The organism is Mucilaginibacter sp. CSA2-8R (assembly GCF_038806765.1).
In the GTDB taxonomy this organism is placed as follows: domain Bacteria; phylum Bacteroidota; class Bacteroidia; order Sphingobacteriales; family Sphingobacteriaceae; genus Mucilaginibacter.
Window position 1 is genome coordinate 5,128,815 of sequence record NZ_CP152389.1, and the last position, 57,671, is coordinate 5,186,485.

Here is a 57,671-nt window from a genome sequence, read left to right on the forward strand (position 1 = left end):
CTTTAATGGTACGCATTACCGAGTAAAACTCGATATTCTCCTTCACCTTGGTTTTTTTACGCAGACCGGCAGTATCAATCAGCATAAACTCATGACCGTAGCGGTTGTAGTGGATATGGATAGAATCGCGGGTGGTACCGGCTATAGGGGTTACAATATTACGCTCTTCGCCAATCAGTGCATTGATGATGGATGATTTACCCACGTTAGGGCGGCCAACAATGGCGTATTTAGGCAGGGTATTTTCTTCGGCAGGCTCATCATCAAAGGTTTTAACCAGCTCGTCCAGCAGTTCGCCGGTGCCCGAACCGGTCATGGACGAGATGTTGTAGATTTCGCCTAAACCCAGGCTATAAAAAATGGTAGCGTCAGACTGCAGTGCATTATTATCTACCTTGTTTACCACGATGAACACCGGCTTTTTGCCTTTGCGCAGCAGGGTGGCTATTTCATCGTCTAAATCGGTAATGCCGGTGGTTACATCCACCATAAATATAATGGCGGTAGCTTCTTCAATGGCAATCACCACCTGCTCGCGGATGGCGGCTTCAAATACATCGTCCGAATTGGCTACGTAGCCGCCGGTATCAATTACGTTAAAGCTGCGGCCCACCCATTCGGCAATGCCATAGTGACGGTCGCGGGTAACGCCGCTAAAGTCATCAACAATGGCTTTACGCGTTTCGGTAAGTCGGTTATATAAAGTGGATTTACCTACGTTAGGACGTCCCACTATGGCTACTATGTTACTCATGTTTTGTAAAGATACAAGAGCTAAGAGCCAAGAACCAAGACATTACTGATGGATGTGCTATGGTTTTGCCTGATAACTCTCTGAATTATTTATACTCTATATTATATTGTTCTTAGCTCCTGCTCTTCAACAGCTAACTATTTTAATGTCTCTTAAGCGCTCAGCTCCTCATGCTGTTATAGCCCAGCCGCTATAAACTTCTTTGCTGATCGCTTCATTCTTTCCAAACTCTATTTCCCTACAACCTCTTGGCTCCTGGTTCTTAGCTCCTGGCTCTACCCCGCCCTTAGTCCTCGTATCCAAACTGTTTTAAGTAGTTCTTTTTGCTGCGCCAGTCGCCGATAACTTTGACGAACATCTGGAGGAATATTTTGCGCTGGAAAAATTCTTCCATGCTGCGGCGGGCGTAGGTGCCTACAATTTTAAGCATTTCGCCGTTTTTGCCGATGAGGATGTTTTTTTGCGAATCGCGCTCCACAATAATTTCGGCACTGATACGGTACAGCTGCTCGCCCTCTAAAAATTCGGTAATAATAACCTCGGTGCTGTACGGAATTTCTTTTTTGTATTGCTTAAATACCTGCTCGCGTATCATCTCCGACGCAAAAAAGCGGTCGTTACGGTCGGTCAGGAAATCCTTTTCGTAATAAGGCGGATGCTCGGGCAGGCTGTCTACCACAAAATCCATCACGCCACGGATGTTATGATCTTTAAGGGCCGAAATAGCGAAAATTGCCTTCGGGTTGAGCTTTTGCTGCCAGTACTCAATTTTGGCCTTTACGGCTTCCTCGTCGCTTTTGTCAATCTTGTTAATCAGTACGGCCAGGGGCGCCAGCGAGCCTTGCAGCTTTTCGAGTACCTCGTTTTCGTCGTGCGTTTCGTTAATGTCGGTCACCAGCAAAATTAGGTCGGCATCTACAATAGAGCCGTTTACCTGGTGCATCATGCTTTCTTGCAGGGCATAGTGCGGTTTAATAACGCCGGGCGTGTCCGAAAAAACAATTTGATAGTCGGGCTGGTTAACAATACCGAGGATGCGGTGACGGGTAGTTTGCGCCTTGGGCGTAATGATGGACATTTTTTCGCCCACGAGGGCGTTCATCAGGGTAGATTTGCCTGCGTTAGGCTTACCAATTATGCTTACAAAACCTGCCCGGTGACTCATATAAAAAATATTAAAAATAAATTTGGAGTACAAAGAAACGAATTATATCTTTGCAGTCCAATAAAAAAACAAACATAGTGCGGGATGGAGCAGTTGGTAGCTCGTCGGGCTCATAACCCGAAGGTCATAGGTTCGAGTCCTGTTCCCGCTACCTGAAAAGAAAAGCCTCAAATCGAAAGATTTGAGGCTTTTTTGGTTTGGATTGATTTATTTTGTCGCTTATTGTATATGTTGCTCGTAGCTTCTACAATAAAAGCTTGTCAAGAAAATGCTACCTTAACACTACGAGTGTTTAAAAATGAGAAGTAAAGTATTGAGCTTTTCTTGTCAAATGAGCGATTGATTGTAACTTAGTCCATGAAAGGCGAACAGTATCGTGCTGTAAAGTCGACTCACTTAATTGGCTTCATAAGAAGCTATCTCAAATCTTTTAAGTACAAGCGGCCTTGCCTATAATGATTAGATTTTGAAGAATATTTAGTTAATGATACAAGATATAATTGACCGGAATGAAGATTTGCAAGCCAATCAAAAGCAGTTGGCTGTACTCAAAGAATACTTTCCGGCTTGTTTTAAAACAGATGGCTATTTTGATATTGAGCGTTTTAGATCGGAAATATCTACTAAGGCCGATTTGATCAATGAAGGCTATGAATTAAAATTTTTAGGTAAAAACTATGCTAAGTTGTTGGCTAGTACCGATACCACTACTGTGATACAGCCGAATGAAAAGCACAACGCATTGCATGAAAACATAAACAGTGAGAATATATACATCAGCGGCGATAACTTAGACGGATTAAAACATCTGCTCAAAAGCTACCAGCGGTCAATAAAGTGTATTTATATAGATCCGCCATACAACACCGGGACTGATGGCTTTGTGTACCAGGATAAATTTAACTATAGTAAAGAAGAGCTGCAAGATAAGTTGAGCCTAAGCGAAGAAGAAGCTGAACGTATACTAGAATTAACCCGCCGAGGCTCTGCTTCTCACTCTGCCTGGCTGATGTTTATGTACAGCCGATTATTATTAGCGCGTGACCTGATGACCGATGACGGAGTTATTTTTATATCAATAGACGACAATGAACAGGCTAACCTCAAGTTGCTTTGCGACGATGTGTTTGGTGAGGAAAATTTTTTGGGGCAAATCATTCACAACAAGCTTAATTCAAAAAACGATACGATTAATATACAAAAGAATCATGACTACATCACATGCTACCGAAGAAGGGCAATTTACTCTTCAAATACTCAAGTTTTACCTTCATTAAAAATAAACAAGCATATCGTCAAAGAGGTGTTTAAGGAAGATGATCGGTTTTATCTTATTAATGACGCTATTACAACAAGGGGTGATGGTGGAACACTAAATAGTAGGAAAAATTTAGGTTACACCATTTACTATAACCCAGATACAAAAGATTTTTTGGGGCTACAAGATTACGACTTGGCACTGGCAACAGTATCAAATAATGAAGAAGAAATATACGCTGACAATGTCGATTTGTTAAATAGGGGCTACACTAAAATTAGACCACCAAAAGTTCGTGGCCAATTAGGCGCATGGACATGGGATCTGATAAATTTTAATGCCTCTAAGGATGAAATTCTTATTAAGCCAACAAAGAGTGGTTATTCTGTTAAAAAAAGAACATTCGTGCCATCAGAAAAGGTCTATCAAGTAGAAGAACGATATTTTGTGTCTTTCGAAAACGTAAGTAATGTCAGAAGTGTATCTGAGTTTTCATCTAATGAAGGCGCAATACAATTGTCTGAATTATTAGGTGTTGATGGTGTATTCAGCAATCCTAAAAATATTAATCTTATTCAATACTTGATCAGTCTAGTTGATTGTAAAGACTCAATTTTTCTAGATTTCTTCTCCGGTTCTGGATCAACGGCTCATAGTATAATGCAACTTAATGCAAACGACGACGGTAAGCGTAAGTTTATTACTATCCAACTGCCAGAGAGGATTGATTCTAACGATATATCTCAAAAAGCTGCATCTATTTTTCTGAGAGAAAACGGTTTGCCTTTAACATTAGATTTTATTGGAATAGAACGCATCAAACGCGCTGCTGCCAAGATTAAAAGTAAGCATGCCGATAAAGAATTAGATTTGGGTTTTAAACATTACACATTAGTCGAGCCAAACCAAAACACATTAGATAAACTGGAAAGCTTTGACAGATCAGCTTTGTTAGTAGACACCAATGTTATAGACGACTTTGGTAAGCCTACCATTTTAGCAACCTGGCTTAATACCGATGGCTACGGTCTTACCGCACAGGCACAAGCCATAGATTTGGCCGGTTACGCCGCCTACTATTATGAAAAGCACCTCTACTTTATTGATCCAAATTTTAATTTGGAGAGTATGAAAGCCTTACTGGCAAAATATGACAGTGATGGTCATTTTAACCCTGAAAATCTGATACTCTTTGGCTACAGTTTTCCCGACTGGAGCATTAACGAAATGGTAGAAAAAAATCTGCGCGTACTTAATGACTGCGAAAAGAATTTGAAAATTAATTATACCATTAGATATTAAGCTATATGGAACTATTACTAAAAAACGATTTGCCTCACCAGGTAAAAGCGTATAATGCAATAGCTAATGTATTTAGTGAGGAGTTGATACAAAAAAATGCCTTGTATTATCAAAACCCTACGCTCGTATTAGACAGGCATACGTTATTGACTTATATAGCACAGGTTCAGAAAGAAAATAAAGTACCAACCGAAAATAAAGCGCAGAACGAAATAGGGTCTTACCTTAACCTTGATGTTAAGATGGAAACAGGTACGGGTAAAACCTATGTTTATACTGCTGCCATGTACGAGCTACATAAACGTTACGGCATCAACAAATTTATCGTAGTGGTGCCTACCTTGGCCATTAAAGCCGGTGCCAAACAATTTATGCAAGATGGTTATACCCAACGCCATTTCAAAGATCAATGTGGTTATGGTACCGAACTGGATGTTTTGGTACTCGAAGCTGCAAAAAAAAAGAATAAAGGGAAAAATTATTTTCCAAGTGTAGTGCGTGAGTTTGTAGCAGGTAGCAGTCAGAATACTAACAAAATTTATGTGCTGCTTACTAATATGGCGTTATTAGGTGGCAACTCTAAAATGCTGACTGATAATTACGACTATGGTGTAGAGGGCTTTTATAAGCCGATTAAAGGCATCAACGCAACCAAGCCATTTGTAATTATTGACGAGCCACATCGTTTCAGTAAAAAGCAAAAAGCATATCAGTTTGTGGAAAAAGAAATACAACCGCAAGCGATTGTACGCTTAGGTGCAACGTTTCCCGAAGAGGAAGTTGGAAAAGGTAAAAACAAGGTCAAAAGGCGTGATTATAAAAACCTATTGTATGACCTTAACGCCTTCGAAGCCTTCAATCAAGACTTGGTTAAAGGAATAGCTAAAGAGCACTTTGAACCCATTAGTCAAAAACAGGATAAAGTTAAAATTATGAGCATTGCTGGCAAAAGCGAGGCAAAGTTTAACCTTATACAAAAAGATGCACCTGTTAAATCTTTTACTTTATCGAAAGGAGATAGTCTTGGTATTATATCGGCCGAATTAGAAGGTATTGTAATAGACGCTATTACGAATAGTACCGTTGAACTTTCGAACGGACAAATCAAAAGTACAGGCGAAGAATTCAGTACCGATATATATTCATCATCCTACCAAGAGTCAATGTTACGTTTGGCGTTAGAACGTCATTTTGAAGTAGAACGTATAAACTTTGCACGCAATAACAAGATCAAGACGTTGGCGTTGTTCTTCATTGATGATATTCATTCTTATCGTACAAATGAGCAACAAGAAAAGACCCCTTATTTAAAAGCTGCTTTTGAGCGTTTACTGATAGAAAAGATTAACGCTCTATTGCCCGAACTTAGTGCGCAAGAACAGGAATACAAAGAATATTTGTTAGCCACTAAAGCAGATGTAGACGCTAGCCATGCAGGCTATTTTTCACAAGACAATAGTAGTTCTGACGAAGCCATTGCTCAAGAGGTACAAGAAATTTTATACGAAAAAAAGAAGCTATTGTCTATTAAAAATGGCAAAAGCATATTTAATACTCGTCGCTTTCTGTTTTCCAAATGGACGCTTAAAGAGGGGTGGGATAATCCTAATGTGTTTACCATTGCCAAATTAAGAAGCAGTGGTAGCGACAATAGTAAAATACAAGAAGTAGGCAGAGGCTTGCGCTTACCTGTTGACGAATTTGGGAACCGAATATCAAACGAGCAATTTAAACTTAATTACATTATTGACTTCACAGAGGCTGATTTTGCTGAAAAACTTGTTAACGAAATAAACGCAGACTTACCAAAAGGCTTTGTAATTACTGACGAAGATATTTCTCGTGTAGCAGATCAACGTAAGATAGACGCAGATGATTTGTTTTTGGAGTTGTTGACTAAGAAATATATTGACCGAAATAAAAATATAAAGGCGGAAAATAGAAATCAGTTTTTTCAGGAGTACCCTGAGTTCACCAAGGGTTTAAAACAAGGTAAGGTAGAAGATCGTAATAAAAAACCAGAAAGAAAGATCAAAATACGAAAGGCTGTGTATGATGAGTTAAAAACCTTATGGGCAGCTATCAACAGCAAATATATTTTGTATTATGAAAGAATTGAAGAGGAGAACTATTTGTTTGACGAACTTTTGAGTCTTTTTAGGAAAGGCGTTTTTTCGGATGTGTATATGAATAGCCGCCGCTCTGAATTGAATACAAAAGGAGATATTGCCACTTTAAATGAAGACACAGGAGTGCAATACAAAATTAATCGTCCTATTCATTATGCAGAGTTTTTAAAACGAATCAATAAGCAAACCAACTTATCTATTCAGTTTGTGCACGGAGTAATAGTGGAATACGCCAAAGATAATAGGGTTACTGATGAAATGTTTAACGAACAGAGCGTTTCAAACCTTAAAAGATTATTTCAAGATTGGAAGATTGAGAAACTTAATGGTCGGTTTAGTTACTCTAAGGCTAATTTACCAATGAAAGGGACGCCTCTTTCCTACGCCAATGGTAGCCCGAAAGCTGAAATAACACAAGGTATTATAGGTACAAAGTTCATCGAAGGCCAGCCCACGGAAAACTATCTTTATGATGTATATGCGTTTGATTCTCCTTTAGAGAAGGAAAATTTGTTAGCAGGTGGTATACAGGAAATTGTAGTTTATGGTAAAATACCAAAGAATAGTGTTGCTATTCCGACCACTACGGGTCAATCCTATAGCCCTGATTTTATGTATGTAGTGAAGAAAGGCAATGGTGATAAAATTTTGAACATAATTGTAGAAACCAAGGATGTCGAAAATCAAAAAACGCTACGAGGCATAGAAGAGGCAAAAATATCTTGTGCTAAGCAATTTTTTAATCAACTTACTATTGATGGTTATAAAGTTGAATTCAAAACACAATTGAATGGTGAAAAAATCAAGCAGGTAATTGATGAAGTAATGACCCTTAATTAAACAGGTCATTACTTCATCAACATAATAATTTTCTATGACCATATTACGCTCCTTTTCACCTCACTTTAATCACCCCACTATTCACCACCTTCACCTCCTTCGTATTCCCCGCGCTATACACATTAACATTTACTAACGCCGGAAACTTCACATTATCCAGCTTAATGGCAAAAGGCGGTTTAGGCCCGGTAGTGTTAAACTTTACGTTCTCCAGGCGCAGGTGCTGCACGTTCATGGCGCCTAAGGCCCAGGGGGCTTCGCTGGTGGCGTTGGTGGCATAGGTTACCTGCAGGTTTTTAAACAACACGTTTTGGTACCCAAAGCCGGGGGCGGCGTTTACGGCAATACAGCGTTTAATGGAGTCGGCCACGATGTTTTCTACCGTAATATCCCGGGCGTTGTTGCCTTTGTGCAGTTCAAAAATAAAAGGGTTATCCATGTTGCTCATTTTCAGGTTGGAGATAATCACGCCTTCAATGTCGCCTTTTACCAGTCCCCAGCCGCCGGGCTGGATGTAAATACCGGCCAGCATATTGGTGCGGTGCAGTTTACCCGAGGTGCGGTGCGCAAACTTGCCCGGTCCGGCAAAAAGGCTTTGGGTAACGGTAAAGCCGTTCACTGGCATAATCACCCGGATGCCGTTGCACGCCGAGTTAACCGAACAGTTTTGCACCCTAAAGTTTTCCCAAAAACCACCGGCAATAGCATCGTCGCCGGTCTGCAAATCGCAACCGTCTAACAATACGTTTTTACCGCCGCGAATGTGAATCCCATCCCAGCCCTGGCGGATGCGCACCTTACGGAAAACCACATCCTGCAGGTTATAAGCCAGGATAGCGTAGTTGGCCGCCTTTTCGATAGTCACATTCTCAAACTTTACCCCCGTGCAGTTGGCCAGAATAATGGTATGCGGACCGCGCATGTTTTCTTCGCCTTTGGGGTTAAACACATGCTCGCCGTCAATCGCACCATCGCCCGATATGCTGATGTTGTTGGCACCCTCACCAATAATTAAAGCCTTGGTCCACACGGTATCATAAGCGCTGTTGCCATTGTTGCCCTCATCGCTGATGGTGCTGTATTTAGACAGGTCGGTTTTGGGTACAAACGATTGGTAGCGGTTAGCATCGGCCACGCCCTTTAACACCGCGCCCTTGCTCAGCAGCAGGTTTACCTTGCTCTTGAGGTAAATGGTAGATGTTAAAAAAACACCTTTCGGCACTACCACCGTACCGCCGCCAGCCTTAAAGCATTGGGTAATGGTCCGGTTAATCACGTCGGTATTCACGGTTTTATCATCGCCCTTGGCACCCATGGCCTGTATGTTAAAACGCTTTCCCTGAGCATGGCTGAGGGTAGGTATAAGCGTTAGTAAAGCGTTACAAGCAATAACAATAAAAGAGGTTTTGAGCCGGCGGGTTGTGTATTTCATCAAATAAAGCATACGGGCAAGGGACCGTATGCTTCAAATATAAAAGATTTTTGATAGCAAAACCTCGTACTAAAACCTTTTAGTTGAACCGGTCTGTTTATCCGGCCCGGCGCCTCTCTTCTTCGCTGGCGGTATTGCGGCGGCGGGTGGCCGTTACGTCGCTGCCCAGCCGGTAACTCATACTAAAGGTGATGCTGCGGGTATCGTTCTTTTCGTAAAAACCGTTGCGCTGGTTCTGGTAGTTTACATTAATGCGGTAGGCATTGCCATAAAAAATATCGTTCACCGCCAGGCGCATTGTTCCCTGCCCGTTCAGGATAGTTTTACGGATGCCGGCGCTTACATCATAAGTGTGGGCCACCTTAAAAATACCCTGTATAGAGGGCGATGAGTACCAGGCGCTGGCCTCGGCTTTGAGATTGTGCTTTTTGCTCAGGGTAAAGGCATGGTCGGTACTGAGGTAGGCCCGCCATAAATGGTAATCGTAACTGCCGTTTAAGTACCCCGAACGTTCCTGGTGAATGGTTCCTTGCAGGTAATTGTTAATTTCCCACCAGGCAGCAGGCTTTACCGGGAACGACAAGGCAACACCCGCTTCGCGGCTGAGCTCCAGGTTTTGCTGGGTATCATAAAAAAGCTTGTTCACGTTGTCCTGCACGGTAATATTGCTAAAATAATTGTTGGTGTGCCGGTAAAACAGGGTAGCGTTGTATTGCCCTTTGTAAGTATAGCCCAGCTCGACGTTATGAATGAAGGCCGGCTGCAAGGCAGGGTTGCCCACCAGGTAAGTATAAGGGCTGCTGTAAGATTTAAAAGGATTGAGCCTTACATACTCGGGCCGGTTAATGCGGTAACCGTAGGTAAAATTAAACTCGTTATCAGCATCAAGCTTATACATCACAAACAAGGTAGGGAACAGCTTAAAATAGCGGTTGAGGTTTAGCGAGTCGAGCGTGACGGAGTAGCCACGGGTGCGGGTATATTCGCCGCGCAGACCGCCCTGCAGGCTCCACTTGCCAAGGCTGCCGGATATACTGGTATAAGCCGCAGCCGTGTTTTCGCTGTACCTGAAGTTGTCGCTCCGGGCCGGGATGAGCACCGGCGCAGGCCCTCCGTTATTATAAAAATCAAAAATATTCTGGCTCACAATGCTGCTGTACTTAGCGCCCGATTCCATATTCCACTTTTTGCCCAGCTTGTAGGTATAATCTACCTTGCCCGAATAAATGCTGATGTTTTGTACTGAAGGGGTATAAATGTTGTACGGACTGGAAGCCAGGCCGCCACCGGGCAGTAGCGACAGGTTGTTTACAAACTGCCCGTTGTTGTTGCGGTAAGGCGCATAGTCTATATCAATATTCAGGCTGCGGCCGTTGGTGTCCAGTTTGGCTTTATAGTTCAGGTTAAAGCTGTACTGGTTGGTGCGGCCGTTGGTAAGCGTATTGGTTTGCAGCACCGAATCGAGCATGGAGCGATAGTTGTTAAAAATATTGGTTTGTACGGCATTGGTGCGGTTGTTTAAACTATTGTATCCGGTCACCAAAAAGCCAATTACTTGTTTGCTGGTCAGGTTGTAATCGGCCCCGGCCCGGTAGGTATGCCCCCGGCCCCAGCGGATGCCCCTTTTGGTATTTTCCCAATCCGAGTAACTGCCGGGGTTCTGGTAAATAATGTATTCGTCTTCGCGGTGGTCTTTTTTGCGCTGGTTGTAACCGTAGTTGCCGTAAATATTCAGTTTGCCTTTGCGGTAATTAAACACGCTGCTGGCAATATAGCTGCCGTAAGTAGCTTGGGTGTATACGCCGTTTAAAATCACATTCAGCCCCTGCCCCTTGGGCTTTTTTGATACAATGTTGATAACCGCTCCGCCCTGCGCATCGTACCGCGCGGTAGGGTTGGTAATAATTTCCATCTTGCTCACATTGTCAGACGGCAGGTTGCGCAGGTAATTGGCCAAATCCTCGCCCGAGAGCCGCAGGGGTTTATCGTCCATATACACAATTACGCCCTTGCCCATGGCGCTGATGCCGCCATCAAACTTGGTTTGCACGCCGGGTGCCTTACTCAAGGCATCCCATACAGTACTGCCGCTGGCTATGGGGCTGTTTTCTACATTAAAAACTACGCGGTCAATCTTGCGTTCAATGATGGGCTTGTTGGCATTTACGGTTACCTGCTGCAGTTGCTGGGCCTTGGGCTGCATGATGATTTGCAGGGTATCGACAGGTAAACGGAGCTTACGCTTCACTGTTTGGTAGCCCACATGCGTTGCCGTTAAACTATAACTTGCGCCCGGCTTAATGTGTAGCTCAAACACACCCTGCCGGGACAAAACGGATGGTACGGGTTTATCATTTAAGCTCAGCGTAATCGTAACGGCGTCCAGCGGCTGGCGTGCAGCATTGGTGACCGTGCCTTTAATAACCGATTGTGCAAACAAGCAGTAAGGTAACAACAGCGCAATAAGTGATAAGGCTTTTTTCATGCAGTAAAACTACCCGTAAGTAATATTAAGCAAACTTAACAAGTATTAAATAACATTAAATTGTGTTTTTACCGGGCACGTAATAAAATCTTATTGGCAAATTAGCTTCATGAAAAGGCTTCCGGCCCGTTATGTATACGCTTTGGTTATTGCATCGTTAATCATTACGGTCAGTTTGCAATTGGTGTGGCTTGCTCAAATTTATAAGAGCCAGCACCGGCAGCTTAAAACGGAGGTTGAAGAACTGGTAAGCACAGCGGCCAAAACCACCACCTACAACAGTATAGCCCGCGGGCACGAGCAAAGTGCCCGCTTCCGCGAGTTTTTTATGTCGCCGCAATGGCTGCAGCTCCGGCAGTCTTTTGACGATTTAAAGGTAGATGACCTGCATAGCGAATTTCATTACGGCTTAACCGAAGATAGCACTGTAGTGCAAATGCGCTTATCTTTTTTAAACCATAATATTCGCTACAAACCACATGCTTCGCACGTTATTGATACGCAACTACCCAGGGTTAACCAGCTGCTTGATGTGCGAACGTTTAAACAAATGGATAGCACCATAACAGCCGCTTTGCATCAGGCCGGCATAAGCACCGCTGCATACGCTGCCCGTTATGATTATGACCACGACCGTTTAGATAGCACAACCGCACCAACAAAGCAAATCCAGCCGGCTTTTGCCAGCAAGCACTACACCTATAATTTAAAATTTTTACATAAATATCAGCTCGTTTTACCATCGTTAACCGGCACAGTACTTTACAGGATGCGGTATTACCTGGTGTCGTCGGTGTTGATGATATTGCTTACCGGCATTGCCTTTTTAGTGATTATTAAAATGATGCGTAGCCAGCAGTTGTATGCGCAGGCACGTTTTGCGTTTACCAGCAACATGACTCATGAACTGAAAACACCGGTATCTACTGTGGCTATCGCCCTCGAAACCATCAGTAATAACCATTTAGAAAATCATCCGGCTATGTTAAAAAACTATATTGAAATGAGCCGGAGCGAGCTGCGCAGGCTTAACCTGATGATTGAAAAAGTATTAAACCTGGAACAGGCAGATAACGGCGAGGTAAGTTACCGGCACGAGTTGTTTGATGTACAGCAGGGGATAGAGAACGTATTGGCTTCTATGCAACTGCAAATTGCGCATAAAGAAGCACAGATCAACTGGCAGCCACTACCGGAGCCCTGCTTTGTATACGGCGACCCGGCGCACCTCACCAATGTATTTTATAACCTGACCGAAAATGCCTTAAAATATGGCGGACAGGGTGTACAGTTGCACATCAGTTGTAGTCGCAGCCATAGCGAGGTAATTATTAAATTTAGTGATAACGGACCCGGTATAGAACCTTTGTACCACCAGCGGGTGTTTGACCGTTTTTTTAGGGTGCCCGGTGCTACGGCGAACATACACCAGGTAAATGGTTCGGGCCTGGGCCTAAATTATGTTAAACAAGTGATTGAGCAGCACAGTGGCTGGGTGGCACTGCAAAGCACCAAGGGCAAAGGGTGTACATTTATTTTATACTTACCTGCAGCAGCATGAAGTACCGCATATTATACGCCGAAGACGAGCCTTTTTTGGCGCAGATTACCGCTGATAATTTACAACTTAAAGGCTATGAGGTATTAGCAGCTACCAATGGGCAAGAAGCACTGGCACTGTTTAAAAACCATAAGCCCGACCTGTGCCTGCTGGATATTATGATGCCACTAAAGGATGGTTATACGCTGGCCGATGACATCAGGCAGTTAAACCCGCTGGTCCCGATAATTTTTTTGAGCGCCAAATCAATGCCCGAAGATGTGGTGAAGGGTTTTAAAAGCGGAGGGCATGATTATCTTAAAAAACCGTTTAGTATTGCCGAGCTACTGGTTCGCATCGAGTCGCTGCTAATGCGCTTTGGCACAGGGCCTGCACAAAGCACGGAGGCACCGCAAACGGTGTACACCTTTGGTAACTCCCGACTGGATACTATTACACAGCGTTTGCAAACGCCGTTAAGCCTTTACGATCTGTCGTTTAAAGAGATGGAGCTGCTTAAACTATTGCTGCAAAACCAAAACCAGGTGCTGGAGCGGCAGCAGGCCTTGCAAACCATCTGGGGCGATGACAATTATTATAACGCCAACAGCATGACGGTTTTTGTTACCCACCTTCGCAAAATGCTTAAAGACGATTTGCAAATACAGGTCTTAAATATCAGGGGCATCGGTTATAAGTTAATTTGCTAATCTGATAGATTGCCTGTAATTACGGCCGCAACGTTTCTTATTTCGATTCATACCTGAGGGGTATGCTGTATAAGTCGGCAGTTGTTTGTAGTTTTACGGCCATCTATCTGTTTCGTTTTATGAAAAACTGGTTGTTGCTGATTCCGGCGCTGTTCGTGTTATCGTGTAAAAGTCCTGCCGAAAAGGAAGAAACCCGGCAGCTTAACAAACTTGCCGAAGATTATGTGCACCTGGGTTTAACCATAGGGCAGTACGACGAGGCCTTTGTGGATGCCTACTACGGTCCCGACTCGCTGAAACCGAAACAGGCCGCCGGCGAGGATTTCCCGAAAGACAGTCTTTTAGCGTCGGTTAATGAGCTAACCAATGCCCTGGGCAACCTGTCTCATGCCTCCACCATCGACTCCAATAAAATGCGCGCCAACTGGATGTACGACCAGCTGATGGCCTTTAGCCGCCGCATCCGCATTGCCAGCGGCGAGTATGAGTCGTTTGATGATGAGTCGAAACAGCTTTTTGGTGTGGTAGCACCCGAATATAATGAAGACTATTTTAAAGCTTATATAGACCAACTGGACAGTATTTTACCCGGCCGCGGCAACGTGAACGACCGCTTCCAGAAACTGGCCCGGCACTTTGTGATCCCTAAAGATAAACTGGAAACGGTAATGAATGCTGCTATTGCCGAAGCCCGCAAGCGCACCAAGGCCCACTACCAGTTACCCGCTAACGAAAGTTTTACCCTCGAGTTTGTAACCGATAAACCCTGGACGGGTTACAACTGGTACAAAGGCAACTATAAAAGCGTTATCCAGATTAATACTGATACCAAAGCTTACATTGAGCGCGCCATCGATGTAGGCAGCCACGAAAGCTATCCCGGTCACCATGTGTACAACATGATGCTCGAAAAAAACCTGTACCGGGGCCGCGGCTGGGTAGAGCTGTCGTTATACCCACTGTTTAGTCCGCAGTCGTTAATTGCCGAGGGCAGCGCCAATTACGGCGTGGAGCTGGCTTTTCCCGGTAACGATAAAGTAAATTTTGCTAAGGCTACCTTGCTACCCCTGGCTGGATTAGATACCGCCGGCATCGACGTATACTTTAAAGCGCTTGCCATTAAAGCCAAATTAAACTACGTGCGCAACGAGGTAGCCCGCGGATTGATTAACGATACCATGACCCGCAGCAAAGCCCTAAGCTGGCTGCGCAAATACGGACTGATGAGCGATGAGGTGGCCGAAAAATCGCTCGACTTTATCAGAAAAAACCGCAGTTACGTCATCAACTACAATTACGGCCAGGACCTGGTTAAAAACTATGTAGAGCAGCAAGGCGGCACCGCTAAAAATCCCAATAAGCGCTGGGAAATATTTGGCCAGTTGCTGAGCAGTGAGGTTTCGCCTGCCAGTTTGGTAAAGCACTAACCCAACAACGCCACTACATTTATTAATTTGATTTTGAAGTGATTGTTTGAATTTGACAATCATTGGTTTGATGGATACAAACGTTCGGGCAGTTTCTTTGCTCACCTTTGTATCACAAAAACAAACAAGCAATGAATAAGAAAGTATGGTACGTTACCGGTGCTTCTAAAGGATTAGGCTTAGCATTGGTTAAAAAACTGCTCGCAAACGGTTATCGGGTTGCAGCAACTTCACGATCTGCAGAAGCTTTAAAGTCGGCAGTAGGTGCAGTAGAAGGTGATGCCTTTTTACCGCTTGGCGTTGATTTGACGGATGCCGGTTCAGTAAGCGCATCCATTAAGCAAACGGTAGAGCATTTCGGAACAATAGATGTCGTAGTTAACAACGCCGGCTTTGGTATTGGCGGCAGTGTGGAGGAATTATCTGAGCAGGAAGTGGCCGAAAGTTTTAATGTTAATGTGTTTGCCACTATACAAGTTACTAAACAGGCATTGCCTTATATGCGTAAGCAGCGGTCGGGGCACATCATCAACATATCATCTATCGCCGGTTTTGCGGCAGCTACCGGCTGGGCTATGTACGCGGCTACCAAATTTGCGGTAATAGGTTTGAGCGAGGTACTGGCCGAAGATGTGCGCGAGTTGGGTATAAACGTAACGGTAGTAGCTCCGGGTGGATTCCGCACCGAGTTTTTAAGCCAGCAGTCTTTAGTAATCTCCGACCATAAGATTAACGACTATCAAGCCATCCGGGCCTCGCACGAACGCTACCTAACTATGGACGGCAAGCAGGCCGGCGACCCGGAAAAGGCTGCCGACGTATTTATTCAGCTGGCCGAAATGCCCGAACCTCCCGCTAGGTTTTTTATGGGTACTGATGCCTATAACCGGGCTGTACAAAAAACAAAACTGCTGACTGACGACTTAGAAAAGTGGAAAACGCTATCGTCTTTTACTGACTTTGAAGCGTAGGTCGTTGTTTTATATTTGCAATACTTATGCAAACCGAATCGCTCGAAGATTTTTACCGGCACAAGTTTAACTGGATGCCCGATGACCTGAAAAAGGACATTGGGCACTTCAATGTATTTAACCTGGAAGAGACGTACCGGCATGGATACAGCACCGTTAAATACAGCCGCCGCGATTTTTATAAGATTATGCTCATCCGCGGGCGGCACTTGTTTCATTATGCTGATAGAAGTGTGGAAGTTAATGGTACTAACCTTATCTTCTTCAATCCGTTGGTGCCGTATAAATTTGAGCGGCTTACCCATGATCCATCAGGTTACTTCTGTATTTTCAGGGAAGCATTTTTTGCCGGTCAGGTGCGCAACGGCATCAAGGAAATACCCATGTTTGTTATGGGCGGACAAGCAGTGTTTCCCCTGAGTGCAGAAAAGGATGCAGAAATAACCAGCATCTTCAAAAAAATGCAGGAGGAACTTGAGCAGGATTATCTTTACAAATACGACTTGATTCGTAATTACCTGATGGAGATAATCCACCAGGCGCTAAAGCTAAAACCGTCGGAAACGCTGTATCAGCAGGCAGACGCCAATACCCGTTTAACCGCCGTATTTACCGACTTGCTGGAACGCCAGTTTCCTATAGAATCGGTATCTCAGCAATTTGGTATGCGCTCGGCCAAAGCCTTTGCCCAGCAGCTCAATGTGCATGTTAATCACCTTAACCGTGCTGTGCGCGTGGTAACCGGCAAAACCACCACCGAACTTATTTTTGAGCGCCTCATAGCCGAGGCCAAAGCCCTGTTGCAACACACCAACTGGAACGTTGCCGAAATAAGTTACTGCCTGGGTTTCGAAGAACCCTCGCACTTTAATCATTTCTTTAAAAAGCTTACCCACGCCACGCCGACATCGTTTAGGCAAATAGCCTCCTGATAATTTACAACTACAACAAAGCAACAATACCTCCCAAAATTAACCGGGAGGTATTGTTATTTTAATGGAGTTAAGTGGCCGGGTGCTTACTTGTTAAAATCATCCAAAAAGCTCATGCCGGGCATACCTATCGGAGCGCCGGGCGGCATTTCTACCGCCGGTTCGGTCTGATACTTTTCGGGATTGGCTTTAAAGTCTTCAATTTGCGCCAAAGCATAATACATATTGGCTTTTTGTGTAGCCTCTGCCGATGGCATCTTAGCCGTGAGCCAGTCTTTCAATTCGTTTACCTTTAGCAACGCTTGCCCGCGCACAATTTTAGAGGCGCGGTTGTTGGCGGCTAATTGCAGCAGATATTCGAGGGTTAGGTTATTTACCATAGTTTGTAATTCGCCATGGTAGCCATTGACGGCAGGTGCTTTCCAGGTTTTATCATACAGGCGATCAACCACTGCCATAAAGCCGGGCTGGCGGCTATCGCGGCCATGGTATTCAATCAATCGGGCGGCACGCTCCGCATTCAAAAGCGACGAAATCGTTTCGCCTGCGGCAGATTCAGCTGCGGCAATAGGGTCGAACGTTGGGCCGGTATTGCCTTTAAAAGTTTCCATGCTGGCCGGGTAGCCTGTTGGCCGCGGCGGTATTTTGGCAATCAGTTTCTCGGGCAGGGCCAGGGCATCGGGTGTAATAGTGGCAGCCAATGCATCAAAGGCACGCCATTGCTCGGCCGGGTCAACCATTTGCGTAGGTACCTGTCCGTCGTTTTTAACGGCATGAGTAAAATATAAGCCACCTACCGATTTAGCTACCGCTTCAATCTGATAACGGTGCAACAGGTAAATAGGTACCAGTACTTCTTCGAGTGTAGCCATTGGGGCATCTTTTACAATGGCTTTTTCCGAAAAACTATTTAGTACCTGGCGGCGGATTTTCATCAATTTATTTAGCTCATCAATCGGGTTTACACCGTCATCCCACTGGTGAGATGCGGGGTGTACATACCCGCCAATATCAGGGATGTACTGAAAGCCCAGTTTAATGGTTTTGTTCATGATTTTATCCAAGGCAGCGTTCTCGTCGGTTCCTTTCGGAAACTCTGAGTAACCCCACGTCACGGCCCGTTTGTCCCAACTACCTATACCTTTGGCATAGGCATCCGAGAGGTCAACCGTGCCGTCGACCTTCAAGGTCATGCGCGGAAAGGGATAATCCATCACCGAGGCGCGGTCTTTGGGGCTGGCAGCAAAATTATGGGTAAAACCCAGTGTATGGCCAATCTCGTGGGCTGATAACTGCCGGATGCGGGCCAGCGCCATTTCTTCCATCTTTTTACTGGTGCCTTTGCCATCTTCATATGGCTGTAACAGCCCCTCGGCAATCATGTAATCCTGGCGGTGACGGTCTGACCCTAATGTAACCACACCTTTGATAATTTCGCCGGTACGCGGGTCAATATAGGACGAACCATACGAAAATGCCCGCGGGTTGCCTGCGCGGTTTACCCAGTTTACTACGTTGTAACGGATATCCATCGGGTCGGCACCTTCAGGCAGTTCTTTTACCTGAAAGGCATTTTTAAAACCGGCGGCTTCAAAAGCCTGGTTCCACCAGCCGCCGCCTTCAATCAATGCCTTCTTAATTTTTTCGGGCGCGCCGCGGTCCACATAATACACAATGGGTTTAACTGCTTCGCTCATGGCGGCTCCAGGGTTTTTCTTTTGTAAACGATGCCGGCGACTAAAGCGCTTTACCAGTGGCTCATTCATATCCGCCGAAAAATCCATGTAGCTGAATAAAAAGAAGCTCGACCGCGGGTCAAACTTGCGTGGCTTATAGCCCTCTTCGGGTAGTTCAACAAACGACTGGTGCATTTTTACCGTCACGGCGCTGGGGTCTGGCGCTATACTGTTACCACCAAAGCCCCGCCCGCCGCCCGCGCCGCCGGTAAAGGTAACCATAGCTTCAAACTCAGTATTTTTAGGAAAATTCTTAGTGTTAGCCATGTATACCGCCGATCGGGTATCATCTACCCGATAACCGCCGCCGCCAACAGCAGCCCCACGCCCATTAGCACCACCCGATGAGGGCGCACTGCCTAACCGCCCGCCAATATTTTGGCTGTCGCGTACAATAAACGGAGTAAGGTCTATCAAAACTTTATCACCCTCGGTAGCTACCGGCGCAAAACCCCATATCACCGATTTAGCAAAAGCATTTTCTACAGCACGCTGTTCATCAACATTTCTGTTGCCGGCCCGGTAGTTATAGTTGGGTTCTATCAAAAATATTTTGGGACCTACTTTGGCAAACTTAGCAATATTGGCCGAGGCCTGTCCACGTTCGGCGCTGTTACCGGCACCATCGGTTAATGAAGCAAAGTATAAAAACTCCTGGTCAAACTTATCTACTTCTAACAGTACTTTACCCGTTTTTTCGTCATAATAAAAGTTAAAGTAGCCTTCAAACTTTTTCATGCCCTGGGTAGCACCGGCAATACTGGTAGCTGGCGAAGCATTAGTTTGACGGTTCATACCTGTACGTCCCGGTGGTGGCGTACCATCCTGCGCCCAAGCAACAGTGCCTAAAGCTAACGCACCTGCCATTAAAGCTAAATTTAATTTCATATATTTCTGATTAGGGGTTTTCTGAGACCGAATAATTGAATATCAATCAACGTTTTTAAAAATTAACGATATGATGATAAAATACTATGCGCATCTACCTTCAAAATTTTGCTTTTTTAATACTTTTGTAATTTTTAATGACTATTTCTCAATTATTCATGACTTATTCTTGCTAAATTATAACAAATGCGACGCTATCAAAGTAAAAATCAGAACATAAATTAATTTTTTAAGTTAATTTATTAACCGATCTGCTGTTTTAATTTACCTGGCTGTGTTTCTATTAAGAAAATACCTGCATTTGGTTAAATTTATAATTTATCCGATGCTTGATTATAGGTTTCCCGGCAGACTAATTTAATGGTGATCTGCAAAAGGGTTTATAAAGCATCACTTGCTGATTTATGATCAGCTCCTGTTATGAATGTTAAACTTTGGCGGAATAAATATTTTTACCGCTCGTTTAACAAGCGGTTTATTTTTATAGCTTTAGCGTAACTAAATCATCGCTATCACCTATGCAGCCCGCTTCATTCAGGCTAAACCAGCGCTCTATACTCATTGGCGCCGGTGTTATTATCACCATCTTTTTAGCCGTTTTCTTTATCTTTAAAAAGCCTAAAAAAACGTACAACCACGAGTTTGGCAAGTACATACAATCGTATACTACCGGGGTTATTTCGCGCACCGGCACAGTACGCGTAAAGCTGTCGGACCAGGTGCAGGTAACTCATGCACAAAACGAAGAACTAAAAGGCAAGGTATTTGACTTTTCGCCGTCGGTTAAGGGCAAAGCCTATTGGGTAGACGCACAAACCATTGAGTTTAAACCCGAAGCCGAACTTGACCCCGACAAACATTATGATGTTGATTTTGACCTGGGTTCGGTTACCAAAGTGGCTGACGAACTGAAGCATTTCACCTTTGATTTGCAAACCATCAAGCCTGATTTTGTGATTGATTTTAACGGGCTGCAGTCGGCTACAGCCACCTCGTTAGAAAAAATGAAGTTTACTGGCAGCATCCAAACTGCCGATTTTGAAGACCCGGCTAAAGTTGAAAAGATGCTGACTGCCTCATACACATCGCCGGTTAGTATTACCTGGCATCATAATAAGCTCAGTAAAAAACATGAGTTTACAGTAAACAATGTGCCGCGGTCCAGAAGCAAAGCTTCCAAACTGGAACTGCAATGGAATGGCGACCCAATTAACGTGGAAAGCACTGGCGACGAAGCAGCCGAGATACCGGCCGTGGGCGACTTTAAGCTTTTGCAGGTAAAAGCCGTACAAGACCAGGAAGAGTACGTATTGTACCAGTTTTCTAACCCTGTAAAAATTGGACAGGAACTTAGGGGGCTTGTTGGTTTGAGTAACATGGGCGAGTTAACCTACACCATTGAGGGTAGCATGGTAAAGCTGTATGCCCCCGAGCATTTACAGGGTAACTATACCGCCGTTGCCAATGAGGGCATTGAGGATATTACCGGCAAAAAAATTGGCCGCAGTTATAGCGCTAATGTATTTTTCGAAAACCGGATGCCGGCGGTAACCATTCCGGGTAAGGGTGTTATTTTGCCCGATTCGGGCCGGTTAATGATGCCGTTTGAAGCCGTTAACCTTAACGCAGTCGATGTAAGCATCATCAAGGTTTATGAAAATAATGTACCTCAGTACTTTCAAAGCAATGGTTTTGACGGGCAGGAGCAGTTGCGGCAGGTTGCCAAACCGGTGGTACAAACCACCATACATTTGGATCAGGACCGCAGCCTGAACCTGAACAAGAAAAACCGTTTCATGCTCGATATTGACCACCTGATGCGCACCGAGCCCGGCGCTATCTATCGAGTAGTTATCGGGTTCCGTAAAGCCTATTCGCTCTACAATTGCAGTGTGAAGAGTAAGACTGACACGACCAGCAACAGTGAAGATGAAGAGGAGGGTGAAGGCGGCGATTACAGTTCGGACGATGCAGGCGGCAGCAACCAGGTAGATGACGACGAAGATTTTTGGCGCCGTTATGACAACTACTACCCCGAAGGTTACAAGTGGAATGACCGCGACAATGTGTGCTCAGACTCTTATTATACTAAAGACCGCTGGGCTACCCGCAACATCATCGCCTCTAACATCGGGCTCATCACCAAACGCGGTAACGATAACAGCATGCTGATTGCCGTCACCAATATCTTGGATGCGCAACCCATGTCGGGCGTAAACTTGCAAATACTCGATTACCAGAAACAGGTACTATGGACGGGCACATCTGATGGCGACGGCCTGGCTAAGCTGGATTTAAAACGGAAACCCTACCTATTGGTGGCAAAAAAAGGTGATGAGCGGGGCTATTTAAAACTGGATGATGGCAGCGCGTTGCCCTTATCGCGTTTTGATGTGAGCGGCGAGCTGGTACAGCATGGCCTAAAAGGTTTTATTTATGGCGAACGCGGCGTGTGGCGCCCCGGAGACTCTATTTTTGTGTCGTTTATTTTAGAGGATAAACTTAAAACGCTTCCGGCCGACCACCCGGTGGAGTTTGAGTTTTACAACCCGCAAGGGCAGTTGTACAGCAAAATGGTACGCACCTCATCGGTTGATGGTTTTTACAGTTTCCACACCGCTACCACTACCAGTTCGCCTACGGGCACCTGGAATGTGAAGATTAAGGTTGGCGGTGCCTTGTTTCAAAAAAGCATCAAGGTAGAAACCATTATGCCGAACCGTTTAAAACTCAACCTTAGCTTTGGCAACCAAACCGAGTTAACCAAGGGTAGCACCAATGGTGTATTGAGTGCGCACTGGCTTTTTGGCGGTATTGCTCAAAATTTAAAAGCCAAGGTAGATGCCTTTTTGTCGCCGCAGCAAACCAGTTTTAAAGGTTTTGACGGGTATAGTTTTGACGACCCTACGCTTGCCTTTAGCACCCAAACACAAAATATTTTTGATGGTCGGCTGGATGCCAATGGCAATGCCAACGTACAGGCCGATATCAACCTCGAAAAACAAGCCCCAGGTCAGCTGAAAGCTAACTTCCTGGTGAAGGTTTTTGAGCCGGGCGGAAATTTCAGCATCAACCAGGTGACCATGCCGTACAATGTGTATCCCGGTTATGTGGGTATCAAAGTGCCCGAAGGCAGCCAGCTAAGCGGCATGTTAACTACCGATGCCTACCATGTGATTGATATTGCTACCATAAACACTAAAGGTACATTATGGAGCGGAACCCGCAATGTGCAGGTAGAACTTTACAAAGTACAATGGCGCTGGTGGTGGGACAAAACCGACGAGGAATTGAGCAACTTTACCCAAAACCAGTATAATAAGCTGGTGAGCACTCAAACGGTACCGGTAACTAACGGCCGCGGCAAATGGACATTGCGCATACCGCAGGCCGATTGGGGCCGCTACCTGATTAGGGTAACCGACCCGCAAACCGGGCACACTACGGGCAAGATTATTTACATTGACTGGCCTAACTGGGCAGAGCGCTTACAGCAGGACAATCCTACCGAGGCAGCCATGCTTTCGTTTACGGCAGATAAAAAAAGCTACAAGATAGGCGAAGAGGGAACTTTAACCATACCTACCAGCAACAACGGCCGGGCACTCATTAGTTTCGAAAACGGCAGCAAAGTGATTAAAACCGCCTGGACAGATACCCGCAAGGGCCAAACCCAATATCGCTTTAAGATAACTGAAGATATGACCCCCAACGTGTTTGTGAACGTGACCCTGTTACAGCCGCATCACCAAACCCTGAACGACTTACCGATACGGATGTATGGTGCCATACCGATTGCGGTTGAAAACCCGGCCACCGTATTAAAGCCGGTGATTACCATGCCGGATAAAATCAGGCCCGAAACACCGTCGGAAATTACGGTATCAGAGACATCGGGCAAGGAAATGACTTATACCATTGCTTTGGTTGATGAAGGCATTCTGGACCTGACCAATTTTAAAACACCCGACCCGCATCAGGCCTTTTATGCCCGCGAGGCGTTGGGTGTGAAAACTTGGGACTTGTTCGATTATGTCATCGGTGCCTTTGGTGGTGACCTTGAGCGTATTTTAAGCATCGGCGGCGACCAGGCCATCGGCAACAATAAAAATGCAACGGTTAACCGCTTTAAACCTGTAGTGAAATTTATGGGGCCTTTCCGTTTGGGCAAAGGCGAAAAGCAGACTAAACGCTTTACTTTACCGCAATACATTGGCTCGGTAAGGGCCATGGTTATAGCCGGGCACGATGGCAGTTATGGTTATGCCGAAAAGGCCGTTGCTGTTAAAAAGCCGTTAATGATACTGGCAACCCTGCCACGGGTACTGGGACCGTCGGAGAAATTCCAATTGCCGGTAACCGTGTTCGCGCTCGAAAATCAAATTAAAACGGTTAGTATCCAGGTGCAGTCGACTGCTTTAAACAGCACCGGAAGCACGCAAAAGGTTATTGCCTTTGCCAAACCCGGCGATCAGGCTGTAACGTTTGATTTGGATGTAAAAAACTTTGTGGGCATAGGTAAAGTGCGCATTATTGCCCGCAGCGGCAGCGAAACGGCGGTAGAAGATGTGGTGCTCAATATTCGTAATCCAAATCCGTCGGTTACCCGCACGCAGGTAAAAGAGCTGCGTGCCGGCGAAACCTGGAACATAGACTATACCCCGTTTGCCATGGCCGGCACCAACAAGGCTACCTTAGAGGTATCAGGTATTCCTCCTATAAACCTGGCCAAACGTTTGGGTTACCTGATGCACTATCCTTATGGTTGTGTAGAGCAAACTACCTCGTCAGGGTTCCCGCAGTTATATCTGGGTCAATTGGTTGATTTATCCGCTCGGCAAAAAGCCGAGGTGGAGCGCAACATTAAGGCTACCATTAACAGGCTTAATGGCTTCCAGGTACCGGGTGGAGGCCTGAGCTATTGGCCGGATGGCGGTGAGGCCGATGAGTGGGGCACCAACTATGCCGGTCATTTTATGTTACAGGCGCAGGCCAGAGGCTACAGTTTACCCGCTGGCTTTATCACCGGCTGGAAAAAATTTCAGCAGCAAAAGGCCTTAAATTGGGCGCCCGATTCGCGCAGCTTTTACGGTGCCGACCTTATGCAAGCCTACCGCTTGTACTTGCTGGCCATGGCCAGTGTGCCCGAGCTGGGTGCCATGAACCGGTTAAAAGAATTTAAATATATTAGTGCAAGTGCCAAATGGCGTTTAGCAGCAGCCTACCAGTTGGCCGGTCAGCCCGAGGTAGCCTTGCAGATGATTCGTGGCTTGCCTACGCAGGTTAAACCATACAACCAGTTAGACTATACCTATGGTTCGGACGAGCGCGATGAAGCCATGATCTTAGAGACACTTACCATGCTGGGCCGTCGTGAGCAAGCTTCGGCCGTGTTACGCTCAGTTGCGGCACAGCTTTCAACCGATGAATGGTACAGTACTCAAACCACGGCTTATGCGTTAATGGCCGTTGCGCAGTATTGCGGGCAAAGCCATTCGCCATATAAGCTGCAGTTTACTTACCAGGCACCCGGCGCAAAAGGCACAGTCACATCCCCTGCCTATTTATGGCAAGCGCCGCTTGGCGCCACCAAGGGGAAACTGGTATTCAAAAATAATGGCAAAAACCTGCTTTATGTACGGCTTATTCAGCAAGGGCAACCCGCACCGGGCGACGAGCAGGAAACCGGCAACAACCCGGATATACTGCGCATGAATGTAGCCTACCTGAACATGAAAGGCGAGCCAATAGACATAGCACAATTAAAACAGGGCACCGACTTTGTGGCGCAGGTTACCGTTAAAAACCCCAATGGCAACGGCGACTACCGCAACATGGCGCTTTCGCAGTTGTTCCCGTCGGGATGGGAAATATTAAATACCCGTATGCTGAACAACGACGAAGTATTCAAATCGTCGCCGTCGGATTACCGCGACATACGCGACGACCGGGTGTATACGTATTTTAGTTTAGACCAAGGCAAAGAGGTTACTTATTACGTGATGCTTACTGCGGCCTACGCCGGGCGGTATTATTTACCGGCTACTTATTGCGAGGCCATGTACAAGGCATCGGTAAATGCATTGCAAAAAGGCCGGTGGATTGAGGTTGTGAAATAATGCAGCGTATTAAACGGCTTTTACACAACAAAGCTTTTGTGGCAACGGGGCTGGTATTACTGGCCCTGTTGCTCTGCTTTTGGTTTTGTTTACCGTCAAGGCTATTTAAATCGCCTACCTCATTTGTGCTGAATGACAGTAAGGGTGTGTTACTGGGCGCTTCTATCGCTGCCGATGGGCAGTGGCGTTTTCCGTATGATGCGCAGGTGCCCGATAAGTTTAAACAATGCATTATTGCTTTTGAGGATAAGCGCTTCGAGCATCATCCGGGAATAGATATCTGGGCAATGGGCAGGGCTTTCAGGCAAAACTGGAAATCGGGCCGCGTGACCAGTGGGGGCAGCACCATTACCATGCAGGTCATCAGGCTGGCCACGCATCACCAGCGCAACTGGTGGAACAAACTGAGAGAAGCACTGATGGCCCTGCGCCTCGAGCTAACGCATAGTAAAGCCGAAATACTGGCTCTATATGCCAGCAACGCACCTTTTGGCAGTAACGTAGTGGGGCTGAATGCTGCCTCGTGGCGTTATTTTGGCCGCAGTCCGGATAAGCTTTCCTGGGGCGAGACGGCGGCTTTAGCAGTTTTACCTAATGCGCCATCGCTCGTGCATCCGGGTAAAAATCGTTTGGTACTTTTAAAAAAGCGTAACCTGTTGCTGGATAAACTTTACCATACCGGTATTATTGACAGCAACACCGCCATGCTGGCCCAACTGGAACCGGTGCCCGATAAGCCTGTTCCACTGCCTGTAGAAGCGCCTCACTTGCTGGCTCGTATTGTGAGCGAACACCAAACCAACCAGGACTCAGATACCCGCATTAGCAGTACCATTAACGGGCATTTGCAAGATCAGGTCACCCAGATTTTAGAACGACACCATACGGTGTTAAGCGCCAATCACATCAATAATATGGCAGCCATAGTACTGGATGTGGAAAGCGGTGCCACGCTTGCATATGCGGGCAACATCTACCACCCGCAGGAGCCACAACTGGAAAGCAGTGTAGATGTGATTGGTGCGCCGCGCAGTCCGGGCAGTACCTTAAAACCATTGCTGTATGCTACCATGCTCAACGATGGGTTTATTTTGCCGCATAGTTTAATTCCCGACATTCCTACCCAAATTGCCGGTTATCAGCCCGAAAATTTTGACTTGGGGTATGATGGTGCTGTACCTGCCTCTACCGCATTGGCCCGCTCGCTAAATGTACCCGCAGTAAAAATGCTGCAAAAATATAAGTATGAGCGCTTTTACGATTTTCTGAAAAAAGCAGGTATCACCACCCTCAAGCAGCCCGCCGATTATTATGGCCTTTCACTCATTTTAGGCGGCGGCGAAAACACGCTTTGGGAACTGGCCGGTTGCTATGCCGATATGGCCCGGGCGCTGAACCACTATAACCAGCATGGCGGTAAGTATAACCCGGCCGATTATCATTTGCCTGTATATCAACCCACAAAAGCACTAAAGCCCGAATGGCAAAAGGATGGGTTGTTGGACGCCGGCTCTATTTACTATACAATGGAGGCCATGGAAGAAGTGATGCGGCCGGGTGAGGAAATGCTTTGGCAGCAGTTTGCCTCATCACAACGTGTCGCCTGGAAAACCGGCACCAGTTTCGGTTTCAGGGATGGGTGGGCCATTGGTATTACGCCTAAGTATGTAGTAGGTGTTTGGGTGGGTAATACCACCGGCGAGGGGCGGCCCGGCCTTACAGGTATTAACACGGCAGCTCCTGCGCTTTTCGAAATATTCAGGCTCTTACCTGCTACCCGTACCTGGTTCGAAAAGCCAACTGCCGCTATGGTAAAAGTTAAAGTATGTCACGAGAGCGGTTACCGGGCCAGCCAGTACTGCAACCATACCGAAGAGATGTGGATACCGCCCGCCGGATTGAAATCGCCCATCTGCGCATATCATCAGTTGGTACATTTAGATGAAAGCAAGCAGTGGCAGGTGAGCAGCAACTGTGTATCACCCAGCCAGATGGTTACCCAATCGTGGTTTGTGCTGCCGCCGGCCATGGAGTACTACTACAAAGTGCATAATTACCAATACCGCAGTTTGCCACCGTTTAAGGATGGCTGCCGGGAAGAGAATGAAAACCTGATGGAGGTGATTTATCCCAAAAACGGCGCAAGTGTATATGTGCCTTTGGAGGCTGATGGTAAACGCGGCCGCATGGTTTGCAATGCTGCCCACCGGCAATATGGCGCTAAAATATTCTGGCACCTGGACGACCAGTACATCGGCGAAACAACCTCTTACCATCAAATGGCGCTAAACCCTGCGCCTGGCCAGCACTGGTTAACTCTGGTAGATGGCAACGGGAGCATGCTAAAAATCAGATTTAATGTGCTGGATAAAGATAAGTCGAAATCAGAATAAATGATTGGTGGTTAATACTCAAATTGGCTCACCTGCTAAAATCTAAAAGGCTCGTTATTTACCATTAGATTAATAGCGCTAACGGAGGCTATATTTGTGCCTTTTACCGGATAAAATATGTTCAGAGTTTTTCGCGCCGCGGGGTTGGCGCTGATGATGATAAGTTTGATGTATACTATGGCGTTTGGGCAATCGTCTAAGCCACCCACTTATGTAGACGCCAAAGGTGTATTCAGGTGGACTAAAGACAAAAAGCCAATATATCTTTTTGGCGTTAATTACACCCTGCCCTTTGCTTACGGATACCGTGCGGTAAAGGCGCTTAAACTAAATCACGAACAGGAGATTGACAAAGATGTATATCACCTGGCGCGTTTAGGGGTTGATGCCTTCCGGGTACATGTATGGGATACCGAGATTAGTGATTCGGCAGGTAACTTAAAGCAAAATGAGCATCTGCGATTATTTGACTACCTGGTGTCAAAACTGGAACAGCGCGGCATCCGCATCATCATTACCCCTATTGCTTTTTGGGGTAATGGCTACCCGGAACCCGACGAGCATACCGGCAGCTTTAGTGACAAGTACGGAAAGAACGGTGCCTTGGTAAACGAGCAGGCTTTTAAAGCACAGGAGCGCTATTTACAACAGTTTTTCAGTCATGTAAACCCTTACACCGGCAAAACCTACACGGCAGACGATTTTATCATCGCTACCGAAATTAATAACGAGCCGCATCCTAGCGGACCCAAAGCCCGCGCTACCGAATACATCGATCGCATGAAGGCAGCCATCAACAGCACCGGCTGGAACAAGCCGGTATTTTACAACATCAGCGAATCGCCGTGGTATGCTGATGCGGTGGCTAAATCCAAAGTCGACGGCTTTAGTTTTCAGTGGTATCCCATCGGGCTGGTAGCCGGGCATGAGCAAAAGGGTAATATGCTGCCCAACGTAGACCGGTACACTTATCCGTATGATACCATTCCCGAATTTAAAAACAGGGCGCGCATGATTTACGAATTTGATGCGGCCGATATGCTGGCCTCCTACATGTACCCGGCAGTTGCGCGCAGTTTTAAACAAGCCGGGTTTCAGTGGGTAACGCAGTTTGCTTACGATCCGCTGGCTACAGCATACGGCAATACCGAGTACCAAACCCACTTTTTAAACCTGGCTTATATACCTGCTAAAGCCATTAGTTTACTGATAGCCAACCGGGCTTTTCATACGTTACCTGCCGGTAAAAAATACGGTGCTTACCCGCTCGATAGCGTGTTTGATGCTTTCAGGGTGAGTTATAAGCAGTCGCTGAGTGAGATGAACACCGACAAGGAGTTTTACTACTCCGGCTCTACCGCAACGCAACCGCGCAACGGCAAAGTGCTACAACACGTTGCAGGTGTAGGCAGCTCCGTTGTTGTAAAATATCCTGGCTATGGCGCTTACTTTTTAGATAAACTTGAAAATGGTATCTGGCGATTGGAAGTAATGCCTGATGCCATCACCATTCGCGATCCGTTTGCCCAGCCATCACCGTCCCGCGAAGCGGTACATATTGCCTGGAACAGCCAACCCATGCAGATTATGCTTGCTGATTTGGGCAGCGATTTTAAAGTGCAGGGCGTTAACGCTCAAAATAGCTACACAACCACTGCCCGCCAAAACAGCTTTACTATTAAACCGGGTACTTACTTGCTGATTAAACCTGGTAAAAATAGTAGCCAGTGGACGGCTGAGCGTAAGGTGGGTTATTTAAAGCTTGATGAATTTGTTGCCCCGCAACCAGTAAGCCACGAGCCTTACATAGCACATAACCCGGCAACGGAAGTTAGCACCGGGAAACCGATAATGGTGAACATTAAAGCCATCAATATTGACTCGGCAGACAAGGTTACGTTATTGATGAAGTGGCCTTACAGTGGCCCCAACCATACGGCCATGACCCGTGTTACCCCTAATGATTATACGGCCACTATACCACCCGACGGCTCGGGCAACGGCAAAATCAGTTACCGCGTTGTAGTGCAGCATGGCCAGGATGAATATACTACTTTTCCGGGCGGCCATAAAGGTAATCCCAACCGCTGGGACTATCTGAACGATGATTACTGGCAAACATTTGTTGCTGCGCCCAACGCTGCCATCAGCCTGTTTAATGCCACAATCGACCAGGACAAAACCAATACCTATGTACCCGAAACTGCAAAGCAGGCTAAAGTGCAATGGGCTGGCGGGTCGGTAACCGGGCATTTGGCCTTAAGCATGAGCACACCTTTATTACAGCAAAACCAGGTATTGGGTATGCAACTCTACATCGGCGATAAACTGAACAACCGCGCCAGTGATTTGCCGGGCATCACCAAAATAATCATCAAAGCCCGCACAACCGGAGCCCCAACCGCCAAACTACGCTTAGCACTCATTAATCAGGATGCAGCAGCTTATGCAACAACAATTGAGTTAAGTGCCGATTTCAAAACGATAGAAATACCACTCACCAGTTTAAAGCCAGATTCTGCATTGCTTTTGCCCCGACCTTATCCGGGCTTTATGCCTTTGTGGTTTAAAGCCGGAAGCTTTACAGGCTTTAAATTGCCAGAGGCTGATAAACTCGGACTCACATTTAACGGACCACTAAATCAGGAGCAATCGGGCAAGGTCGCATCCATAGAGGTCGAATCTGTCTGGCTGGAAAAATAGATAGCTGGTTAATGATTGACATTATCAATAAACAATTGCATAGAACGTGGCGAGATACTCCAGTTGGGAGCTGGCATATGCCCCCAAACTTTGGGGTTATCATACAAATTAAAGTAGCTCACGCCAAACACATGCGGGTTAGCCTTAATGGTAGCCGCAGCATTCTGCAGCCATTGGTTTTGAAAAGCTTCAGGGCCTTTTACACCAAACTCGGCAATAAACAGTGGCTTGCTTAAAAAGCGCATCCGGTAATATTTACGCTTAAAAATATTACTAAAGAGTTCCTGTTTACCGGGGTCGGTAATGTTTTTATCGGGCAACCCGTAAATAGCAATACTGATGTAGTCAACCACATCATTGCCCGGCCAAAAATCAACTGAGCCACGATCACCAGCCGGCGCCCATATCTTTTTTACATTGGTTGGTGGGCCGCCGTTAAGTTGCATAAAATGACGGTAGGCCTGGATGTATTGAACCGGATCCTGACTTTGCCAGGCATAGCGGTGTATGGGTATTTCCATCTCATGCATAAACCGTAAATAAACAGTTTGCCGGGTACTGCCCAATATGCCGAAAAGTTTAGAAAACACCTTATCGTAACGCCCCTGTAAAATATGCGTAATTACCTGAGTGTCGGTTATACCACTGGTATCTTTCCAGGGCTCTATGGTAACAATAATATCATGATGACGGTTAGCCATCGCTTTAAACTTCTTTTCAAATTCGTTTCGTTGTACTTCGCCTAAATCTGTAAAAAGATGCTCGGCCATGATACCTTTCAGGTTAATCAGCCTTTGCTGAGGATCATAAACACCTATTTGCAGCTTTTTTCTGGCAGGTTTGACCGGGTCTCCAACCACAAAATTATAGGATGAATAAACTGCTGTTTTAGAGAGTGACGTAATATAGGCAGCCTCGGTAGTTAACCATTCGGACTTAAAATTTTTGCGCTGAACGTGGCTCGACCCCAATACAATTACCGGCTTATTAATAAAGCGCATCCGGTGTAGCTTTTGCCTTAGTATTGCGGGTATTGATGATGTTGCGGGATAGGCCTGTGCCTTATCTTCAGACAAGCTGCCTAACGTAACGCTTACGGCATCAACATACCGGTTGCTGGGCCAATACTCCGTGTCGCCGGGGTAACCACTTGGCCCCCAAACCATTTTAGTTTTAGGTGCCAGTTGCTTCAGTTTAGCAGCTATATAATTAAATGCCTTGCTATAATCCTCAGGCGATTGATATTGCCACGGGAAAACTAAGGCAGGGATTTCCATGTCGGGGTCAAACCGTACATAAACATCATATTTACTCTGCGCAATAATAGCGCCCAATTGATGTATCTGATTGTCAAATTTACCATGGTAAACAGCAGCCAGTACATTGTCTGCGCTCAACAAGCCCTTAAGCCACGTTTCAACAGTAATTAAGGCGGGGCCATGTGCCAGTAATTGCTGAAGCGACTGTTCATCAAACCATAAAGATGTTGATTTGCAGATTACCGAGCCATGCTCTATGTTCAAATGATGTACACTTGTAGTATCACCTATGCGACTTAACATGCCTAATACCTGTTCTTGCGAACGGAGGTAGTACTCATCCTGACAGTACGATGTTACGTTTTTTTTGATGTACCTATAATTTAGTACAATGGCAAGAAGAAGTACTAATAATACAGCAAAACACCATCTACAACCTTTTAAATTAAACGCCGGCATTATACTTATTGGTAAAAAGGTATGTCGAGCGCTGAGTATGCTTCGTTAATATTATGCCCTTGGGCAGCAATCAGGTACAAATGATAATTTGAGGGGGCATCGGGTATTGCTAATTTTAAGGTAGGCCCGCTACCCACCTTTTCAACATGTATAGGTTTGCCCCATTCATTGCTTCTAACCATGTACCATTCGTAGTTCAAACCCGTTTGCAGGTAAGCCGCCAAATGCCATTTATTTTGCATAAACACTAATGCCTGGTACGGAATTTTGGCACCAGGTGCGGTTGAGATGGCTGGTCTTAAAATTTTAACCGCAGGTAAATGATTGGCTGCAATATTACCATGGAATGCTTGGCTGATAGCATGTAGATAAGGCTTATTGCGCCCGTAAATACCTTTCAGACCATCTACCGTAATTGACGATGCCGCAAGTTGGTCTTGCCAGTTAGCATAAAAAACTCCTTGTGCCGGATAATTTCCGTTAGTAAAGGCGCGGGGGTTAGCGTTACTAAAATAAAATGGCACTTTCAGGCTGTCGGTAACATGGGTAAGCGAAGCTTCATCGGTAAGAACCAGTCCGTAGGCATCTAAGGCCGGAATATTCGTTTTTAACAAATTTATAGCGCTGTACAAACCGGGAGCTGCCATTACCTCAGCGCTTAAACTTCGCGACGGATCCTGCTGCTTGATTTGTTCAACCAGTTGCTTCATCCACCGGATATAATTTTTTCGTGCTACGTTTAATTGAGGTTGCTTATAATACTCATCCAATTGTTGTAAGGCTGTATTACTCAAACTCCAGGATGTAATAGTTGGATTACTTTTTTGAGCATTTACCACGCTGATGATATCGTCTGATAGTTCATACAAATAATCAAAATCATTAACAAAGGCTGCCGGTGATGGTATCCAAAAACTATATTGAATTTTTAATCCACTTTCTGCAGCTTCATTAAGCAAAGTTTTATCATAAATACCCGGGCCGTATAATTTAACCGTATTTATACCAACGCGTTTCATTTCGGCAAAGTCGGCCGCAATTGCACGCTTGTCAAGCGTAACAGCATTTTTAAACCAATAATTGCCTTTAGAATAAATTACACCATGTATATCGCGGTAACAAGAGGGCTGCGGTACAAATGCTGACCGGTATTGATTTGCAGGCTTACCATAGTTGTTTGATTGAAAAATAAAATTGTTTGCCATTACCGTTGGGGTGCGTTCTTGCGCATCAGCGGCCATAGTATGGGCAACATCAATTTTAAAGCCGGCAACCAATGGTTTTACTCCGGTAATATTGAACTCACCAATTAAAAAACCTGACGGATAAAATGAGGCTATTGAAGATGAACCGTCACTTCCGTTATACATGCCTGCAATGCTCAAAGTAGTGATGCCAAGCACCATGGCCAAGCTTCCGGCCCTTACACTTGCATATACTTTGCGCCGCAGTAGCCAAAAATGCCCTTTAGCCTGATGAATGCCCCGCAAAAATGCCTGCACCAACTGATGACGCTTCTGGTAATTACGCATTTGTATCTGCGCACTCGAAACCAACACAAAAAACATCAGCAAGCAGTTTAGCCCCGCAATGCCTGCCATAAAAATAGTGTATGGATTTAAGTTTTGTGTAATACCATAGGCTATGGCCAGCATTGAAAGTAGCAGGACAGCGATATTGGGAAGGTTTATCTTAAAATTAACGGGATCATTCAAGTCTTTAGGCGTAGGGATATACGGTACTTTCTTGCGAAAAAATGTATAAACAACCCCCGTAATAAACACCCACCATGTACCAATCAGTAAAAGGCCGCCTACGATGTGAAAGCCTCGTTCCCGATCTTCCATTACCCATTGTTGTACATAATGCCTTATCAAAATAACGGCAGTAACATAGGGCACACTGATAAGCACAAATTGTGTAAAATCTATCTTTAAGGGATACAAGCCGGTAAACAGTGATATGACAGGGATTAAAAAGTTAATTAAAAATATAAAGCCTGATATATAAAATAAAGGCAGCAGCCCGTAATGCAATTTTTGCCGCCAGGTAAACTTTTTAAATAAGCTGATATACGAGGTAAACAGCAATTCAAACACTCCGCGCGACCATTTGAGCTGTTGTTTATAGTAAGCTGAAAGTGTTGCCGGTACTAACCCTCGTGTTAACACCTCCGGAACGTAAAGCGATTTCCAGCCTTTGGCATGCATTTGCATGGCAGTGTGCATATCTTCGGCCAGGCCCGCAGCATGCCCGCCAATCGACTCGAGTGCCGTACGCCTGAAGGTACAATTGGCGCCGATGGCCTGTACCGTGCCATAGCTGTTCATGCACATCATCATGGGGCCATAAAACTGATAAGTTTGCTGAGCTGCACCTTTGGCCACCCAGCTATCCTCCTGGTTATAATAAGCCTGCACCACTTGTACATAGCCAATTTCTTCGTTCTCAAAATAATCAACAACCTGGTCAAGAAAATTGGGTGCAGGTACATGATCAGGGTCAAGCACTACACATAACTCACCTGTTGATTGCTGTAGTGCATTGTTGATATTGCCGGCTTTGGCGTTTATTTTAAGCGTGCGGGTAACATGATGTATGCCTAATTCATGGCAAAGCGCTTTTAAATAGGCATCGTTTGCCTCATCGCATAAATAGGTTTGGTGCGGATAAGTAATATTTTTAACAGCCCGGAGCGTTTGCTCAATCATATTGTAAGGCTCACCAGCGCAAAAGGTAGTAAAAATATCAACAGTATACTGGCGGGACGCTTTGGGTTTGTTTGGTATACTGACAGACCAGTAATGATACCATTCGTAACCTATTTTAAAAAAGGAAAAGATAAAGGTAACCATGAGCAGCCAGTAAAGGGTTTTGTTGCCCATTACCTGCGGCTGCAAAAGCTTGTACAGAAAAAAAACCATTAGCCCCAAGCCTATCACAATCATAGTGCGCAGGTTGATCTTTTGCTTAAAATCGGGGCCTTTCATTGCGTACTGGTTTGGGGGTTATTAAGTACATAAAACGGAATATTACAAGCGGCAAAATAATTTTGCTTGTTGTAGGCATATACATATAAGCGATAGGGCCCTTCTTTTTTGGGTGCGCGGAATGTAACTTGTTTACCGGTGCTTGCAGTAACGAATGAATGCAGTATTGGTGCAACCTCCTTTTGGCTGTAGATATCATTTACCTGGTGGTAGTTTTCGGGAAATAACTGCCATTGATAAGTGATATTAGCGGTATCAGTGCCATATAGGTATACCTGTCCCTGTGCCGTGGTATTACCGGCCAGTAAGATATTGTCCTGGCTGCCCAAAAAGTTGAGCAAAATACATTTTAGCGGAGGGGCTTTAGCAGCCGTTTTTTTGCCTGTCCATAAATAGTTCATTGTATTCACGGTTTGGCTGCTCCTTCCGGCTTTGTCAAACAATCCGAACCAAGTAGGCGTATACTCTTGTTTTTGGCCCCAGTAAAATACCAGCGAGCCTAAAAAGCGCGGGTTACTAAGCGGCATTTGGTTCTGGTAAATTGCCTGGTACTGTTCGGCTTTTTTAAAAGTAGAATTTTCGATAAAAGATCCCCATGCCGTCTGATTGTTGGTATACCACGGTCCGTCAATACCCCATTCAGTAACCAGAAAAGGCCCTTTCCACAGCCACTCAAAATCTTTAAGGTTATGTTTCAGGTGTTTTATATCGCCAAAAATGTTTAAGGATATAAAATCAATAGCGGTTCTAAATTTAATACAGGCAATATTTTTACGCTGAAAGTTGATGATAGTAGTAGTTACCGGGTGGTTTGGGTCATCATGGTGAATCATGTCAACCACTTGGTTAAACGCGGTATAAAAACGATTGTAATTGGGCTTGTACGGAAAGGCCAACTCATTACCTATGCACCAGCTAAGTAATGCCGGATGGTGTTTGTACCGGTTTACGGTTGTTTTAAGGTTTTTATAGTGGGCAGCTACTTTAGTTTCATCATTATAAAAATCATCCATATTTTTATTATCAGGCATGGGTAGCCCTACCACAACAGCCATATGATAAGCCTGCGCAGAATCTAAGATAGCGTCTATATGGGCAGTATCCCATACCCTGATGGTATTACCACCGGCATTGCTTAATGCCTTGAGGTTAGTAAAACCCGAAGCGCCTTTTACAAAAAATGGTTTACCGTTACGATAAAACCGATAGGTGCCATGTTCGGATTTTATGTATACCGTTCCGGCTGGTTGCTTGGGCTTGCAGCCGGCAAATAACAGGCACCAAAAAAAATATAAACAAAGGTTAAAAAAACAGGGTTTCATCGCCACTAATACGTATTGCGTTTACACGCTTAGCTCTGTGTATTGTGGTGTTTTATACGCAAAAAAGGCAAAAATGGTTAGGTTAGCACTACCAGTTTTAGCACCGTAACTGCTAATTAATAACGTTTAATGGTAATTAAAGTAGATTTTACTTAGCAAAACAGGTATTTCAGTAAAATGCGTAACAACAACTCTCGGTTAACTATCAGCTTTGTTTATACCAAGCAGGCAGGAATAATAACATTAAAAAAGCCGGAGCTGATCGCTGCCCTCATCTTTTTCGGTCCGGGGCACCGGGTCACCAAAGTTTGATACTGATATACCTAATAACCGCACTTTTACATCATCCAAGTTAGTTGCCATTAATAGCTGCTTCGCTGTATCACTTAACGTAGCAGCATCGGCTACTGCCGAAGTTAATGATTGATTGCGTGTGATTTGCTTAAAGTCGCTGTATTTTACCTTAAGGGTAATGGTACGGCCTTTAAGCTGGCGTCGCTCCAGTCGCTCGGCTACGGTCAGGGCAATCTTGTCCAGTTCGTCAAACATTTCTTCCGGCTCAGTAAGGTCGTATGCAAAGGTATCTTCGGCACCCATTGACTTGGTTTCGCGATGGGGCTGCACGGGGCGGTCATCTGTACCTCGTACAATCTGGTAATAGAACTTACCGGTTTTACCAAAATTTTTTATCAGGTCGGCTTCGGTCAGTTGCTTTAAATCCAGGCCGGTGTGCAGGCCCATCTTTTTCATCTTTTCGGCAGTTACTTTACCTACGCCAAAAAACTTTTCAACCGGCAGGGTTTCCATAAACCGCTCAATGGCCGATGGGCCGATAAATTTTAAGCCATCAGGTTTATTAATGTCCGAAGCAATTTTGGCCACAAATTTATTTATCGACACCCCGGCCGAAGCGGTAAGATGCAATTCGTCTTTAATGGCTTGTTTAATCAGCGTAGCAATCTCAATGGCCGAACCTATGTTTTGTTTGTCCTCGGTAACATCCAGGTAAGCCTCATCTAACGATAAGGGCTCAATCAAATCGGTATACCTGCTAAATATTTCGCGGATGTGATTAGAAACTTCTTTGTAAACTGCAAACCTTGGGTACACAAAAATAGCGTTAGGGCATAGCTGCACAGCTTTTTTAGATGACATGGCCGACCTTATCCCAAACTTGCGGGCCTCATAGCTGGCAGTTGCCACCACACCGCCACGCCCTTGAGGCGGCCCTCCAACCACCAAAGGTTTACCCCTATACTCCGGATGATCGCGCTGTTCTACCGAAGCATAAAAGGCATCCATATCAATATGGATTATTTTACGGTAAGAAACAGCGACAGCCATGTACAAAGATAAGTGCTATAGATATAAATAGGAAAATCATCATGGTTATTGCCCATACCCGCTGTTGATACCTGAAATTCTCTTCCCTATCTTTGCTGGCATGGAAACCATATCCTGGCAGGATTTTGAAAAAGTGGAACTACGGGCAGGCACTATACTCGACGTGCTCAACTTTCCGGAAGCCCGTAAGCCAGCGTATAAGCTAAAGGTTGATTTCGGCCCTTTGGGCATCAAATGGTCGAGCGCGCAAATCACTAAACATTATACTAAAGAAGAGCTGATTGGCAGGCAAATTTTGGGTGTGGTTAACTTTCCGGAAAAACAGATTGGCAAATTTATGTCGCAGTTTCTGGTAACCGGACTGGCCGATGAGGATGGAGATATTGTATTAACGGCTGTTGAAAGGCCAGTACCTAACGGAAGCAAATTAATTTAATGCGATTTATAAGTTTTGATAACGAAAGCAGCGTATCTCCCGACGAGTTTTTTATGAACGAAGCTTTGCGGGAGGCGCGGCAGGCGTATACTGAGGATGAGATACCTATTGGAGCGATAGTAACCTGCCAGGGCAAAATTATTGGCCGCGGGCATAATTTAACCGAGCGGCTCAATGATGTATCGGCCCATGCCGAAATGCAGGCATTAACTGCTGCCGCTAATTATTTAGGCGGTAAGTACCTGAAAGATTGCACGCTGTATGTAACTATGGAGCCCTGCGTAATGTGTGCCGGTGCCTCCTACTGGTTTCAGATAGGTAAAATTGTGTTTGGCGCGTATGATACCCGTTTAGGCTTCGGGCGGTTGAATCAAAAAATCACGCACCCTAAAACCATAATTACCGGCGGCATCCGCGAAAACGAATGTGCCGAGCTGGTACGTGATTTCTTTAGAAAAAAACGCACTAAAAGTTAACATTCTGCTGAACAATTATGAAGGTCAACCCTTTATATTTGCACTGTACATCATTTTTTAACCTTAAAAAATAGTCTTATGGCATTTGAATTACCGGCGTTACCATACGCTACTGACGCACTGGAACCGCATATTGATAAAGCTACTATGGAGATACACCATGGCAAGCACCACCAAGCTTATGTAACCAACCTGAACAAAGCTCTGGAAGGCAAACCTGAAGCTAACAGCAGCATCGAAGATATTGTAAAAAACATTTCTAAATACCCTGCTGCTGTACGTAACAACGGTGGCGGTCATTATAACCACACTTTATTCTGGACTTTATTATCACCAAATGGTGGTGGCGAACCAACCGGCGAATTAGCTGATGCCATTAAAAGCACCTTTGGTTCATTTGATGAGTTGAAAACCAAAATGAACGAAGCCGGTGCTACCCGTTTCGGTTCGGGCTGGGCATGGTTAGTTGTTACTGCCGACAAAAAATTAGCGGTAACCTCAACCCCTAACCAGGATAACCCATTGATGGACTTACCTGAGATTACCGTAAAAGGCACACCAATTTTAGGTATCGACGTTTGGGAGCATGCCTACTACCTGAAATACCAAAACCGTCGTCCGGATTACTTAGGCGCTATCTGGAACGTTATCAACTGGAATCATGTAGCTGAGCTATACAAAAAAGCTAAATAATCCGCCAGGCACCTCAGTGCTTTTCGGAATACATGATAGAGCGGCAGGGTAAACAATCCTGCCGCTTTTTTTATTTATACAGTTATGAAAAAGCTTGTTTTTCCGGCATTGTTTACTACGCTGCTGTTGCTAAGCAGCTGTGAGGTAGTTGGTGGTATATTTAAGGCCGGCTTTTATACTGGTGTAGTGTTAATTGCATTGGTGCTGGCACTGATCATTTACCTTTTTATTAAATTCAGAGGCGGTAGTAACCGATAATATATATTTTATGAAAGCTGTAGTATTAGTTGGGGCAGATCAGCCCCTTGCGGTAAAAACTGTTGATAAACCTACGCTGGGTGCAGGCGAAGTAGTGGTGCAAATTAAAGCGGCTGCCCTTAACCGCCGCGATTACTGGATAAGCATCGGCAAATATGCCGGTATTAAATATCCTACTATTTTAGGCTCTGACGGTGCAGGTGTTGTAACAGAGGTTGGTGCCGGTGTTGACGAGGCCTGGGTAGGAAAAGAAGTGATTATTAACCCGGGGCATCATTGGGGAAACAACCCCGAAGCGCAATCGGCTGACTTTAAGATAATGGGCTTGCCCGATGATGGCACTTTTGCCGAATATGTAAAGGTAGGCGCTGAGTATCTGCATACCAAGCCTGCTCATTTAACTTTTGAACAAGCTGCCGCCATCCCACTGGCCGCGTTAACTGCCTACCGGGCCTTATTTACTAAAGGGAAAACCCAAGCCGGAAGTAAAGTGCTCATTGTAGGTGCCGGCTCAGGTACCGGTACATTTGCCATACAATTTGCGGCAGCCGCCGGTTGCCAAGTATTTGTAACCTCGGGCACGGGCGAAAAAATTGAAAGAGCCCGTCATTTAGGCGCTGCTGCCGGTGTGAGTTATAAAGCGCAGGACTGGGCCGACGAGTTAAAACATATGGCAGGTGGCTTTGATGTAGTTATAGATAGTGCCTTGGGTAAAGATTTTGCCAAAATACCGGCGCTTTGTAACCCTGGTGCACGTATTGTATTTTTTGGTGCTACAGCGGGTGCCATTCCCGAACTGGAGCCCCGCGTATTATTTTCAAAGCAAATACAATTGTTGGGTACCATGATGGGCAGCCCAGATGATTTTAAAGCTATGCTGGATATGATTAATACACATCAGTTAGTGCCGGTGGTTGACGAGGTTTTTGCTTTGGACGATGCCCAAAAGGCGGTAGATAAAATGGGTAAGTCATCACAATTTGGCAAGTTGGTTTTAAGGGTATCGTAATGCTTAAACTGCGGGTTGAAGCCATACAGCCGGAAACCAGTGATGCCGCCACCTTTTATCTAAAAGAGGCATCGGGCAAAAAGGTAACCTATTTGGCAGGGCAGTTTATTACGCTAATATTTTCGCATCATAACGAAGAAATCAGGAGGTCGTACTCGCTGAGTTCGTCGCCACATGAAGATTTATTGGCTATCACCGTAAAACGGGTAAGCAACGGCGAAATATCGCGTTATCTGCTCGCCCATGCTAAAATAGGTGACATTTGGCAAGCAGTGGAGCCGGCAGGGCGCTTTACGTTACCCCCCAATGTTGACGCAATTAAAACAATAGTCTACTTTGCCGCAGGCGGAGGTATTACGCCGGTATATGCACATTTAAAATACCTGTTACATCAGCATGCACACTGCCGTGTTATTTTATTTTACAGCAATCAAAGCAGTGACAATACCCTATTTAGCGATGAGTTGAAGGCTATTGCAGCGCAGCATCCTGAACAGTTTGCTTTAATTAATATGGTAAGCAGCGAAGGCCGTCGCCTCAATAACGTGATGGCAGAACAGTTGTTTAAACAATATGCAGGCTCTGATTTGCTAAATGCGCATTACTACCTGTGCGGACCATTTACCTACATGCGGATGTTACAGTTGACACTGTTATACATGGGCGTAAATCGCAGCCATATGCATAAAGAAAACTTTGTGCTCGAAACAGTGCCGGTTAATACGAACGCATCTCATTTTATAGCTCAGCCACTACGCATCCGTTACCATAATGAATGGTATAATCTGGTAGTCGGCGAAAATCAGACTATTTTACAGGCGGCCTTGCAAAACCAGTTGCCTTTGCCTTACAGTTGCGCTAATGGTGTATGTGCTGCCTGCGCTGTAAAATGTAAAAGCGGCAAGGTCGCCATCGTAAAAAGTGAAGTACTAACCAATGATGAATTACAACAAGGCTGGATACTCACTTGTACCGGATACGCTGCCAGCAATGATGTAGTATTGGATTTTGATATATGATAACTTAATACGGCAACAGCCAAATACCAGGTGCAAATAAAATAAGCCTTTTTACAACTTTAACTAAGCATGAGCGTAAACATTTTACCCTACCACATTGGTAGATAGGGTTGACGTTCGCTAAATGAAACTTATTTTTTTGATTGTTATACTTTTTTTAAGGTTTACCCCGGTTTATGCCGTAAAGGCTGGCCCATTTCAATCCTACTCGTTTTCACAGATAAACAAAATTAGTACTAAGCCTGGCTTTTTTTTAAATAATGTTACTAACGTTTGCTGTGAACCTGATGGTGATTACCCATTTGATAAGGATCATTTTTTGTTGGTGCTGGCTGGCTGCGGTATAGGTGTATTTGGATTGAGCAAATACGGAGACAAAAACATATCAGAATAATTTCTTTTAGCAGTAGCCATTTGCCCTGCTTTTAACACTTCGGCCACAAATCATAAATTTATAAATTGATTTGCCCGCATCCATCTTAAACAAACCCTGTTGATTTATTGTTACATCCAGTACACTAAAATTCAGATACTATGCAATGGATGGGCAGACGCGAAAGCGGTAATGCAGAAGAAGGCAGCAGCAGTGGCGGCGGTGGCCGTGTAGCTTTAGGCGGTGGTGTAGTAGGCATCATCGGTTTGGTAATCTACTTTTTCACAGGTGTTAACCCGGCGCAGTTACTGCAAAACGGCAACAGCGACAGCCAGGGTCAGGAACAGACAAACACTAAACTGACCACTTCTAAAAACGATGAGCAGAAATTTGCGAGGGTAGTACTGGCAGATACCGAAGATACCTGGAACAAGTTGTTTAAAGACATGGGCCAAAGTTATAAAGAGCCCACCATACACTTTTTTGAAGAAGGTGTAGAAACCTCGGGATGTGGCTTTGCCGGGTCGGCTACCGGACCATTTTATTGCCCGGGCGACCAAAAAGTATACCTCGATCTTGCTTTTTTTCAGGAACTGGAACAAAAATTTGGTGCTTCCGGCGATTTTGCACGTGCCTATGTTATTGCGCATGAGGTAGGCCACCACGTTCAAAAATTGCTGGGTGTATCTGACAAAATGGACCAGGCCCGCCAACAACTTAGCGAAACTGAATACAACAAACTTTCGGTAAAGCTGGAGCTGCAAGCCGATTTTTATGCGGGTGTATGGGCGTACTACGAAAAACAGCGTGGTCTACTCGATCCCGGTGATATTGATGAAGCCTTAAACGCTGCCAGCGCTATTGGTGATGACCGCCTGACCCAAGGCCGTGTATCGCCCGACTCGTTTACCCACGGCACCAGTAAGCAGCGGATGTACTGGTTTAAAAAAGGGTTTGACACCGGTGATGTACGCCAGGGCAATACCTTTGCCGCGCAGGATTTAGACTAACATAACAGCCTTATATATTTGCCGGTTTGCTTAACTTAGCACTCTTTTGCTAACTAAGCAAACCGGCATTACTTTTTTATGAATTTTAAGACCACTATTTACATTTTGGCTGCTGCCTTAACTTTTGCGTCGTGCAAAACGCGTAAGCCGGTAGTAATTATTAATAACAACGAAAAAGTTGCCAAAAGCCAGATAGATAGTTTGGTAGATATGCTTAAGGCCCAGGAGCCGGTAATGCTGAAGGACAGTGCCGGGGTAGCTATTCCGTCGTCGTTTGTAAATACGGTTAACTTTAATTTACGCAAGCCCAATTACGTCATCATTCACCATACTGCCCAGGATTCTACCCAGCAAACTCTCAACACCTTTACGTTGGCCCGTACCCAAGTGAGCGCACATTATGTAATAGGCCGTGATGGTAAAATTGTGCACATGCTCAACGACTACCTGCGCTCGTGGCATGCCGGGGTGAGCAAATGGGGCAGCATCAGCGATATGAATAGCTGCTCTATCGGTATTGAATTAGACAATAACGGACTGCAGCCTTTTGAGGATGCCCAGATTAAAAGCCTGATAGTGCTATTAACACAGCTAAAAAAAGTTTATAACATCCCAACCACCAATTTTATTGGTCATGCTGATATTGCCATTCCCCGTAAAAATGATCCGAGTGCCTATTTTCCATGGAAAACGCTGGCACAAAACGGCTTTGGCTATTGGAGTGACGACGTGCTGGAACTGGCACCGTCAAACTTTGATTACATAGCAGCCCTTAGACTAATTGGGTACGATACCCGTAACCTGCCGGGCGCTATTAAGGCGTTTAAACTGCATTTTATACAAACCGATTTAACTCCGCAGCTTACCCAATTGGATTTAAACGTATTGTATAACGTTTATAAAAAATATGCAGCCTTAAATTAAGGCTGCATATTTTATCATTCAGTTTGCAGGTTACAGTTATTTGGCAATTTCGAATACCGCACGAACCTGATAATTCAATTTTATCTTTTTAAAATCAACAGGTTCAGCAGCATCTGCCGACTCGGCCATGGGAGCAGCTTTGAATAACCGCATGTTGCTATATACTGGCTGGTTCAGAGGCTCGTTGTCTATTTCCTGAATATCAATAGCACCACCTAATTTTTCGCCAATACTGCTGAGCAGGTAAGTGGCCTTTTCGCGGGCAGCTTGCAAGGCTTTGATTTTAAGGTCTCGGCGCAGTTCGGGTAATTTAGAATAGTCATAACCATCTACCCCAGTAGACTGGATGCCTTTGTCGTCAACCTTACTTAAAATGGTATTGATAGCATTCAAATCGCGCACTTTAATGCGGTATTGCTTGCTGGCTAAAAAGTCGGGAGTTTGTTTCTTTTTAGAATCAACCCAGTTGTATGATGACAGGTTGTTTATCATAAAATCCTCTTTAGCAATACCGGCCTCGGCCACAGCCTTTTGCAACTGACGCTCAAGCGTGCTGATTTCTACCTTGTTTTTGCCGTTCATGTATTCTTTCAAAGAAATAGCTACATAGATAATATTGGGGGTTACTTCCTGCTCAGCACTACCAGTTACTTCAATTTTTCGGCGCAGGTCTGGCGTTTGCGAAAACCCGGTAAAGGCAAACATAACTAAGGCAGCTGCAATTAATAGTTTCTTCATGTTATTAGTATATAAGTATCAGTAGGTACGATGCCATGCATCCAATTGTAACAAGGTCACCGTTTTTATATGCATGGACAATCAAACGCAGTAAAGGTTTAGTAAGCAACAGGCCGGTAACAATAACCCATCATTTTACTTAATAGCACCTGTTATCAGTTTTGTTGGCATGGCTAAGTATAACACTGAAATTAATTTTATAAAAACTAAATTTAGTTTCTTTGAAATTAATGCAGAAAGCGTACGTTACTAAGAAAAGCGTACATTTGTATAAATAACAGTTCCTGACCATCATGATTATATCATTCTCTCATCCTGATAGCTGTGCACATTGCCAGGCCACTAATGTATCTCGTATACGCCGTCCAGATTTTATACGCTCTTACTTGTGGTTTTTACCTATTAAACACTACCGTTGTTTTGCTTGTATGCATAAATTTCTCGTTGTGGGTTTTAAGGCATCCTAATCAAATAATTTTTCACACAAAGTACTTGTACAAATAGAGGCTTACCTGAGCAACCACATTAATGCCAGGTAAAACTGTATTTGGATTTGGTAGTTATATTTAAGTTTACAGCCCAGTAGTAAATGTTAAAGTTTAACTCTTGTTAAACCTTTTACTGACTGGCATATCATAAACGTTAGTAAACTTAAATTTTGAAACATGAAAAAGTACATTTTGAGTATAGCCTTACTCATCGCATCAGTAGCAGCAAGTAAAGCACAATCTACAATTGGTATCAAGGGCGGTATCAACTTTGCAAAAATCAACACAGATAATATTAAAGAATCGAGCGTAACAGGCTACCAGGCAGGTATATTTGCACGGTTGGGTAATAGTTTGTATTTACAGCCTGAGTTATACTTAGGTAGTCGCGGTGGCAAGTTTGAAGGCAGCAGCAGCGGCAATAGTGCCAGTGCCAGCGGTAAGGTAACTTTTACCACGCTAAACGTTCCGCTATTATTAGGTACTAAATTAGTAAGTGCCGGCCCTATTAGCGTACGTGCTATGGCAGGCCCCATTTATTCTTACAATTTAAGCGAAAATAATAATGTGAACAGTGCCCTACAAGATTTCGGCAAGTACAAAAACAGCACTTTAGGTTACCAGGTAGGTGCCGGTGTTGATATTGGTAACATTACGGCCGACTTACGTTATGAGGGTGGTTTAACCAAAATTAACGAGAACTATGGTCAGCGCGCCAACTTATGGGCGTTAAGCGTCGGCTTTAAAATATTTTAATTATAAATGGTGTAGCTAAGTTAATAGCGAACACAGGATTAATTAAACAAAAAGCCGGATAGCGGTTGGTCATCCAACTGCTATCCGGCTTTTTAATTCTGACATCTTATTGCTTAGTGGGCGGCCAGCCAGTTATCGCCGGTACCCATCTCTACCATAATAGGCACTTCGGTTTTAATAGCCGTTTTCATGTAGTGCTCAATAATGGGTTTAATAATCTCCACCTCGTGCCGCGGAACGTCAAACACCAATTCGTCATGTACCTGCATAGTCATGCGGGCGCCTAAATTTTGTGCCTTAAGTTCGCGATGTATATTAATCATGGCAATTTTAATCATATCTGCCGCCGACCCTTGTATTGGGGCGTTAATGGCATTCCGCTCGGCAAAGCCACGTACAGTAGCATTAGCCGAATTGATGTCGCGCAGGTAGCGCCGACGGCCCATTAGTGTTTTGACGTAGCCATTTTCGCGGGCAAAATTCATGGTATCGCTCATGTAATTTTTGATGCCCGAGTACTGCACAAAGTATTGCTCAATAATATCGTTAGCCTCTTTACGAGGTATGCCCAAGCTTTGTGATAAACCAAATGATGATTGCCCGTAAATGATACCAAAGTTTACTGCTTTGGCATTACGGCGCATATCGCCGGTTACCTCGGTTAAGGGTATGCCGTAAACGTTGGCTGCCGTTGCGGTGTGGATATCGAGGTTTTTAGCAAAGGCATCCAGCATATTGGCATCTTTACTAATCTCGGCAATAATGCGCAACTCAATCTGCGAGTAATCTGCCGATAGCAGCACATGGTCGGCATCGCGGGCAATAAAGGCCTTCCGTACCTCGCGGCCACGTTCGGTACGGATAGGGATATTCTGCAGGTTGGGATTGTTAGAGCTTAATCTGCCCGTTGCTGCAATAGCTTGGTTATAAGAAGTGTGTATACGCCCTGTTTTAGGGTTAATCATTAATGGTAATGCATCTACATAAGTAGATTTAAGCTTTAGCATCTGCCTGAAATCTAAAATATCGCGCACTATATCGCTTTTGTCGGCCAGGGCTAGCAGCACATCTTCACCGGTTTGGTATTGGCCGGTTTTGGTTTTTTTAGCTCTAGGGTCAAGTTGTAATTTTTCGAACAGTACTTCACCTAACTGCTTGGGCGATGATACATTGAATTTTACGCCAGCCTTTTCATAAACGGTTTGTTCCAGCCTATTAATATCAGTTTCCAGTTGTTTCGAAAAATCTTTCAGTGTTTGCTCGTCCAGTTTTACACCTTCAAACTCTACGTCAGCCAAAACATAAATCAGCGGGTGCTCAATTTCGTTAATCAGCTTTTCGGCTTCAACAGCTTGTAGCTTGCTTTCAAAAACCTGTTTTAGCTGCAAGGTTACATCAGCATCCTCCCCGGCATATTCTTTTACCCTTTCTACATCCACATCGCGCATGGTGAGCTGGTTTTTACCTCTGGGGCCAATTAGCTCGGTAATAGATACGGGTTTATAGCCCAGGTAATTTTCAGACAAAATATCCATGCTGTGGCGAGTATCAGGATCTAAAACATAATGGGCCATCATGGTATCAAACAACTGGCCTTTTACTTCAATGCCATACCACTTTAATACTAAAATATCATATTTAATATTTTGCCCCACTTTATTAATCAACTCGTTTTCGAGCACTGGTTTAAACTCGTGGGCAATGGCTTTGGCGCCTTCATAATTAGCCGGCACCGGAATATACCAGGCCTCGCCGGGCTTTATAGCAAACGAAAGGCCGACCAGCTCACAGTTATTGGCATCAATACCCGTAGTTTCGGTATCAAACGTAATTTCAGATTGCTGCTGCAAAAAGGCCAATAACTCTGCCCGTTTTTCGGGGGTATCAGTTAAATGATATTCGTGATTAACGTTGTGGATATTTTTAGCGGCCGGTACATGTTCGGGCTCGGCAATGTCGGTAACATCAACAGTAAGGGTACGTACGGTACCGGAGGCTGCACTGCTAAACAAATCTTGCTGGCCCGAAGCTGCTTTAATTTCGGTAATGCTAAAATCGTCGCCAAATACACGGCGGCCCAAAGTCCTGAACTCCAGTTCGGCAAATAGCGGCTCCAGTAGTTCACGGCTTGGGGCACAAATTTCTAGTCCTTCTTCGTCCAATTCAACCGGTGCATCTAACAGTATAGTTGCCAGCTTTTTCGATAGGATGCCCTGGTCTGCAAAGTTTTCTATGTTTTCGCGAAGCTTACCTTTTAACTCATGGCTGTTTTTGATGATGTTTTCTACTGATCCATATTGCTTAATGAGCAGCTTGGCCGTTTTTTCGCCAACACCGGGGATGCCCGGAATATTATCTACGGCATCGCCCCATAAGCCTAAAATGTCTATTACCTGGCAAACATCTTCAACCTCCCATTTCTCACGCACTTCTTTAACGCCCATTATTTCAATGTCGCTGCCCATACGCGAAGGCTTGTAAACAAAAATATTAGGCGACACCAGTTGCGCAAAATCCTTATCAGGCGTCATGCAATAAACCTGATAGCCGCGTTGCTCCGCTTTTTTGGCCAGCGTACCAATAATATCATCAGCCTCGTAACCATCCGACGTAATAACCGGAATATTAAAGCCTAAAATCAGCTTAATTACGTAAGGCATAGCCTTAGATAAATCTTCGGGCATGGCCTGCCGATGGGCTTTATACTGCTCAAAATCGGTATGCCGCTCGGTAGGCGCATCGGTATCAAACACTACGGCCATGTGGGTAGGGTTTTCTTTACGTATTACATCCAGCAGAGTATTGGTAAAGCCCATAACGGCCGATGTATTTAAACCGCCCGATGTGAAACGCGGGTTTTTGCTCAGTGCAAAATGCGCCCGGTACATCAGCGCCATACCATCCAGGAGAAATAATTTCTTCATCAATCAGAATTTACAGAATTTTAGAATTGGCTAAATCATAGCAATCCCTCTAAACAACAAGTACAAAAATACAATTTAATGGCCGCAAACTTGCTGCACCATTGGGTAAAGAAGAAACAATATCATGGTTTAAGAACCTGCCATTTTATCGGTGAAATCAACACAAAATTACCGAAATCAAACATCCCCCTTTACTTAAAAGCGCAATCGGGCACATGATCATTTACCATGCCGGTAGCCTGCATATAGGCATAGCAAATGGTGGTACCAAAAAACTTGAAACCGCGTTTTTTCATGTTCTTGCTGATAGCATCTGAGATATCCGTGCTCACCGGTATGGTACCGGCCTGATTAACGATTGGTTTGCCACCAGGCATAAAGCTATATAAATAACGGTCGAACGAGCCAAACTCCTGCTGCACTTTAATAAAGTGCTGGGCATTGGCAATGGTGGCATTAATTTTTAACCGGTTACGGATGATGCCAGCATCCTGCATTAGGCGCTCCACATCATCGACGGTAAAAGCGGCCACGGCGTGTACATTAAAGTTGGCAAATGCCTTACGGTAATTTTCGCGGCGGCGTAGAATAGTTATCCAGCTCAAACCGGCCTGCGCCGACTCGAGCACCAAAAACTCAAACAGTACTTTATCATCATGAACCTCTTTTCCCCATTCTTCGTCGTGGTACCGGGTATACAAATCGTCGCCGCCGCACCAGTGGCAGCGTATGGTTGAGGTTTGAGTAATCATATCGCGTTAAAGCTGTTGCGCTAAATTGCTAATATTTTTATCAAAAACAAAAGGCAAACCTGTCGGGATTTGCCTTTGAAAAATTTCGGTTTATAGGTATTGTTTACTGCGCATTCAGCTCATCCCAGTACTCTACCGCACGGCGATAATGGGGTATAACAATGGAGCCGCCTACCAGGTTGGCAATCATGAATATCTCATTCATTTCGGCGTGGTTTACGCCGGCCTCGTGGCATTTGCCTAAGTGGTATTTAATGCAGTCGTCGCAGCGCAATACCATACTGGCTACCAAGCCTAACATTTCTTTGGTTTTTACATCCAGTGCACCGTCGGCATAAGTGGTGGTATCTAAAGCAAAAAAGCGTTTGATATTGGTATTGGCCGATTCCATAATCCTGTCGTTCATTTTTGTACGGTAGGAGTTAAAATCATCTATCAGTTGTCCCATAAATATTGCAATTAATCAAGCTGCAATGTTCGGATAAAAAAGCTGCTTATAAAAGAGTGCATGTTTAAAATGCTGTCATATTGCTGATGTTAAATAATCATGCGCCCGCATTTTATTCTCCCAATAAGGCTTTCAACGTTTCTAAAGTATCAGCCTCTTCTTTAGGCTTGTCATGCCGCCAGCGCAATATCCGCGGAAAGCGTAAAGCTACGCCAGATTTGTGCCGGTTAGATTTATTGATGCCTTCAAAACCTATCTCAAAAACCAATTCGGGTTTGACGGTACGCACCGGGCCAAACTTTTCGAGGGTATTGCGTTTTACAAAGTTATCTACCTTGTTAATTTCGGTATCGGTTAGGCCCGAGTATGCTTTGGCAAAAGGCACCAGTTTATCTCCATCCCATACGGCAAAGGTATAATCGGTATATAGGTCGGCGCGGCGACCATGGCCTTTTTGAGCGTAAACCATTACGGCATCTATTGATAGAGGGTCTATCTTCCATTTCCACCAGTCGCCCCGGCGGCGGCCAACCTGGTAATGGGCATCCTTGCGTTTCAGCATAATACCTTCGGCCACCATCTCTCTGGATTTTTCGCGGATGGTAGTGAGTTCTTCCCAACTATTAAAGTTAATAACTTCCGAAATGCGGAATATCTCCGGATGTTGAGTAACAGTTTGCAGGCCTTCCAATACAGCCCGGCGGTCCACCTGGGTTTTATACCGGATGTCTTCGCCGGCATATTCCAGGCAATCGTAAGCAATTAAAGCTACCGGGCTTTCTTCCAGTATTTTTTTGCTGAGCGTTTTGCGGCCAATACGGGTTTGCAGATTGGCAAAAGGCAAGGGCAACCCGTTTTTAAACGACAGGATTTCACCGTCCAGCACTGTTCCATCAGGCAAATCGTACAAAAAAGGATGCAGTTCCGGGAACTTATCCGTAGCTAAATCCTCACCACGGCTCCAGATAAAAATTTCTCCGTTACGTTTAATCAGTTGGGCGCGTATGCCGTCCCACTTCCATTCGGCTTGCCACTCATCAGCATCACCCAATAAAGCCTGCAAAGCTTCGGGCGATTTTTGTACCGTCGAGGTTTCCTGCACCGGGTAAGCCAAAAAGAAAGGGTAAGGCCTTGATACATCCTCTAAAGCTGTATCGGTATGCACCAACTCTTCAAATTGATAAGTGCTGGGCATCCAGTTGCCCATTAAGCGGTGGGTAAGCGTAGCTGCATCCAAATCAGAAACATCAGCCAGTGCTTTAATTACTAGGCTTTGTGACACACCCACTCTAAAGCTGCCGGTCAGTATCTTATTAAAAACAAAGCGCTCCTGCGCATTAAGGGTTGCCCAAGCTTGGGTAAGCCAGTGTTGTTTTTCTACGTCAGGCTGTTTATCAAGCGCATTAATCTCGGCAATCCACTCGGTCAGGGTTTTGTTGCTGCTGTTTTCGTGGTCGGGCAGTAATAAGGCCACGGTTTCGGCTAGGTCGCCTACAACATGGTAGCTTTCTTCGAAAAGCCAGGCCGGTATGTTAGATGCCTCAATGGCCCAAAGCCTAAATTGCGTTGCGTTAATCTGGCGCTTAGGGTTGCGGCCGGTAAACAAGGCCAGCATATGCATTTTATCGGTATCAGGCGAGCAGGCAAAATAATCTTTCAGCGCCTTTACCTTTTCGTTGGTTTTGTTGGTTTCGTCAAGGGCGGTAAAAAGTTGGGCAAAGGCTTTCATTTGATCCCTCCTTGTTTCTCATCAGCAGGCAATTCGTTCAAAAGTTCTTCTTCGGCCGATAGCGTGATTTCATTATCCAGTTTGTCTTCTGCAACAGCATCTTGTTTATCGCCTTCAGCAAGTTGCGGCGGGGCTCCCTCTTCTTCGCCACCATACAATGTATGCACTTCAGAAGCATCAAAGCCAATTTCGGCTAAATATCTCGAAAAACTGGCCGTGTAACCATGTGTCAGATAAACCTTTTCGCAGCCTGTGGCATCAATGGCACTAACCAGCCCATCCCAATCGGCATGGTCAGACATCACGAAACCGCGGTCAGCCGCCCGGCGGCGCTTGGCCCCGCGTATGGCCATCCACCCCGAACAATAACCAAAACTATAAGGCTGAAATTTACGCATCCAGGGTGTACCTACGGATGATGGCGGCGCAATAATAATGCCCCTGCGGACTTCTTCTTTAACCGAGTCTGTAGTAATGCGCTCGGTGGGCTGCAATATGATGCCGTTACGCCGCAGGGCTTCGTTAGTGTTTTCGATAACGCCGTGCGTATATACTTTGCCAATAGATAAGTCCAGGTTTTGCAATATGCGCTGGGCTTTACCCAACGAGTAACCCACAATAACGGTAGCCAGGTTATTATCCCGGTTTTGCTGCCACCATTTGTTAACCTCTGTAAAAAGCTCTGCCTGCGGTTTCCATTTGTATACCGGCATACCAAAGGTGCATTCTGATATAAAATGATGGCAGGGTACCGGCTCAAAAGGGGCACACACGCCATCGTCTTCCACCTTGTAATCGCCGGATACTACCCAAACCTGCCCCTGGCTTTCTACCCTAATCTGTGCCGAACCAATCACGTGGCCTGCTGGATATAACGTTATGCTTACACCATTTTTGATGACAGTTTCGCCATACTCCACGGTCTGCAACTTTATCTCGCCCAAACGGTAAAGCATCACCTCGCGCGATAAGTGGTGCGCCAGATAGTGTTTATGACCGGCATAGGCATGGTCGGCATGGGCATGGGTAATTACGGCATCGTCTACCGGTTGCCAGGGGTCGATGTAAAATTTACCCTTGGCACAGTAAATACCTTTATCCGTAAATTCCAGCAATGGTTTCTGCGACATATACGATACAACGGTATTTGCGCAGGTTGGTTTGCCGGATTAGTTTTGGATTGCCGTAGTTGTTTGCCAAAGCTTAACGGCTTCAACAGCCGGTTTTACATCGTGCACCCGCAATATATCGGCGCCCTTCATCAAAGCAATGGTGTTTAATACCGTTGTGCCATTTAGTGCATCAGCAGCGGTAGTGCCTAAAGTTCCGTAAATCATACGCTTGCGCGATACCCCTGCCAGGATGGGTAGCCCAAGAAGATTAATACCATCCAACCGGTTAAGTAAAGTATAGCTATGTTCGGCAGTTTTGGCAAAACCAAAGCCAGGGTCTAAAATAACATCATGTACGCCCAGTTGCCTAAGCTGGGCATAAAGGGTAATGAAGTAATCCAGCACCTCGTTAAATACATTTTTGTAGTGGGCCTGCTGCACCATGGTTTGGGGCGTGCCTTTCATATGCATTAAAATGTAAGGCACTTTTAACCGGGCAACAGTGATAAACATATCTGGGTCGAGTTGCCCGCCGCCAATATCATTGATGATGTGTGCTCCTGATTTGATTGCAGCCTCGGCTACCGGTGCCCTAAAGGTATCGATGGAGAGGATAGCCTCAGGATATTCTCGTACGATAGCTTCTACCACGGGCAGCAAGCGGTCGGTTTCTTCCTGCACCGAAATGTCAGTAGCTCCCGGCCGGGACGAGTAAGCGCCTAAGTCGAGCATAGCAGCGCCGTCGGCCAGCATTTGCCCGGCCTGCTGCAGGGCATCTACTACAGCGGGCTTTCTGCTATCGGCAAAAAATGAGTCGGGCGTCAGGTTGATAATGCCCATCACCTTTGGCGTGCTTAAATTGATAAGGTGACCACCGGCGTTGATGGTTGCCTTTTTGTGAAAAACTGTATCTTTAGCCATTTACTGATGGCGTTTTAATGCCATGGTGAACAAATATCTAAAGAAAAACTAAACACTACTGTTTTGAGCAATACCGCAATAGAGTACGAAGCTGTTATTAACGCCTGTAAAAGCCTGTTTATTAAAAAAACGCGCGATTATGGCACCGCATGGCGCATACTCAGGCCATCGTCCATCACCGACCAGATTTTTATCAAAGCGCAACGCATCCGTACACTCGAAGAAAAAAAGGTATCTAAAGTAGGCGATGATATTACCGGCGAGTACATTGGCATTGTAAATTATTGTTTGATTGCCATGATGCAGATTGACAGTAAGCCCGAAGATGCCCTGGAATTGCCCGTGGAAACCGTGAGCGACCTCTTTGATCTGTACGCCCAGGAAACGTACAATTTAATGCTGGCCAAAAATCACGATTACGGCGAGGCCTGGCGCGATATGCGCATCAGTTCATTAACAGATTTAATATTGATGAAGCTGCTGCGGGTAAAGCAGATTGAGGATAATCAAGGGCAGACCCTGGCGTCAGAAGGTGTGAAGGCCAACTACCAGGATATGCTCAATTATGCGGTGTTTGCGCTGATTAAATTAGGTCCGCCAAGCCCCCCGACCCCCTAAAGGGGGAGGAATAAATATTAGTTGATTATTGATGGAAACGCTTTTGAATAAAGATATACGAAATAGAACTGCACCCTCGTCGGGAAACTGGTGGATCTGGTTTTGCCGACTGGCGGTAGGTTTACTTTTTATTTTTTCGGGATTAATTAAAGCTAACGACCCGCTTGGGTTTTCTTATAAACTGGAAGAGTATTTTGAGGTTTTCCATGTCACCTTTTTGAATGACCTGGCTCTGAGTATGTCTGTTATTTTGTGTGCGCTTGAAATGATTTTGGGCTTTGCGCTCATCATTGGCATCCGCATTAACAGTGTTACCTGGGGGTTGTTGCTGCTCATTGTATTCTTTGGCTTTTTAACCTTTTACTCTGCCTTTTTTAAGGTGGTGCAAACCTGCGGTTGTTTTGGTGATGCTATTCCGTTAACGCCATGGGAGTCGTTTGGTAAGGATATGGTTTTACTGGCTTTGGTGCTGGTGCTGTTTTTTAACCGCAATTGTATGCAGCCTTTAGTAAGCCGCGCCGCCGAGATGCGCTGGCTGATTGCCGCAGTAGTAATTGCATTAGGCATAGGTTTATATACTTATAACTTTTTGCCGGTCATCGACTTTTTGCCTTATAAAGTTGGTGCCAACATACCCGACGAGATGAAAACGCCGCTGGGTGCTAAACCCGACGAGTATGAGCTAACTTATCAGCTTAAAAATAAAGCCAACGGGCAAACCAAATCTATGAGCGATAAGGAATACCTTAAAACCGGGATTTGGAAAGATGCAAACTGGGTAATACAAGGCGACCCAGAGCGCCGTTTAATTAAAAAGGGATTTGAGCCTAAAATTCGTGACTTAGGCATACAGGATGGCCAGGGTAACGATTATACCCAAGAACTGTTGGGTAATCCATTTTATAACCTGATGGTGGTAGCCTATGATTTGAAACACACCAACGAACCTGCCCTGAACCGGCTGAATGCCTTGGCCGTTAACCTGACGCAAAACTACAATATGCGCACGGTAATGCTTACTTCGGCGTCACCAACTGATGCGGCTGCTTTTAGTAAAGCCCATCATTTAACTTTTGAAATTTATCATGCCGACGGTGTACCGCTAAAAACCATGGTGCGTTCTAATCCGGGTATTCTGTTATTAAAAAACGGTACAGTCATCAACAAATGGCATTACCATACCATGCCCGATTATGATGCATTGGTAAAAAAGTATCTGCAAAAACAATAAAGGCTTATGCTGCGCTACCTGTTCCGTAAAATTGGCTATAGCCTGGCCGTAATGCTGGGTATTGTGGTAGTAGTGTTTTTTTTGTTTAACATTTTACCGGTAGATCCGGCCCGCATGACGCAGGGGCAGCGCTCGGATGTGCAGTCGCTGGAGGCTGTGCGTAAAGAGTTTGGTTTGGATAAACCCCTGCCGGTACAGTTTGCCTATTATTTAAACGACCTTTTGCCTATAGGCATTCATGAGCGGACGGCCGAAGCAAAAGAGCAATATGGATATGTGCAAATATTGCCTATATCTAAAACCCATGCACTTTGCCTAAAATGGCCGTACCTCAGGCGGTCGTACCAAACCCATAAAGAAGTAGCTGCTTTGCTACTGGAAGTTATCCCCAACACACTGGCACTGGCTACCGTAGCAATGCTGATTGCCATTGTTATTGGAGTATTTTTAGGCGTGGTAAGTGCCGTGCATCAAAATACCTGGATTGACCGCCTGGCTGTTAGCTTTTCGGTGTTAGGTGTTTCTACCCCTTCGTTTTTTGCAGGCATTGTGATAGCCTGGCTGTTTGGTTTTGTTTGGAGCCGATATACCGGTTTGAGCATGACAGGCAGCCTTTACAGTTACGATCCGTTTAAGGGCGAAGTGATGACGTGGAGTAATATTATTTTGCCCGCTGTAACTTTAGGGTTAAGGCCTTTAGCTATTATTGTACAGCTTACCCGCAGCTCTATGCTCGAGGTGCTGAGTCAGGATTACATCCGTACGGCGAAGGCCAAGGGATTAGATGGCAATACCATTGTTTACCGCCATGCCTTACCTAATGCATTAAACCCGGTGATTACCGCCATTGCCAACTGGTTTGCCTCGCTAATGGCCGGTTCTTTTTTTGTTGAATATGTATTCGGCTACAACGGCTTAGGTAAAGTAACCGTCGATGCGCTCGAAATGTCGGATTTTCCGGTCATCATAGGTTCTATTCTGTTTATTGCTTTTATTTTTGTGGTGATAAATATCTTGGTAGACATAGTGTACGTTTGGATAGACCCACGAGTAAAATTGAATTAATGCATCCTAATAACGTTTCTTTATCAGGTTTACTGGTTTATATTGCTTATCTCAGTTTTCCGGTGTGGTGTATTGCCCGCATGCTGCAGTGGCTGATGCTGAACAAATTAATGGCGACACCTAAGTTAATAGGTGTACTGCTGGTTTCGCTGATTATTTCATTTATCGTAACCATTGTGTTGTGGGGTGGATGGCCGGGCAACCCGATGTACAGTATTATTGCCGCACCTGCCTTATGTGCCGAAGGTGTTGTGTTGATGATGACCTACCTAATCAAAAAAAATTTAATAAAAAAATGAGTCGTATTTTTTTAATTGGCTTTATGGGCTGCGGTAAAACTACGCTGGGGCATAAGCTGGCAGCACGTTTGGGTTACCCGTTTTTTGATTTAGATGTAGTGCTCGAAGAACAGGCCGGCATGAGCATCGCCGAATATTTTTCGAGCTTTGGCGAAACAGCTTTTAGACTGGCCGAGTCTGAAGTACTTAAAAATACGGACTACCCCGAAAATGCAGTAATATCAACAGGCGGTG

The 57,671-nt window shown here is 45.1% G+C and carries 40 protein-coding genes and 1 tRNA gene (2 of these 41 cut by a window edge); 25 read left to right on the top strand and 16 right to left on the bottom strand.

The genetic code is table 11. The features are described from left to right. A protein-coding gene (der, locus tag AAGR14_RS21795; protein ID WP_342646356.1) for a ribosome biogenesis GTPase Der crosses the window boundary here: on the bottom strand, positions 1–754 show its 5' portion. Its footprint begins 548 nt before the window's first position; only the first 754 of its 1,302 coding nucleotides appear in the window; its start codon is at positions 752–754; its stop codon lies beyond the left edge, outside the window. 286 nt (positions 755–1,040) lie between these two features. Further along, on the bottom strand, positions 1,041–1,919 hold the full coding sequence (era, locus tag AAGR14_RS21800; protein WP_342646357.1) for a GTPase Era: 879 nt from the start codon (positions 1,917–1,919) through the stop codon (positions 1,041–1,043). Between the two features lie 78 nt (positions 1,920–1,997). Between era and AAGR14_RS21805 the strand changes: the two genes are divergently transcribed. The 3 genes from AAGR14_RS21805 to AAGR14_RS21815 all read left to right on the top strand — a co-directional run bounded on the left by AAGR14_RS21805 (position 1,998) and on the right by AAGR14_RS21815 (position 7,448). Then, a tRNA-Met gene (locus AAGR14_RS21805) sits at positions 1,998–2,070 on the top strand. A gap of 333 nt (positions 2,071–2,403) precedes the next feature. After that, positions 2,404–4,479, top strand: coding sequence for a site-specific DNA-methyltransferase (locus tag AAGR14_RS21810; protein ID WP_342646358.1), 2,076 nt, complete (start codon positions 2,404–2,406; stop codon positions 4,477–4,479). Positions 4,480–4,484: 5 nt separating this feature from the next. After that, positions 4,485–7,448, top strand: a complete 2,964-nt coding sequence (locus tag AAGR14_RS21815) for a type III restriction-modification system endonuclease (protein WP_342646359.1) — start codon at positions 4,485–4,487, stop codon at positions 7,446–7,448. Between the two features lie 55 nt (positions 7,449–7,503). On the opposite strand, the gene AAGR14_RS21820 is transcribed toward AAGR14_RS21815, so the two are convergent. Next, complete coding sequence (locus AAGR14_RS21820; protein ID WP_342646360.1) at positions 7,504–8,880, bottom strand: right-handed parallel beta-helix repeat-containing protein; 1,377 nt, start codon at positions 8,878–8,880, stop codon at positions 7,504–7,506. Between the two features lie 97 nt (positions 8,881–8,977). Further along, positions 8,978–11,365 carry an outer membrane beta-barrel family protein gene (locus AAGR14_RS21825; protein ID WP_342646361.1) on the bottom strand — a complete coding sequence of 796 codons (2,388 nt, stop codon included), beginning with the start codon at positions 11,363–11,365 and terminating at the stop codon, positions 8,978–8,980. Positions 11,366–11,474: 109 nt separating this feature from the next. On the opposite strand from AAGR14_RS21825, the gene AAGR14_RS21830 reads away from it, so the two are divergent. The 5 genes from AAGR14_RS21830 to AAGR14_RS21850 all read left to right on the top strand — a co-directional run bounded on the left by AAGR14_RS21830 (position 11,475) and on the right by AAGR14_RS21850 (position 16,945). Further along, entirely contained in the window at positions 11,475–12,926 is a 1,452-nt protein-coding gene (locus tag AAGR14_RS21830) for a HAMP domain-containing sensor histidine kinase (protein ID WP_342646362.1), read from the top strand. Then, positions 12,923–13,615: a response regulator transcription factor gene (locus tag AAGR14_RS21835; protein WP_342646363.1), complete on the top strand. Its 693-nt coding sequence runs from the start codon at positions 12,923–12,925 to the stop codon at positions 13,613–13,615. Before AAGR14_RS21830 ends, AAGR14_RS21835 begins: the two co-directional genes overlap by 4 nt. A 119-nt stretch (positions 13,616–13,734) precedes the next feature. Beyond that, positions 13,735–15,042, top strand: coding sequence for a hypothetical protein (locus AAGR14_RS21840; RefSeq protein ID WP_342646364.1), 1,308 nt, complete (start codon positions 13,735–13,737; stop codon positions 15,040–15,042). A 131-nt stretch (positions 15,043–15,173) separates the two neighbouring features. After that, on the top strand, positions 15,174–16,013 hold the full coding sequence (locus AAGR14_RS21845; protein ID WP_342646365.1) for an SDR family NAD(P)-dependent oxidoreductase: 840 nt from the start codon (positions 15,174–15,176) through the stop codon (positions 16,011–16,013). A 26-nt stretch (positions 16,014–16,039) separates the two neighbouring features. Continuing rightward, positions 16,040–16,945, top strand: a complete 906-nt coding sequence (locus tag AAGR14_RS21850) for an AraC family transcriptional regulator (RefSeq protein ID WP_342646366.1) — start codon at positions 16,040–16,042, stop codon at positions 16,943–16,945. Positions 16,946–17,031: 86 nt separating this feature from the next. Here the strand turns inward: AAGR14_RS21850 and AAGR14_RS21855 are convergent, their stop codons facing one another. Then, positions 17,032–19,569 (bottom strand): zinc-dependent metalloprotease, encoded by a 2,538-nt coding sequence (locus AAGR14_RS21855; protein WP_342646367.1) that lies wholly within the window; start codon positions 19,567–19,569, stop codon positions 17,032–17,034. A 518-nt stretch (positions 19,570–20,087) separates the two neighbouring features. Here AAGR14_RS21855 and AAGR14_RS21860 point away from each other — a divergent pair. The 3 genes from AAGR14_RS21860 (at position 20,088) to AAGR14_RS21870 (ending at position 30,784) form a co-directional block, all read left to right on the top strand. Beyond that, a complete protein-coding gene (locus AAGR14_RS21860) occupies positions 20,088–25,688 on the top strand; it encodes an MG2 domain-containing protein (RefSeq protein ID WP_342646368.1) in 5,601 nt (1,866 codons plus the stop codon). Continuing rightward, positions 25,688–28,081: a penicillin-binding protein 1C gene (gene pbpC, locus AAGR14_RS21865; RefSeq protein WP_342646369.1), complete on the top strand. Its 2,394-nt coding sequence runs from the start codon at positions 25,688–25,690 to the stop codon at positions 28,079–28,081. Before AAGR14_RS21860 ends, pbpC begins: the two co-directional genes overlap by 1 nt. Before the next feature lie 117 nt (positions 28,082–28,198). After that, entirely contained in the window at positions 28,199–30,784 is a 2,586-nt protein-coding gene (locus AAGR14_RS21870) for a membrane or secreted protein (protein ID WP_342646370.1), read from the top strand. Positions 30,785–30,792: 8 nt separating this feature from the next. Here the strand turns inward: AAGR14_RS21870 and AAGR14_RS21875 are convergent, their stop codons facing one another. The 4 genes from AAGR14_RS21875 to dinB all read right to left on the bottom strand — a co-directional run bounded on the left by AAGR14_RS21875 (position 30,793) and on the right by dinB (position 38,158). Then, positions 30,793–32,346: a hypothetical protein gene (locus AAGR14_RS21875; RefSeq protein ID WP_342646371.1), complete on the bottom strand. Its 1,554-nt coding sequence runs from the start codon at positions 32,344–32,346 to the stop codon at positions 30,793–30,795. Between the two features lie 161 nt (positions 32,347–32,507). After that, on the bottom strand, positions 32,508–35,492 hold the full coding sequence (locus tag AAGR14_RS21880) for a glycosyltransferase (protein ID WP_342646372.1): 2,985 nt from the start codon (positions 35,490–35,492) through the stop codon (positions 32,508–32,510). After that, positions 35,489–36,814 (bottom strand): glycoside hydrolase family 2 TIM barrel-domain containing protein, encoded by a 1,326-nt coding sequence (locus tag AAGR14_RS21885; RefSeq protein WP_342646373.1) that lies wholly within the window; start codon positions 36,812–36,814, stop codon positions 35,489–35,491. Before AAGR14_RS21885 ends, AAGR14_RS21880 begins: the two co-directional genes overlap by 4 nt. Before the next feature lie 243 nt (positions 36,815–37,057). Continuing rightward, positions 37,058–38,158, bottom strand: coding sequence for a DNA polymerase IV (gene dinB / locus AAGR14_RS21890; RefSeq protein WP_342646374.1), 1,101 nt, complete (start codon positions 38,156–38,158; stop codon positions 37,058–37,060). A gap of 100 nt (positions 38,159–38,258) precedes the next feature. Here dinB and AAGR14_RS21895 point away from each other — a divergent pair, with 100 nt between their 5' ends. The 8 genes from AAGR14_RS21895 (at position 38,259) to AAGR14_RS21930 (ending at position 44,356) form a co-directional block, all read left to right on the top strand. Then, complete coding sequence (locus AAGR14_RS21895) at positions 38,259–38,594, top strand: tRNA-binding protein (RefSeq protein ID WP_342646375.1); 336 nt, start codon at positions 38,259–38,261, stop codon at positions 38,592–38,594. Further along, positions 38,594–39,070, top strand: a complete 477-nt coding sequence (locus AAGR14_RS21900; RefSeq protein ID WP_342646376.1) for a nucleoside deaminase — start codon at positions 38,594–38,596, stop codon at positions 39,068–39,070. Before AAGR14_RS21895 ends, AAGR14_RS21900 begins: the two co-directional genes overlap by 1 nt. Before the next feature lie 78 nt (positions 39,071–39,148). After that, positions 39,149–39,763, top strand: a complete 615-nt coding sequence (locus AAGR14_RS21905) for a superoxide dismutase (RefSeq protein WP_342646377.1) — start codon at positions 39,149–39,151, stop codon at positions 39,761–39,763. Between the two features lie 84 nt (positions 39,764–39,847). Then, positions 39,848–40,021 (top strand): hypothetical protein, encoded by a 174-nt coding sequence (locus tag AAGR14_RS21910; RefSeq protein ID WP_342646378.1) that lies wholly within the window; start codon positions 39,848–39,850, stop codon positions 40,019–40,021. A 10-nt stretch (positions 40,022–40,031) separates the two neighbouring features. After that, positions 40,032–41,030, top strand: a complete 999-nt coding sequence (locus AAGR14_RS21915; protein ID WP_342646379.1) for a zinc-binding dehydrogenase — start codon at positions 40,032–40,034, stop codon at positions 41,028–41,030. Then, positions 41,030–42,049, top strand: a complete 1,020-nt coding sequence (locus tag AAGR14_RS21920) for a ferredoxin--NADP reductase (protein ID WP_342646380.1) — start codon at positions 41,030–41,032, stop codon at positions 42,047–42,049. Before AAGR14_RS21915 ends, AAGR14_RS21920 begins: the two co-directional genes overlap by 1 nt. Before the next feature lie 543 nt (positions 42,050–42,592). Next, complete coding sequence (locus AAGR14_RS21925; RefSeq protein ID WP_342646381.1) at positions 42,593–43,432, top strand: neutral zinc metallopeptidase; 840 nt, start codon at positions 42,593–42,595, stop codon at positions 43,430–43,432. Positions 43,433–43,510: 78 nt separating this feature from the next. Then, on the top strand, positions 43,511–44,356 hold the full coding sequence (locus AAGR14_RS21930) for an N-acetylmuramoyl-L-alanine amidase (RefSeq protein WP_342646382.1): 846 nt from the start codon (positions 43,511–43,513) through the stop codon (positions 44,354–44,356). 36 nt (positions 44,357–44,392) lie between these two features. On the opposite strand, the gene AAGR14_RS21935 is transcribed toward AAGR14_RS21930, so the two are convergent. Continuing rightward, positions 44,393–45,094, bottom strand: coding sequence for an SIMPL domain-containing protein (locus tag AAGR14_RS21935; RefSeq protein WP_342646383.1), 702 nt, complete (start codon positions 45,092–45,094; stop codon positions 44,393–44,395). A 665-nt stretch (positions 45,095–45,759) separates the two neighbouring features. Between AAGR14_RS21935 and AAGR14_RS21940 the strand changes: the two genes are divergently transcribed. Then, positions 45,760–46,338 (top strand): porin family protein, encoded by a 579-nt coding sequence (locus AAGR14_RS21940; RefSeq protein ID WP_342646384.1) that lies wholly within the window; start codon positions 45,760–45,762, stop codon positions 46,336–46,338. Positions 46,339–46,451: 113 nt separating this feature from the next. Here the strand turns inward: AAGR14_RS21940 and polA are convergent, their stop codons facing one another. From polA to folP, 6 genes are all read right to left on the bottom strand, one after another. Next, positions 46,452–49,262, bottom strand: coding sequence for a DNA polymerase I (gene polA / locus AAGR14_RS21945; protein ID WP_342646385.1), 2,811 nt, complete (start codon positions 49,260–49,262; stop codon positions 46,452–46,454). 191 nt (positions 49,263–49,453) lie between these two features. Further along, positions 49,454–50,014, bottom strand: coding sequence for a DNA-3-methyladenine glycosylase I (locus AAGR14_RS21950; protein ID WP_342646386.1), 561 nt, complete (start codon positions 50,012–50,014; stop codon positions 49,454–49,456). A 103-nt stretch (positions 50,015–50,117) separates the two neighbouring features. Beyond that, positions 50,118–50,462, bottom strand: coding sequence for a carboxymuconolactone decarboxylase family protein (locus tag AAGR14_RS21955; RefSeq protein WP_342646387.1), 345 nt, complete (start codon positions 50,460–50,462; stop codon positions 50,118–50,120). Between the two features lie 112 nt (positions 50,463–50,574). Next, complete coding sequence (locus tag AAGR14_RS21960; RefSeq protein WP_342646388.1) at positions 50,575–52,191, bottom strand: ATP-dependent DNA ligase; 1,617 nt, start codon at positions 52,189–52,191, stop codon at positions 50,575–50,577. Further along, positions 52,188–53,321, bottom strand: coding sequence for a ligase-associated DNA damage response exonuclease (locus AAGR14_RS21965; protein ID WP_342646389.1), 1,134 nt, complete (start codon positions 53,319–53,321; stop codon positions 52,188–52,190). Before AAGR14_RS21965 ends, AAGR14_RS21960 begins: the two co-directional genes overlap by 4 nt. A gap of 39 nt (positions 53,322–53,360) precedes the next feature. Continuing rightward, positions 53,361–54,224, bottom strand: coding sequence for a dihydropteroate synthase (gene folP / locus AAGR14_RS21970; RefSeq protein ID WP_342646390.1), 864 nt, complete (start codon positions 54,222–54,224; stop codon positions 53,361–53,363). A gap of 63 nt (positions 54,225–54,287) precedes the next feature. Between folP and AAGR14_RS21975 the strand changes: the two genes are divergently transcribed. The 5 genes in view from AAGR14_RS21975 to AAGR14_RS21995 are tightly spaced (at most 31 nt apart) and all read left to right on the top strand, a layout consistent with a single transcriptional unit that may run on beyond the window. Beyond that, positions 54,288–54,842 (top strand): DUF1599 domain-containing protein, encoded by a 555-nt coding sequence (locus tag AAGR14_RS21975; RefSeq protein WP_342646391.1) that lies wholly within the window; start codon positions 54,288–54,290, stop codon positions 54,840–54,842. A gap of 31 nt (positions 54,843–54,873) precedes the next feature. Then, the gene (locus tag AAGR14_RS21980) at positions 54,874–56,073 is read left to right on the top strand and encodes a BT_3928 family protein (protein WP_342646392.1); all 1,200 of its coding nucleotides are present in this window, start codon (positions 54,874–54,876) and stop codon (positions 56,071–56,073) included. 6 nt (positions 56,074–56,079) lie between these two features. Then, positions 56,080–57,138 carry an ABC transporter permease gene (locus tag AAGR14_RS21985; protein WP_342646393.1) on the top strand — a complete coding sequence of 353 codons (1,059 nt, stop codon included), beginning with the start codon at positions 56,080–56,082 and terminating at the stop codon, positions 57,136–57,138. Further along, positions 57,138–57,437 carry a hypothetical protein gene (locus AAGR14_RS21990; protein WP_342646394.1) on the top strand — a complete coding sequence of 100 codons (300 nt, stop codon included), beginning with the start codon at positions 57,138–57,140 and terminating at the stop codon, positions 57,435–57,437. Before AAGR14_RS21985 ends, AAGR14_RS21990 begins: the two co-directional genes overlap by 1 nt. Continuing rightward, positions 57,434–57,671, top strand: partial view of a shikimate kinase gene (locus tag AAGR14_RS21995; RefSeq protein ID WP_342646395.1) — the start only. 290 nt of this gene lie beyond the right edge of the window; the window shows 238 of its 528 coding nt (coding positions 1–238); its start codon is at positions 57,434–57,436; its stop codon lies off the right edge, out of view. Before AAGR14_RS21990 ends, AAGR14_RS21995 begins: the two co-directional genes overlap by 4 nt.

Bases quoted from the DNA above. Each gene is read 5' to 3' on its own strand.
- AAGR14_RS21880 (WP_342646372.1), bottom strand. From the start codon at position 35,492: ATGAAAGGCCCCGATTTTAAGCAAAAGATCAACCTGCGCACTATGATT.
- AAGR14_RS21875 (WP_342646371.1), bottom strand. From the start codon at position 32,346: ATGTTAAGTCGCATAGGTGATACTACAAGTGTACATCATTTGAACATA.
- AAGR14_RS21935 (WP_342646383.1), bottom strand. From the start codon at position 45,094: ATGAAGAAACTATTAATTGCAGCTGCCTTAGTTATGTTTGCCTTTACC.
- AAGR14_RS21855 (WP_342646367.1), bottom strand. From the start codon at position 19,569: ATGAAATTAAATTTAGCTTTAATGGCAGGTGCGTTAGCTTTAGGCACT.
- AAGR14_RS21915 (WP_342646379.1), top strand. From the start codon at position 40,032: ATGAAAGCTGTAGTATTAGTTGGGGCAGATCAGCCCCTTGCGGTAAAA.
- dinB (WP_342646374.1), bottom strand. From the start codon at position 38,158: ATGGCTGTCGCTGTTTCTTACCGTAAAATAATCCATATTGATATGGAT.
- AAGR14_RS21845 (WP_342646365.1), top strand. From the start codon at position 15,174: ATGAATAAGAAAGTATGGTACGTTACCGGTGCTTCTAAAGGATTAGGC.
- AAGR14_RS21900 (WP_342646376.1), top strand. From the start codon at position 38,594: ATGCGATTTATAAGTTTTGATAACGAAAGCAGCGTATCTCCCGACGAG.
- AAGR14_RS21820 (WP_342646360.1), bottom strand. From the start codon at position 8,880: ATGAAATACACAACCCGCCGGCTCAAAACCTCTTTTATTGTTATTGCT.
- pbpC (WP_342646369.1), top strand. From the start codon at position 25,688: ATGCAGCGTATTAAACGGCTTTTACACAACAAAGCTTTTGTGGCAACG.
- AAGR14_RS21840 (WP_342646364.1), top strand. From the start codon at position 13,735: ATGAAAAACTGGTTGTTGCTGATTCCGGCGCTGTTCGTGTTATCGTGT.
- AAGR14_RS21955 (WP_342646387.1), bottom strand. From the start codon at position 50,462: ATGGGACAACTGATAGATGATTTTAACTCCTACCGTACAAAAATGAAC.
- AAGR14_RS21960 (WP_342646388.1), bottom strand. From the start codon at position 52,191: ATGAAAGCCTTTGCCCAACTTTTTACCGCCCTTGACGAAACCAACAAA.
- AAGR14_RS21940 (WP_342646384.1), top strand. From the start codon at position 45,760: ATGAAAAAGTACATTTTGAGTATAGCCTTACTCATCGCATCAGTAGCA.
- folP (WP_342646390.1), bottom strand. From the start codon at position 54,224: ATGGCTAAAGATACAGTTTTTCACAAAAAGGCAACCATCAACGCCGGT.
- AAGR14_RS21870 (WP_342646370.1), top strand. From the start codon at position 28,199: ATGTTCAGAGTTTTTCGCGCCGCGGGGTTGGCGCTGATGATGATAAGT.
- AAGR14_RS21980 (WP_342646392.1), top strand. From the start codon at position 54,874: ATGGAAACGCTTTTGAATAAAGATATACGAAATAGAACTGCACCCTCG.
- era (WP_342646357.1), bottom strand. From the start codon at position 1,919: ATGAGTCACCGGGCAGGTTTTGTAAGCATAATTGGTAAGCCTAACGCA.
- AAGR14_RS21910 (WP_342646378.1), top strand. From the start codon at position 39,848: ATGAAAAAGCTTGTTTTTCCGGCATTGTTTACTACGCTGCTGTTGCTA.
- polA (WP_342646385.1), bottom strand. From the start codon at position 49,262: ATGAAGAAATTATTTCTCCTGGATGGTATGGCGCTGATGTACCGGGCG.
- AAGR14_RS21905 (WP_342646377.1), top strand. From the start codon at position 39,149: ATGGCATTTGAATTACCGGCGTTACCATACGCTACTGACGCACTGGAA.
- AAGR14_RS21950 (WP_342646386.1), bottom strand. From the start codon at position 50,014: ATGATTACTCAAACCTCAACCATACGCTGCCACTGGTGCGGCGGCGAC.
- AAGR14_RS21990 (WP_342646394.1), top strand. From the start codon at position 57,138: ATGCATCCTAATAACGTTTCTTTATCAGGTTTACTGGTTTATATTGCT.
- AAGR14_RS21925 (WP_342646381.1), top strand. From the start codon at position 42,593: ATGGGCAGACGCGAAAGCGGTAATGCAGAAGAAGGCAGCAGCAGTGGC.
- AAGR14_RS21985 (WP_342646393.1), top strand. From the start codon at position 56,080: ATGCTGCGCTACCTGTTCCGTAAAATTGGCTATAGCCTGGCCGTAATG.
- AAGR14_RS21965 (WP_342646389.1), bottom strand. From the start codon at position 53,321: ATGTCGCAGAAACCATTGCTGGAATTTACGGATAAAGGTATTTACTGT.
- AAGR14_RS21815 (WP_342646359.1), top strand. From the start codon at position 4,485: ATGGAACTATTACTAAAAAACGATTTGCCTCACCAGGTAAAAGCGTAT.
- AAGR14_RS21850 (WP_342646366.1), top strand. From the start codon at position 16,040: ATGCAAACCGAATCGCTCGAAGATTTTTACCGGCACAAGTTTAACTGG.
- AAGR14_RS21930 (WP_342646382.1), top strand. From the start codon at position 43,511: ATGAATTTTAAGACCACTATTTACATTTTGGCTGCTGCCTTAACTTTT.
- AAGR14_RS21895 (WP_342646375.1), top strand. From the start codon at position 38,259: ATGGAAACCATATCCTGGCAGGATTTTGAAAAAGTGGAACTACGGGCA.
- AAGR14_RS21835 (WP_342646363.1), top strand. From the start codon at position 12,923: ATGAAGTACCGCATATTATACGCCGAAGACGAGCCTTTTTTGGCGCAG.
- AAGR14_RS21825 (WP_342646361.1), bottom strand. From the start codon at position 11,365: ATGAAAAAAGCCTTATCACTTATTGCGCTGTTGTTACCTTACTGCTTG.
- AAGR14_RS21810 (WP_342646358.1), top strand. From the start codon at position 2,404: ATGATACAAGATATAATTGACCGGAATGAAGATTTGCAAGCCAATCAA.
- AAGR14_RS21860 (WP_342646368.1), top strand. From the start codon at position 20,088: ATGCAGCCCGCTTCATTCAGGCTAAACCAGCGCTCTATACTCATTGGC.
- AAGR14_RS21830 (WP_342646362.1), top strand. From the start codon at position 11,475: ATGAAAAGGCTTCCGGCCCGTTATGTATACGCTTTGGTTATTGCATCG.
- AAGR14_RS21885 (WP_342646373.1), bottom strand. From the start codon at position 36,814: ATGAAACCCTGTTTTTTTAACCTTTGTTTATATTTTTTTTGGTGCCTG.
- AAGR14_RS21920 (WP_342646380.1), top strand. From the start codon at position 41,030: ATGCTTAAACTGCGGGTTGAAGCCATACAGCCGGAAACCAGTGATGCC.